At 45.3% G+C, this 54,096-nt stretch carries 53 protein-coding genes and 1 riboswitch; of the genes, 17 read left to right on the top strand and 36 right to left on the bottom strand.

What is annotated here, in order from left to right; all coding sequences use genetic code 11:
- Nucleotides 1-507: 507 nt before the first annotated feature.
- Nucleotides 508-963, top strand: coding sequence for an RNA-binding protein (locus tag R7Q39_RS26370; protein ID WP_017636066.1), 456 nt, complete (start codon nucleotides 508-510; stop codon nucleotides 961-963).
- On the opposite strand, the gene murI is transcribed toward R7Q39_RS26370, so the two are convergent.
- The 3 genes from murI to btuB are packed head-to-tail and all read right to left on the bottom strand — an operon-like array spanning nucleotide 926 to nucleotide 4,348.
- A complete protein-coding gene (gene murI / locus R7Q39_RS26365) occupies nucleotides 926-1,729 on the bottom strand; it encodes a glutamate racemase (RefSeq protein ID WP_047104461.1) in 804 nt (267 codons plus the stop codon). The two genes, R7Q39_RS26370 and murI, sit on opposite strands and share 38 nt — an antisense overlap.
- A 31-nt stretch (nucleotides 1,730-1,760) precedes the next feature.
- Nucleotides 1,761-2,453: an ATPase gene (locus tag R7Q39_RS26360; RefSeq protein WP_005378675.1), complete on the bottom strand. Its 693-nt coding sequence runs from the start codon at nucleotides 2,451-2,453 to the stop codon at nucleotides 1,761-1,763.
- A 59-nt stretch (nucleotides 2,454-2,512) separates the two neighbouring features.
- Complete coding sequence (gene btuB, locus R7Q39_RS26355) at nucleotides 2,513-4,348, bottom strand: TonB-dependent vitamin B12 receptor (protein ID WP_005378674.1); 1,836 nt, start codon at nucleotides 4,346-4,348, stop codon at nucleotides 2,513-2,515.
- A 55-nt stretch (nucleotides 4,349-4,403) separates the two neighbouring features.
- Nucleotides 4,404-4,604, bottom strand: a riboswitch (cobalamin riboswitch).
- Nucleotides 4,605-4,788: 184 nt separating this feature from the next.
- Between btuB and trmA the strand changes: the two genes are divergently transcribed.
- Nucleotides 4,789-5,898 (top strand): tRNA (uridine(54)-C5)-methyltransferase TrmA, encoded by a 1,110-nt coding sequence (trmA, locus tag R7Q39_RS26350; RefSeq protein WP_005389691.1) that lies wholly within the window; start codon nucleotides 4,789-4,791, stop codon nucleotides 5,896-5,898.
- Nucleotides 5,899-5,962: 64 nt separating this feature from the next.
- Here trmA and R7Q39_RS26345 read toward each other — a convergent pair whose 3' ends face one another.
- Both R7Q39_RS26345 and fabR read right to left on the bottom strand, forming a co-directional pair.
- The gene (locus R7Q39_RS26345) at nucleotides 5,963-6,328 is read right to left on the bottom strand and encodes a YijD family membrane protein (RefSeq protein ID WP_005378634.1); all 366 of its coding nucleotides are present in this window, start codon (nucleotides 6,326-6,328) and stop codon (nucleotides 5,963-5,965) included.
- The gene (gene fabR / locus R7Q39_RS26340) at nucleotides 6,328-6,969 is read right to left on the bottom strand and encodes an HTH-type transcriptional repressor FabR (RefSeq protein WP_005378632.1); all 642 of its coding nucleotides are present in this window, start codon (nucleotides 6,967-6,969) and stop codon (nucleotides 6,328-6,330) included. The genes R7Q39_RS26345 and fabR overlap by 1 nt, the downstream gene beginning before the upstream one ends.
- Before the next feature lie 263 nt (nucleotides 6,970-7,232).
- On the opposite strand from fabR, the gene sthA reads away from it, so the two are divergent.
- Nucleotides 7,233-8,663, top strand: coding sequence for a Si-specific NAD(P)(+) transhydrogenase (gene sthA, locus R7Q39_RS26335; RefSeq protein ID WP_005389689.1), 1,431 nt, complete (start codon nucleotides 7,233-7,235; stop codon nucleotides 8,661-8,663).
- Nucleotides 8,664-8,720: 57 nt separating this feature from the next.
- Here the strand turns inward: sthA and dinF are convergent, their stop codons facing one another.
- The 3 genes from dinF to lexA all read right to left on the bottom strand — a co-directional run bounded on the left by dinF (nucleotide 8,721) and on the right by lexA (nucleotide 11,735).
- Nucleotides 8,721-10,070: an MATE family efflux transporter DinF gene (dinF, locus tag R7Q39_RS26330; RefSeq protein WP_031781357.1), complete on the bottom strand. Its 1,350-nt coding sequence runs from the start codon at nucleotides 10,068-10,070 to the stop codon at nucleotides 8,721-8,723.
- A gap of 55 nt (nucleotides 10,071-10,125) precedes the next feature.
- Nucleotides 10,126-10,920 (bottom strand): class I SAM-dependent methyltransferase, encoded by a 795-nt coding sequence (locus R7Q39_RS26325; RefSeq protein ID WP_025768172.1) that lies wholly within the window; start codon nucleotides 10,918-10,920, stop codon nucleotides 10,126-10,128.
- Between the two features lie 194 nt (nucleotides 10,921-11,114).
- The gene (gene lexA, locus R7Q39_RS26320; protein ID WP_005378682.1) at nucleotides 11,115-11,735 is read right to left on the bottom strand and encodes a transcriptional repressor LexA; all 621 of its coding nucleotides are present in this window, start codon (nucleotides 11,733-11,735) and stop codon (nucleotides 11,115-11,117) included.
- Nucleotides 11,736-12,103: 368 nt separating this feature from the next.
- On the opposite strand from lexA, the gene plsB reads away from it, so the two are divergent.
- Complete coding sequence (gene plsB / locus R7Q39_RS26315) at nucleotides 12,104-14,530, top strand: glycerol-3-phosphate 1-O-acyltransferase PlsB (protein ID WP_017636074.1); 2,427 nt, start codon at nucleotides 12,104-12,106, stop codon at nucleotides 14,528-14,530.
- A gap of 64 nt (nucleotides 14,531-14,594) precedes the next feature.
- Here plsB and ubiA read toward each other — a convergent pair whose 3' ends face one another.
- Nucleotides 14,595-15,449 carry a 4-hydroxybenzoate octaprenyltransferase gene (ubiA, locus tag R7Q39_RS26310; protein WP_005378684.1) on the bottom strand — a complete coding sequence of 285 codons (855 nt, stop codon included), beginning with the start codon at nucleotides 15,447-15,449 and terminating at the stop codon, nucleotides 14,595-14,597.
- The gene (locus R7Q39_RS26305) at nucleotides 15,450-15,989 is read right to left on the bottom strand and encodes a chorismate lyase (protein ID WP_017636075.1); all 540 of its coding nucleotides are present in this window, start codon (nucleotides 15,987-15,989) and stop codon (nucleotides 15,450-15,452) included. It abuts the gene before it with no gap.
- A gap of 161 nt (nucleotides 15,990-16,150) precedes the next feature.
- Here R7Q39_RS26305 and R7Q39_RS26300 point away from each other — a divergent pair, with 161 nt between their 5' ends.
- Entirely contained in the window at nucleotides 16,151-16,561 is a 411-nt protein-coding gene (locus tag R7Q39_RS26300; protein ID WP_005378687.1) for a flagellar basal body-associated protein FliL, read from the top strand.
- Nucleotides 16,562-16,623: 62 nt separating this feature from the next.
- On the opposite strand, the gene glpG is transcribed toward R7Q39_RS26300, so the two are convergent.
- The 6 genes from glpG to ftsY all read right to left on the bottom strand — a co-directional run bounded on the left by glpG (nucleotide 16,624) and on the right by ftsY (nucleotide 22,183).
- Nucleotides 16,624-17,466, bottom strand: coding sequence for a rhomboid family intramembrane serine protease GlpG (glpG, locus tag R7Q39_RS26295; RefSeq protein ID WP_213905040.1), 843 nt, complete (start codon nucleotides 17,464-17,466; stop codon nucleotides 16,624-16,626).
- Entirely contained in the window at nucleotides 17,466-17,786 is a 321-nt protein-coding gene (gene glpE, locus R7Q39_RS26290) for a thiosulfate sulfurtransferase GlpE (protein ID WP_005378691.1), read from the bottom strand. The genes glpG and glpE overlap by 1 nt, the downstream gene beginning before the upstream one ends.
- A 493-nt stretch (nucleotides 17,787-18,279) precedes the next feature.
- Nucleotides 18,280-19,137, bottom strand: coding sequence for an RNA polymerase sigma factor RpoH (gene rpoH, locus R7Q39_RS26285; RefSeq protein WP_005378693.1), 858 nt, complete (start codon nucleotides 19,135-19,137; stop codon nucleotides 18,280-18,282).
- 176 nt (nucleotides 19,138-19,313) lie between these two features.
- Nucleotides 19,314-20,282, bottom strand: coding sequence for a permease-like cell division protein FtsX (ftsX, locus tag R7Q39_RS26280; RefSeq protein WP_025768167.1), 969 nt, complete (start codon nucleotides 20,280-20,282; stop codon nucleotides 19,314-19,316).
- The gene (ftsE, locus tag R7Q39_RS26275) at nucleotides 20,272-20,946 is read right to left on the bottom strand and encodes a cell division ATP-binding protein FtsE (protein ID WP_005378697.1); all 675 of its coding nucleotides are present in this window, start codon (nucleotides 20,944-20,946) and stop codon (nucleotides 20,272-20,274) included. Before ftsE ends, ftsX begins: the two co-directional genes overlap by 11 nt.
- Nucleotides 20,947-20,968: 22 nt before the next feature.
- Nucleotides 20,969-22,183, bottom strand: coding sequence for a signal recognition particle-docking protein FtsY (gene ftsY, locus R7Q39_RS26270; RefSeq protein ID WP_033907268.1), 1,215 nt, complete (start codon nucleotides 22,181-22,183; stop codon nucleotides 20,969-20,971).
- A 230-nt stretch (nucleotides 22,184-22,413) separates the two neighbouring features.
- Here ftsY and rsmD point away from each other — a divergent pair, with 230 nt between their 5' ends.
- Both rsmD and R7Q39_RS26260 read left to right on the top strand, forming a co-directional pair.
- Nucleotides 22,414-23,013: a 16S rRNA (guanine(966)-N(2))-methyltransferase RsmD gene (gene rsmD / locus R7Q39_RS26265; RefSeq protein WP_005378702.1), complete on the top strand. Its 600-nt coding sequence runs from the start codon at nucleotides 22,414-22,416 to the stop codon at nucleotides 23,011-23,013.
- A 25-nt stretch (nucleotides 23,014-23,038) separates the two neighbouring features.
- Entirely contained in the window at nucleotides 23,039-23,305 is a 267-nt protein-coding gene (locus R7Q39_RS26260; RefSeq protein ID WP_005378704.1) for a DUF1145 domain-containing protein, read from the top strand.
- A gap of 57 nt (nucleotides 23,306-23,362) precedes the next feature.
- On the opposite strand, the gene R7Q39_RS26255 is transcribed toward R7Q39_RS26260, so the two are convergent.
- The 4 genes from R7Q39_RS26255 to R7Q39_RS26240 all read right to left on the bottom strand — a co-directional run bounded on the left by R7Q39_RS26255 (nucleotide 23,363) and on the right by R7Q39_RS26240 (nucleotide 26,415).
- Nucleotides 23,363-23,947 (bottom strand): YhgN family NAAT transporter, encoded by a 585-nt coding sequence (locus tag R7Q39_RS26255; protein WP_005389671.1) that lies wholly within the window; start codon nucleotides 23,945-23,947, stop codon nucleotides 23,363-23,365.
- Nucleotides 23,948-24,053: 106 nt separating this feature from the next.
- On the bottom strand, nucleotides 24,054-24,275 hold the full coding sequence (locus R7Q39_RS26250; RefSeq protein WP_005378711.1) for a YecH family metal-binding protein: 222 nt from the start codon (nucleotides 24,273-24,275) through the stop codon (nucleotides 24,054-24,056).
- Between the two features lie 69 nt (nucleotides 24,276-24,344).
- On the bottom strand, nucleotides 24,345-24,965 hold the full coding sequence (locus R7Q39_RS26245) for a lysoplasmalogenase (protein WP_005389670.1): 621 nt from the start codon (nucleotides 24,963-24,965) through the stop codon (nucleotides 24,345-24,347).
- 1,081 nt (nucleotides 24,966-26,046) lie between these two features.
- Nucleotides 26,047-26,415, bottom strand: a complete 369-nt coding sequence (locus tag R7Q39_RS26240; RefSeq protein ID WP_005378717.1) for a hypothetical protein — start codon at nucleotides 26,413-26,415, stop codon at nucleotides 26,047-26,049.
- Nucleotides 26,416-26,742: 327 nt separating this feature from the next.
- On the opposite strand from R7Q39_RS26240, the gene R7Q39_RS26235 reads away from it, so the two are divergent.
- Nucleotides 26,743-27,072, top strand: a complete 330-nt coding sequence (locus tag R7Q39_RS26235) for a DUF2500 domain-containing protein (RefSeq protein ID WP_104975677.1) — start codon at nucleotides 26,743-26,745, stop codon at nucleotides 27,070-27,072.
- Here R7Q39_RS26235 and R7Q39_RS26230 read toward each other — a convergent pair.
- The 7 genes from R7Q39_RS26230 to rhtB all read right to left on the bottom strand — a co-directional run bounded on the left by R7Q39_RS26230 (nucleotide 27,069) and on the right by rhtB (nucleotide 33,744).
- Entirely contained in the window at nucleotides 27,069-28,082 is a 1,014-nt protein-coding gene (locus R7Q39_RS26230; RefSeq protein ID WP_017636080.1) for an acyltransferase, read from the bottom strand. The genes R7Q39_RS26235 and R7Q39_RS26230 overlap by 4 nt on opposite strands.
- A 283-nt stretch (nucleotides 28,083-28,365) precedes the next feature.
- Nucleotides 28,366-29,583: an organoarsenical effux MFS transporter ArsJ gene (gene arsJ / locus R7Q39_RS26225; protein WP_005383628.1), complete on the bottom strand. Its 1,218-nt coding sequence runs from the start codon at nucleotides 29,581-29,583 to the stop codon at nucleotides 28,366-28,368.
- A 254-nt stretch (nucleotides 29,584-29,837) separates the two neighbouring features.
- The gene (locus R7Q39_RS26220; protein WP_053307418.1) at nucleotides 29,838-30,332 is read right to left on the bottom strand and encodes a cyclin-dependent kinase inhibitor 3 family protein; all 495 of its coding nucleotides are present in this window, start codon (nucleotides 30,330-30,332) and stop codon (nucleotides 29,838-29,840) included.
- Between the two features lie 12 nt (nucleotides 30,333-30,344).
- Nucleotides 30,345-31,346, bottom strand: coding sequence for an ArsJ-associated glyceraldehyde-3-phosphate dehydrogenase (locus R7Q39_RS26215; RefSeq protein ID WP_005383630.1), 1,002 nt, complete (start codon nucleotides 31,344-31,346; stop codon nucleotides 30,345-30,347).
- A gap of 42 nt (nucleotides 31,347-31,388) precedes the next feature.
- Nucleotides 31,389-31,724, bottom strand: a complete 336-nt coding sequence (locus R7Q39_RS26210; protein WP_005378730.1) for a metalloregulator ArsR/SmtB family transcription factor — start codon at nucleotides 31,722-31,724, stop codon at nucleotides 31,389-31,391.
- A gap of 154 nt (nucleotides 31,725-31,878) precedes the next feature.
- A complete protein-coding gene (locus tag R7Q39_RS26205) occupies nucleotides 31,879-33,102 on the bottom strand; it encodes an EAL and HDOD domain-containing protein (RefSeq protein WP_017636082.1) in 1,224 nt (407 codons plus the stop codon).
- Nucleotides 33,103-33,126: 24 nt separating this feature from the next.
- Nucleotides 33,127-33,744, bottom strand: a complete 618-nt coding sequence (gene rhtB / locus R7Q39_RS26200; protein ID WP_005378732.1) for a homoserine/homoserine lactone efflux protein — start codon at nucleotides 33,742-33,744, stop codon at nucleotides 33,127-33,129.
- Between the two features lie 65 nt (nucleotides 33,745-33,809).
- On the opposite strand from rhtB, the gene R7Q39_RS26195 reads away from it, so the two are divergent.
- Together R7Q39_RS26195 and R7Q39_RS26190 are read left to right on the top strand one after the other, a co-directional pair.
- Complete coding sequence (locus R7Q39_RS26195; RefSeq protein ID WP_005378733.1) at nucleotides 33,810-34,820, top strand: alpha/beta fold hydrolase; 1,011 nt, start codon at nucleotides 33,810-33,812, stop codon at nucleotides 34,818-34,820.
- A gap of 244 nt (nucleotides 34,821-35,064) precedes the next feature.
- Nucleotides 35,065-35,889 (top strand): Cof-type HAD-IIB family hydrolase, encoded by an 825-nt coding sequence (locus R7Q39_RS26190; protein WP_318077062.1) that lies wholly within the window; start codon nucleotides 35,065-35,067, stop codon nucleotides 35,887-35,889.
- A 50-nt stretch (nucleotides 35,890-35,939) separates the two neighbouring features.
- On the opposite strand, the gene R7Q39_RS26185 is transcribed toward R7Q39_RS26190, so the two are convergent.
- Nucleotides 35,940-36,410 carry an EVE domain-containing protein gene (locus tag R7Q39_RS26185; protein ID WP_005378735.1) on the bottom strand — a complete coding sequence of 157 codons (471 nt, stop codon included), beginning with the start codon at nucleotides 36,408-36,410 and terminating at the stop codon, nucleotides 35,940-35,942.
- 47 nt (nucleotides 36,411-36,457) lie between these two features.
- Between R7Q39_RS26185 and R7Q39_RS26180 the strand changes: the two genes are divergently transcribed.
- Both R7Q39_RS26180 and R7Q39_RS26175 read left to right on the top strand, forming a co-directional pair.
- Complete coding sequence (locus R7Q39_RS26180; protein ID WP_025768163.1) at nucleotides 36,458-38,008, top strand: COG3650 family protein; 1,551 nt, start codon at nucleotides 36,458-36,460, stop codon at nucleotides 38,006-38,008.
- Complete coding sequence (locus tag R7Q39_RS26175; RefSeq protein ID WP_025768162.1) at nucleotides 38,008-38,604, top strand: tRNA-uridine aminocarboxypropyltransferase; 597 nt, start codon at nucleotides 38,008-38,010, stop codon at nucleotides 38,602-38,604. Before R7Q39_RS26180 ends, R7Q39_RS26175 begins: the two co-directional genes overlap by 1 nt.
- 83 nt (nucleotides 38,605-38,687) lie before the next feature.
- On the opposite strand, the gene R7Q39_RS26170 is transcribed toward R7Q39_RS26175, so the two are convergent.
- The 7 genes from R7Q39_RS26170 to lptM all read right to left on the bottom strand — a co-directional run bounded on the left by R7Q39_RS26170 (nucleotide 38,688) and on the right by lptM (nucleotide 45,933).
- Nucleotides 38,688-41,174, bottom strand: a complete 2,487-nt coding sequence (locus R7Q39_RS26170; RefSeq protein ID WP_053307415.1) for an EAL domain-containing protein — start codon at nucleotides 41,172-41,174, stop codon at nucleotides 38,688-38,690.
- 138 nt (nucleotides 41,175-41,312) lie between these two features.
- A complete protein-coding gene (yigB, locus tag R7Q39_RS26165) occupies nucleotides 41,313-42,029 on the bottom strand; it encodes a 5-amino-6-(5-phospho-D-ribitylamino)uracil phosphatase YigB (RefSeq protein WP_005378741.1) in 717 nt (238 codons plus the stop codon).
- 8 nt (nucleotides 42,030-42,037) lie between these two features.
- Nucleotides 42,038-42,970 (bottom strand): tyrosine recombinase XerC, encoded by a 933-nt coding sequence (xerC, locus tag R7Q39_RS26160; protein ID WP_005378742.1) that lies wholly within the window; start codon nucleotides 42,968-42,970, stop codon nucleotides 42,038-42,040.
- Nucleotides 42,936-43,667, bottom strand: a complete 732-nt coding sequence (locus R7Q39_RS26155) for a DUF484 family protein (RefSeq protein WP_005383398.1) — start codon at nucleotides 43,665-43,667, stop codon at nucleotides 42,936-42,938. Before R7Q39_RS26155 ends, xerC begins: the two co-directional genes overlap by 35 nt.
- Complete coding sequence (dapF, locus tag R7Q39_RS26150) at nucleotides 43,661-44,491, bottom strand: diaminopimelate epimerase (RefSeq protein ID WP_005378744.1); 831 nt, start codon at nucleotides 44,489-44,491, stop codon at nucleotides 43,661-43,663. Before dapF ends, R7Q39_RS26155 begins: the two co-directional genes overlap by 7 nt.
- A 10-nt stretch (nucleotides 44,492-44,501) precedes the next feature.
- A complete protein-coding gene (lysA, locus tag R7Q39_RS26145; RefSeq protein ID WP_005378745.1) occupies nucleotides 44,502-45,755 on the bottom strand; it encodes a diaminopimelate decarboxylase in 1,254 nt (417 codons plus the stop codon).
- Between the two features lie 61 nt (nucleotides 45,756-45,816).
- Nucleotides 45,817-45,933, bottom strand: coding sequence for an LPS translocon maturation chaperone LptM (gene lptM, locus R7Q39_RS29340; protein WP_005378746.1), 117 nt, complete (start codon nucleotides 45,931-45,933; stop codon nucleotides 45,817-45,819).
- Nucleotides 45,934-46,007: 74 nt separating this feature from the next.
- Between lptM and cyaY the strand changes: the two genes are divergently transcribed.
- Nucleotides 46,008-46,322: an iron donor protein CyaY gene (gene cyaY, locus R7Q39_RS26135; protein ID WP_085570113.1), complete on the top strand. Its 315-nt coding sequence runs from the start codon at nucleotides 46,008-46,010 to the stop codon at nucleotides 46,320-46,322.
- Nucleotides 46,323-46,391: 69 nt separating this feature from the next.
- On the opposite strand, the gene R7Q39_RS26130 is transcribed toward cyaY, so the two are convergent.
- The gene (locus tag R7Q39_RS26130) at nucleotides 46,392-48,920 is read right to left on the bottom strand and encodes a class I adenylate cyclase (RefSeq protein ID WP_054702152.1); all 2,529 of its coding nucleotides are present in this window, start codon (nucleotides 48,918-48,920) and stop codon (nucleotides 46,392-46,394) included.
- Nucleotides 48,921-49,266: 346 nt separating this feature from the next.
- Here R7Q39_RS26130 and hemC point away from each other — a divergent pair, with 346 nt between their 5' ends.
- Genes hemC through R7Q39_RS26110 form a run of 4 tightly spaced genes read left to right on the top strand, consistent with a single transcriptional unit; the run spans nucleotide 49,267 to nucleotide 53,346 of the window.
- The gene (gene hemC, locus R7Q39_RS26125) at nucleotides 49,267-50,205 is read left to right on the top strand and encodes a hydroxymethylbilane synthase (RefSeq protein ID WP_005383388.1); all 939 of its coding nucleotides are present in this window, start codon (nucleotides 49,267-49,269) and stop codon (nucleotides 50,203-50,205) included.
- Nucleotides 50,206-50,207: 2 nt separating this feature from the next.
- Nucleotides 50,208-50,936, top strand: a complete 729-nt coding sequence (locus tag R7Q39_RS26120; protein ID WP_005383386.1) for a uroporphyrinogen-III synthase — start codon at nucleotides 50,208-50,210, stop codon at nucleotides 50,934-50,936.
- A gap of 17 nt (nucleotides 50,937-50,953) precedes the next feature.
- Complete coding sequence (locus R7Q39_RS26115) at nucleotides 50,954-52,165, top strand: uroporphyrinogen-III C-methyltransferase (protein WP_005378751.1); 1,212 nt, start codon at nucleotides 50,954-50,956, stop codon at nucleotides 52,163-52,165.
- A complete protein-coding gene (locus R7Q39_RS26110; protein ID WP_042523916.1) occupies nucleotides 52,165-53,346 on the top strand; it encodes a heme biosynthesis protein HemY in 1,182 nt (393 codons plus the stop codon). The genes R7Q39_RS26115 and R7Q39_RS26110 overlap by 1 nt, the downstream gene beginning before the upstream one ends.
- The last annotated feature ends 750 nt before the right edge of the window (nucleotides 53,347-54,096 follow it).

The following is a 54,096-nucleotide window of genomic DNA, read 5'->3' as shown; positions in this document are numbered from 1 at the left end:
TTTGAATTGACTGTGCTGAATCCGAAGATTCAATGGTCACTTCGTTTCATTGAAACCTAATTTGATACCGAAGTATCTAATTGGATTATCATCAACGAGTGCCCACACAGATTGATAGGTTCTTATTTTTAAAGAGCTTTTCTAACATTTTCAGCAACTTAGCTGCTCGTCGTTAGGGGTGCGTATCTTACTTCACACCGTGAGAGAGTCAAGCATTTTTTTCAAATTCTTTTTTCTCTCTTCTCGACTCGCTGTGTGACTTTCGTCTCACTCCGTGTCGGTGGATGCGCAGTATAGGGGGTTGAGAAATTAGTACAAGCGTTTTTTGCAAATAAAAAACCAACCGGTCACAAATTATCCAAAAGTGCGATATTTGCATATTTCTTCGTCACATTTGAGACATATCACAGCAATTGGTTGGAAAAACACCAACCATATACGTAAGATTCATGTGTCTATTCTGTTAATGGACAATCGATCTCTTTATCACTATGTGTAGTAATTAAAATGACGTCTAAAAAAAATCTGATTTTATGTGTTGGGCTGGCCATCGTTGGGGGAATCATCTTCTCTCAATTCATCATCCCACCAGCCTTGAGCTTCCTCATTGGTGTTATCGCTACTGCTTTTCTTTTTTCATTTTCTAGCAAAACACCTGTTCTTCAATCTTCGGATCCTGATCCTTCAACTAAAACGCTGTATGTCGGCAACCTTCCTTATAAGGCCAATGAGAGTCATGTTCGCGATTTGTTTGCTGAATATGGACAGGTCTATGCGGTACGCTTAATGAAAGATAAGCGTACAGGAAAAAGAAGAGGGTTTGGTTTTGTAGTGATGGCTGCGGCAGATGCCAAGCCAGCTATCGCTAAACTTAATGAAAAGGAATATATGGAGAGAACGCTAAAAGTGAGAATTGCGAACGATCCTAAACATCCGGATGGTGGTAAACCTGAACAGGATTAAAACCTAGCTTCTTTAAACAAATGTTCAGTGCATCTTCCTGCCAAGGAGTTGCACTGGCATAAATCGACTTACTTCCCTCTTCTGTATCCTCAATTTCATCACTTAATAGCAATGCTTTTACTCGACGTGCAATCGCTGCGCCTGAATCAATTAAAGTAACGTCCCCACCCAAAGCTTGATGAATTTCCTCTTTGATTAAAGGGAAGTGAGTACAACCGAGCACCGCAACATCGACTTTATCGCGAAGGGGAAGCAGGATATTTGTCAGTTCGTCGAGAGAAACGCTGTTGCCCCGCAACTTCTCTTCGGCCATATCTACCAAGCGAGTTGATCCCACCAGCTCAACTGGTTTGCCTTGCGCAAAGTCCCGTATTAACTCGTGAGTATATTGGCGTGTTACTGTCGCCGGAGTGGCGATCAGCCCTACCCCTTTTGATGCTAAAAGCGATGCGGGTTTAATCGCAGGGACAACACCAACAACGGGAATCGATAAATTTTCGCGTAAGGAAGGAAGCACTATGGTGCTCGCCGTGTTGCAAGCAATGACGACAATGTCGACTTGGTGTTCTTCGACTAAAGAAGAGACCAGTTGGTTAACTCGTGAAACGAGTACAGCCTGATCGAGTTCACCATAAGGGTAAGCCTGATTATCGAATAAGTATAAGTAGTCTAGCTGGGGCAATAGGCGATGTATCTCTTGGAATACAGAAAGACCACCAACACCAGAGTCAAAAACTAGGACTTTTTTCTTACTTGCTACTCGCACGAGTCTTACCTAAAGAACAGAAACGTTGCGATCATACTGCGTAGATTTGTTTTGGCAATGCTTTAGCATGGTATCTTTGATGGCTGAATCTATCTCCAGATTCTACATCTCGCTTCGTCAACTCGATATGTCCTTGAAAAGATGGCGAAGACGTGACCAATGTGTGAAATTCACCATTTTCCCCACAGGGATCAATTTGACTTGGTAATGACTCTATTAGGGCTTTGTCATACCAGCGACCACACCATTCTGGAGGGAGAACTCTTCCGTCGATGGTGATTAACATAGTTTGAATACCACGCTCTATGATTTCCATCGCTAGTTTTTCGCTGCTCTCCCCTAATAGAGGAAAGACGCATTCCCAGCCAACAGGTTCAATATAGCTGCGTCGGTAATCGGCAATGCCATTACAAAACATATCACCAAATGCGACAGCTTCTATGTTCAGACCACTACTTTGTAATGCATTAACGATGGTCGATTGATAAATGTCGTTACTTGGAAAGATTTCAGGTAGCTCGATAGTAATGAGCGGAAGCGCAAGTAAGTCTGCTTGCATTTGAACGACTTCAAGCGGAGTTGCTTGGAAAGGGACTTCTTTCCCTACGTAAGTCGTGTACAAACCGACAACTTGATAATTTGGATTCTCGTTAAGGCGCTCAAGCGTTAATGTCGAATCTTTACCACTGGACCAACTGATCACCACTCGCTTGGGTTTCTTCATTCGATTTTCCACCACAAAATATTAAAAACCGCCCGAAGGCGGTTTGTGCTCATTCACGATTAGAATTCGTAGCCAACGTTGATATAGTACGCTCGCTCTGCAGCGGGGTAACCTTTTGCCATCTCATACTCTTCATCAAGTAGATTATCGATACGAGCGCTAATAGAGGTCGACTCATTCGGATAGTAAGTCACTGCCGTATCAACCAACGAGTAAGAAGAAAGCGTGATATCTTGTGAAGGCCAAGTGCTGTAATCCACATCTGGACGCTTACCGACGTACTGATAGCTAACCGACCAGTCCACTTTATCGAAGCTCACTAAAGCATTCCACTTATACATTTCTTTAGCGCGACGCTGCAACTGATGCCCTTTATCGTCTTCAGCATCTTTGTAATCTGCACTCAACTGGTGCTGCACAATCCCTGTATCAAACTCAGCAACAAGCTCCACACCTTGGATATGTGTTTCACCATCGACATTCAAATATTTGTACGTGGTTGGATGGTAATCGATAAGATTCGTGATTTTATAGTCATAACCCGTGACGGACCAAAAAACGCCTTGGACATCACCGCTGAATGCTAGCTCCCAAGCATCTGACTCTTCCGGCTTCAGATCTTTCTCACCGTATGTCGGGTCATACTGCTGATATAGGTTTGGAGCCTTAAACGCAGTACCAAAAGAGGCTTTAACCCCAAACTCTGGTACAAACTGGTAACCAGCCGCTAAACTGTAAGTGAACTCACTACCGTATTCTTCATTATCATCAAGGCGAGCACTGCCCTCGAGCATTGCTTTATCAATACTAGTGGTTGCCATACCAAACAGAGCGCCATTGGTACGATCAAACGTTTTATTCGCACTCTTGTCTTTATAAGACTCGTTGCGCCAATCAATACCACCAGCCAACGTCGTATTGTTGTTTAGCAAGTAACTGTTGGTCCACTGGACATTTTGCTGCTCAAGTTCATCTTCAGTACCTGAGTGTTTGCCTTTTGCTTGCTCATAGTTCCAAGACTTCTGTTTCTGTGCTGTTACTTGTAGTTCTGACATCACATTATCAGACTGATACTTACCGCCCAGAGTGACAGAAAGATCGTCTTTTTCTGCTTCGTAGTAACCGCGACTACCGTAGCTGCTGTCATATTGATAAACATTTTCGTAAGCACGTAGGTTACCAAATGCAGACCACTGGTCATTGAAGTTATGCACGTAACCTAGCAGACCATTCTTTGTATCAAAGCCATGGCGATCACCGTCATTAACTCCCGGTACAGGACGAACGTTATAACCATCATCACTTTCACTACCAAGCGCGATATTTAGCTGGCCGCTCTCTGTGACTTTAATACCAGATGCCACACTCAATTCTTGATAATCTAAACTACCTAAACCCGCACTTAACTTCGTTCCTTCTTCGTCAGCACGCGCAATGGTGATGATATTGATCACGCCACCAATCGCTTCTGAGCCGTAAAGTGACGCACGCGCACCACGCACGTACTCAATACGTTGAACGTAAGTAAGTGGGATTTGGTTAAAGTCCACAGCGCCCTTCGCTGCTCGTGCAAAACGTACGCCATCAACCAGTACTAAAACTTGGTCGGAACTGGTTCCACGAACAAATAAAGACGCTAACTGACCACGACCACCATTTTGTGAAACTTGAATTCCGGTAAGGCGACGCAATACATCTGGTAGGGTTTTCGCTTGAATGCGATCGATGTCTTGTCGAGTAACTACTTCGACATCTGCCAACGTACGGCTTTCGGCTTGCTCAAAACGGTTTGCCGTAACAACGATGGTTTCGTCAGTGGAGGTTTCCTGGGCCTGTAGATAAGAGACAGGTGAAAGCAGCGATGCCAAAGTGATCGCCAGTGCGGATTTTCTCATTGTATTGTCCTAAATCGCGTAATTCCTTCCGAGCCCTGTCATCATGACAGTCCAGTGCTGTGGCTCAGTTGTTGGCAGGTATTCGGACTCAAGAGCACGGGTTTACCGCCTACTTGCTCGACTTCCCACATAAACTAATGCAGTGTCTGATGAGCGTTCGTTCTCTTTTACCGCTGCGCGTCAGTTCTGGATTCACACCAGATTCCCATTTCAGCCATCTAGATTGCTAGATAGCACCAACTTGAGGCAAATATTATTCAGCTATTGATTATTTGTCCAGCCAATATTGCCCTTAGAAGTTGTAACGTCTTGATTGATTTTGCTTTCTACTCTGCCTGTACGCACTATCTTTAAATCAATTCCAGTACAAAACTGGACATCCTATTGAGATTGAATAAAATCTGCGCTCTTAAATTGAATGCACCATAAAAGGTAAGATCATGGCTACTCTTGATGTAAACCCACAACGCTACCAAGAACAACTGGCTGAAAAAGTCGAACGTCTCACTGATATGTTCGCGCCATACAACGTGCCAGAACTGGAAGTGTTTGAATCACCAGAGCAGCACTACCGTATGCGTGCTGAGTTCCGTGTTTGGCATGAAGGCGAAGATCTTTACTACATCATGTTCAACCAAGAAACTCGTGAGAAATACCGTGTTGACCAATTCCCTGCAGCAAGCCGTCTGATCAACGACCTGATGCCGCTATTGGTTGAAGCGATGAAAGACAACGACTCACTACGTCGTAAACTGTTCCAGGTGGATTTCCTGTCGACGCTAAGCGGTGAGATTCTGGTTTCACTCCTTTACCATCGCCAACTTGATGAAGAGTGGATTGAAAACGCGAAAGCCCTTAAACAGCGTTTAAATGATGAAGGCTTCAATCTAAACATCATTGGTCGTGCTCGTAAGATGAAGATTGTCCTAGACCGCGACTACGTGATCGAGAAGCTCGATGTAAATGGTCAAAGCTACATCTACCAACAAGTAGAGAACAGCTTCACTCAGCCGAACGGCAAAGTCGCAGAGAAGATGCTGGAATGGGCTGTCGACTGTACCCAAGAAAGCACTGGTGACCTACTAGAACTTTACTGTGGTAACGGTAACTTCTCGCTGGCGTTGGCACAGAATTTCGACCGCGTTCTTGCAACTGAGCTAGCGAAGCCATCGGTTGTATCTGCACAGTACAACATCGCCGCCAATAAGATTGATAACGTACAAATCTTACGTCTATCAGCCGAGGAATTTACTCAAGCGATCGAAGGTAAGCGTGAATTCCGTCGTCTACAAGATGCAGGTGTAGATCTGAAGAGCTACAACTGCAATACGATTTTTGTCGACCCACCACGTGCTGGGATGGATGTCGATACTTGTAAGATGGTGCAAGGTTACGAGCGCATCATGTACATCTCTTGTAACCCTGAGACTCTAAAAGAGAACTTGGACATTCTATGCGAAACACACAACGTGACGCGTTTTGCTCTGTTTGACCAATTCCCTTATACCCACCACATGGAAGCGGGTGTGCTTTTGGAACGCAAAGTGTAACCCACGGCGTCAAATACAAAAAAAGCGAGCTCAATGGCTCGCTTTTTAATTTGATTCGTTTTGCTTATTCCGCAGAAGTCTTCTTGCTGACAAAACCTAACTTCTTACCAATCCATGCGAGTAAAATCATTGAAACCATGATCGCAAAGAAGTTTGAGCCTGCTTCTGGGTATTGCGCTTTAATAAACGCAGAGTGACCAAACGCACCTACGAAGAAACACGCCAAGCCAACTAATGGGATATCTTCTGATACCGGATTATTTAGGTACTCTTGGTAAAGAGCTTGTACAGCCAGTACGAGTGCAATCAATGGGAAGATTGAAAAAGACACTTCACTCATGGTCAACCATGACAACAAAGCATCACCACACATACCTGCAACCAGTGCCAAAATCAGCGTTTTCTTTTCAGATTTATTTCCATTCGACATTATTCTATCCCGCCTTTTAATCGGTTACGTTCACGTTCTTTGCGATACCAATAGGCCCCTTTGGCTATCATTCGCAATTGCATGATCAATCGCTCGGCGAGTTCATCGCGCTCACGTCGATCTAAATCTAAAGCTTCAGCCCCCGAACTGAAAACCAAAGTCACAGACGCTTCTGCTTGAGTATACGCCTCTTCTCTGGTCACGCCGGTGCTCATTAAATACTCGGTTAATTCTGCCGCAAAATGCTGGATTTCTCGAGCAACAGCGGTACGAAATTCAGCAGAAGTGCCGGAGCGCTCACGCAACAACAAACGAAAAACGTTCGGACTACTTTCAATGAATTCCATAAAGGTTTCGACCGAGGTACGAATTACGCTACCTTCTTTCACAATACGTTGACGCGCCTGACGCATCAGTTGACGTAGTAGCAAACCGCCTTCATCGACCATGGTTAAGCCTAGCTCATCCATATCTTTGAAGTGACGGTAAAAAGAAGTCGGTGCAATCCCTGCCTCTCGGGCGACTTCTCGCAAGCTAAGGCTGGAAAAGCTGCGATCCGCACTTAACTGACTAAATGCCGCATCGATCAATGATCGACGTGTCTTCTCTTTTTGCTGTGCGCGGATTCCCATCGATTTCATTCTTAACTTGCTCTTTTTCTGTAGGGTACAAGAGCCTCAATATAACGCAATTTGCTCCTACGGAGAAAGATATGTTGCTTCGCTCGCTCTGAGCGCCGAGAACGTTACTATTGGCATGCATCTAATTGCAATGTTCTCGATGCAATTTATAGACATACAACATACCAAATCACCCTTTTGGTCGATTCTGCGTGATCACTTCCACTCTCTAACAGGCATTACGTGTACCAATAGAGTAAATGAGTTAAAATCGCGCTAAAGCAATGTTAAGCAAATATAACAAGGAAGGCATCATGGCGCATGTTAATCACTATGACGTGATCGTAATCGGTAGTGGCCCTGGCGGAGAAGGGGCTGCAATGGGATTAACCAAAGCGGGACTGAATGTTGCCATTGTCGAGAAAGAAAGCAGTGTCGGCGGCGGTTGTACTCACTGGGGTACCATTCCATCAAAAGCACTGCGTCATGCCGTTAGCCGCATCATCGAATTTAATAGCAACCCGCTATTTTGTCGAAACAACACCAGCGTTCATGCAACATTTTCTGACATTTTAGGTCATGCTAAATCGGTCATTGATAAGCAAACTCGACTTCGTCAGGGCTTTTATGACCGTAACTCATGCACACTTTTGTTCGGAACCGCGCGATTTATCGATAACTACTCAATTGCAGTGATGCAAAGCGACGGTACAGAAGAAATCTATTCTGCGGATAAGTTTGTCATCGCGACGGGTTCTCGCCCGTATCAGCCTAACGACGTAGATTTCTTGCATGAGCGCATCTACGACAGTGATTCCATTTTGAGCCTGAAACACGACCCTCGCCATATCATCATTTACGGTGCGGGCGTTATCGGTTGTGAATACGCTTCTATCTTCCGCGGCCTTGGAGTGAAAACCGACCTTATCAATACCCGCGACCGCTTGTTGGAGTTTTTGGATAACGAAGTGTCAGATGCGCTGTCTTACCACTTCTGGAACAGCGGTGTGGTAATTCGTAATGATGAGACCTATGAAAAAATCGAAGGCACAGAAGATGGCGTGATTATTCACCTACAATCTGGCAAGAAGATGAAGGCGGACTGCTTGTTGTATGCGAATGGTCGAACAGGTAACACCGATAAGTTGAATTTGGGTGCTGTGGGTCTGGAAGCGGACTCTCGCGGACAACTAAAAGTAAACCGTAACTACCAAACCGATATTGAGCACATTTACGCTGTAGGCGATGTCATCGGTTACCCTAGCCTTGCAAGCGCCGCTTACGACCAAGGGCGATTTGTCGCACAAGCCATTACGAAAGGTCAGGCAGAAAACTATCTGATTGATGATATTCCAACGGGTATCTACACCATCCCAGAGATTAGCTCTGTGGGTAAAACCGAGCAAGAGCTAACAGCTGCGAAAGTACCGTATGAAGTAGGACGCTCTTCGTTCAAGCATCTAGCTCGTGCACAGATCGCAGGGAAAGACATCGGTAGCTTGAAGATATTGTTCCATCGTGAAACCAAAGAAATTTTAGGGATTCACTGTTTTGGCGAACGTGCCGCGGAAATTATCCACATCGGTCAAGCCATTATGGAGCAAAAAGGCTCAGCGAATACCATCGAGTATTTCGTCAATACCACCTTCAACTATCCAACAATGGCCGAAGCGTATCGTGTCGCTGCGTTGAATGGTTTGAACCGCTTGTTCTAATCTATGCTTCTTGATAGCAGACAGAAAAACAGCAGGCTTGGACCTGCTGTTTTTATATCAACATTGTGCTAGGAAGGTATCCTTGTGCCATTGGTAGAGAAAGATAACCCCTAAACCAATACCCCGCATCAACATAAAGCTCGTCATTGCAAACCACAGCGCGTGATTTTCCCACTCGGCGAATAAGTAAAAGACAACGAAGAAGCTGCTGGTCGCGACAAACATACTATTGCGCATGTCTTTGCCTTTGGTTGCACCGACAAAAATGCCATCCAATAGAAAGCACCACATCGACGCAAGTGGCATCACCACCAGCCAAGGTAGATACACCGCTGCTTGCTTTTGTACCGCCTCAATTGAAGTGATCATGGCGATCAACTGCGATCCCGCCAAACCAAAGAGCGCGGTCAGTCCTAAGCAAATAACCAAACTCCAAAAGAAAGTGCCGACAAGCGATGCACTCAATTGTTGCCTATCTTTGGCACCAATCGCCTTCCCGACCATGGCCTCCATTGCGTAAGCAAAGCCATCCATGCCATACGAGATAATCATCAGGAAGCTCATCAGAACCGCATTTGCAGCGACAACCTCATCACCAAAGCTCGCGCCTTGGAACGTCATAAAGCTAAAAGCCGCTTGCAGACACAAAGAGCGTAAGAAAATATCACGATTCAATTTCACGAAGCGCCCTAAACCGTGTTGAGTGCTGGTTAGCAACTTTTGAGGTGATGGTAATTGCCTCTCTCGCCAGGTTTTCCAAACACACATGAGACCAAAACCCATGCCTGAGTAGTCAGCAATCACCGATGCCAGCGCAGCGCCTTCTACTTTCCACCCCAAACCAATCACAAACAACAAATCGAGGGCGATATTAGTCACGTTGGTGATGATCACCATCCACATTGGTGCTTTGGAATTTTGCGTCCCGAGCAGCCACCCCAACAACACAAAGTTCATTAGCGCAGCGGGGGCACTCCACACACGGATAGAGAAATATTGCATGCCGTAGTGTTTTACCTCTGCGCTGGCGTCACTCCAGCCAAAGATCAAATCAGCAATCGGGTTATGGGCAATAAGGAAGACTAACGCAAACAGCAGCGCCATAAGTGAGCCTTGCATAAACACCAAGGCAAGTTGCTTTCGGTCTTCACCGCCATAGGACTGCGCCGCCAACCCAGTAGTCGACATACGCAAAAAACCAAGCAGCCAAAACGTCACGCTGATCATGGTGCTGCCCAACGCAACACCACCCAAATACCAAGCGTGGTCTAGATGACCAATCACCGCAGCATCGACCAAACCGAGCAATGGGACAGTAATATTCGACAGCACCATAGGTATCGCTAAAGCTAAGACTTGGCGATGAACTTTTGGGTTAGATAAAGGAGAGAAGATTGAATTTGTCACAGGCACCTCATCAGTAAGATCGACGAGTGTACCTGAGCGCTTAACGACTAGCCAATTACCACTTGATGTGAACGAGGACTGGCGTGAGGCGATGCTTCAACATTGGAATCTTATTAAGCCAACGCTGCCAAGCTTTCCAACGAGAACAGAATCTATCGAATGGCGAGAAAGCTTTCGCCCATTGTGCCCATGGTAACCATTGCAATATCTGTGCTGCAGGCGCTTCAAAGCCATGAGCATAACGATCAGATCCAAGCTTTTTCCCCCACTTGGTTTCCGTTAAATCTCCTGCCAGCACCATACACAGTTCAGCAGAAACAAAATGTCGACCTAAGGTTTGAATAAATTTCGCGACTTGACGCTCTGTGCAATCGAGCAGTGCCATTTCACATAAAATGAGTACCGGTGCTTGCTCTGGAATGGCTAACGTCTCTAGCCACGACATTTCATCCACACTGCCACAGCGATGTTCATAGCGTTCATTTTTGTGGAACAAGCGCTGACGCCATACCAAATTTTCCGTCACATCCAGCTCTATCCAATGGCAGCGTCCATTATCCAAACGATAAAAGCGGGTATCCAGCCCCGCTCCGACATTGATTATCCAGGCATCGGGATACTGCTGTAAGAAGTGGCTAACCTGCTGGTCACAAAGCTGAGTCAGCGTCACGTGCAGCAATTGCTTCTGCGCAATATCACCACTCAAACAATCCGGCGCCATCTTACAGCTCAAACACGCTTTAGCAGCTATCGGATCGTACACCAAGCCATTGTCGACCATGCTTTCACGGCTACGCAATAACAGTGGCTTCAATAGATGGTTAGGAACTTGATGTTTAGACTGAGACATGGGCATTTCCTGCGCCAGAGAGAAAACATAGACATTAATAAAGATGATAATGAATATCAATTACACTATCAAGCTTATAAATTGGTCAAAACAAACAAGGTCAAGATGATGAGCAAGCTTTTGGAGGAAGTAGAAAAAGAGAAAAGAAGAGAAAAGACAAAACAGCCCAGGTCAACTGGGCTGCTTAAATACACTTACATCCAATCGGTATTACGAATAATACCAACGGCTAAGCCTTCAATCGTAAGGTGCTGAGACGTTAAGTCCACTTGGATTGGGGCAAACTCTTCATTCTCAGCATGCAGTAATATGGTTGAGCCTTTGCGCTCCAAACGCTTCACAGTCACATCATCATCAACACGCGCAACGACAACTTGACCGTCTCTCACGTCTTGGGTTTTATGCACCGCGAGCAAATCGCCATCCATAATCCCGATGTCTTTCATACTCTCGCCATTTACACGAAGTAAGAAATCCGCTTGCGGTTTGAACATCGCAGGATCGACTTGGTAGTGCGCCTCTACGTGCTCTTGAGCCAGAATTGGCTCACCCGCTGCAACTTGACCAATCAATGGCAAACCCTGCTCATCATTGGCTGCGTCTTCAAGCAGGATACGAATCCCACGAGAAGCGCCTGGAATAATTTCAATTGCTTGCTTACGAGCAAGCGCTTTTAGGTGTTCCTCTGCGGCATTCGCAGAGCGGAAGCCAAGCTCACGCGCAATCTCTGCACGAGTTGGTGGCATTCCGGTGTCATCGATTTTACTTTTAATCAAATCGAAGACTTGTTGTTGGCGTGGCGTTAACGGCTTCATGTCTCACCTGTCTTTTTATACAGTTAACTGTGAGTATATCCAGTAAATGCTCAAATGAAAACCCAATTGGTTGTTTTTTAATTTATTTGTGGAGAGCTTTCAGCTTACCGATTAAGTTCATTCTTTATTCGTTTAAAACACCGACTTTTCAGTTAATCAAGTCAAAGCAATAACTTAGGGGTTCGACTAATTTACAGCCAATAAAATTAAAAGGTTTGACCAGTTTCTGGTATCCTTGCAGCGCTTAAATTTTATCGCCTAGGCTTATTTCTATTGCCGTACTCATCTCTTTTTATAGAGAAGACATGCAAAGCGGAAACTGAAATAAGGTTAGGCCTGTTTGAATACCTATTGAGGCTGTGAACTTTATGTCTTCTGGACAATCATTTTCACGTTCATTACTAAAACTACCTTTATCGGTACTGGTAAAGGGCACCACAATCCCGTCGAACCCGATTGAAGATCTGAACATCGACCTAACTAAACCGATTGTATATGCCCTGCCGTTCCGCTCGAACGTGGATTTGCTGACACTGCAAAAACAAGCCATGAGCCTTGGTCTACCCGACCCGCTCAGCCCGCTGGAAATCAATGGCAAAACGCTGAACCGTTTCGTCTTTATCGCTGCGCGTCCAACTGTGATGAACAACGATAATGATGTCCCAACCGATTCTGTTTCTCTGTTCACTGACTTACTGGAACTGCACAAGCTGGATAGTGAGTTGGATGTTCAAATGATCCCTGCAACCGTGCTTTGGGGTCGTAAGCCAGGTAAAGAAGAGAACCAAAAGCCTTACCTTCAACCGATGAATGGTCCGCAAAAAGCCAAAGCAGTAATGGCGGCGGGACGCGACTGCTTAGTTCGCTTTAGTCCCGTGGTATCTCTGCGTTATATGGCAGACTCTCACGGTACCGACAGCGCAATTGCGCACAAACTGGCTCGCGTGGCGCGTATCCACTTCTCACGCCAGAAACTGGCTGCTTCAGGCCCAAACCTGCCACAACGCCAAGTGTTGTTTGCTCGTTTACTAAAATCTCCAGCTATTGAACTGGCGATTGCTGACGAAGCCAAGAGCAAAAACATCTCGATTGATAAGGCACGTAAAGAAGCCCACGACATCATGGATGAAATCGCTGCCGACTTCTCCTATAGTCTGGTGAAAAACGGCGACCGCATCCTGAGTTGGTTATGGACAAGACTATACCAAGGTTTGCACATCAATAACGCCTCGACTGTGCGTCGTTTAGCGCAAGACGGCCACGAAATTGTGTACGTTCCGTGTCACCGTAGTCACATGGACTACCTGCTGTTGTCTTATGTTTTATACCATGAAGGCATGGTGCCTCCGCACATTGCGGCAGGCATTAACTTGAACTTCTTCCCGGCCGGTCCGCTTTTCCGTCGTGGTGGGGCGTTCTTTATTCGTCGTAGTTTTAAAGGCAACAAACTGTACTCAACCATTTTCCGTGAGTATCTAGCTGAGCTGTTTGCCAAAGGCTATTCAGTCGAGTACTTCAGTGAGGGTGGTCGTTCACGTACAGGTCGCTTACTGCAAGCGAAAACGGGTATGCTGGCTATGACCATCCAAGCAATGCTACGTGGTTTAAACCGCCCAGTAACGCTAGTGCCGGTCTACATCGGCTACGAGCACGTAATGGAAGTGGGCACTTACGCGAAAGAGCTGCGTGGCAAACGCAAAGAGAAAGAAAACGCAGGGCTTGTACTGCGTACTCTGCGTAAACTGCGTAACTTTGGTTTGGGCTATGTGAACTTCGGTGAGCCAATTCAGCTCAACCAGTACTTGAACGAGCATGCTCCTGAGTGGACGAAAGACATCGACAGCATGGGTGGTAACAAACCACAATGGATGAATCCTGTGGTGAACGACCTTGCTAATAAGATGATGACGCACATCAACGATGCGGCGGCGGCAAACGCGTTGACCTTGTGTGCAACCGCACTGCTTGCTTCTCGTCAACGTGCACTTTCTCGTGACTCGCTGATCAATCAGATTGAGTGTTACTTAAAGCTACTCAAAAATAACCCGTACTCAAGCACCTCCACTATCCCTATCGAAAGTGCTGAGGAGTTGGTCGATCATGCAATTTCGCTTGATAAGTTCGTGATTGAAAGCGATAGCATGGGTGACATCATTTCGCTGGACCGTAGCCAATCGATCCTGATGACTTACTATCGCAACAACATCATTCACTTGTTCGCTCTGCCGTCATTAATTGCCCAAATGCTCATTCGTCAGCGCAACCTTTCGGTAGCCAAGATTCAAGCGAATGTCGCGCAAATCTACCCATTCTTGAAGAAAGAGCTGTTCTTAAGTTACCAAGAAGACGAGTTAGATGAATTGGTCGTTAAAACACTGCATGAATTTGCCGATCAGAAAATGATTAGTCTTGATGGTGATAAGCTGGAAATCAATCAGTCGAACAACCAGCCTTTAGTTCTGCTAGGTCGTACGATAACTGAAACGCTGCAACGCTACTCTATCGCGATGAACTTGCTTGTTGCTTACCCTGAGCTGGGTAAATCGGACCTAGAGCAGAAGAGCCAAGATATTGCTCAGCGCCTAGGGCGTTTGCACGGTATTAATGCGCCAGAATTCTTCGATAAAGGTGTGTTTACCGCGATGTTCAATACGCTCAAACAGCAAAAATACCTCGATAACGATGGTAACTGTGACACGAAGAAAACGCAGCAATTTGCACGGCTACTGTTCACTCTGCTTTATCCAGAAGTGAAACTGACGATCGAAGAGAGTATTCACCAACTTCGGTCGTAACCGTTTTACCTTCTTCCAATAAGAAAAAAGGCATCCAATCGGATGCCTTTTTCTATTTCTTCGCTTACCAAAATGCGACCAGTAACCCTATCGCTATCACCATGCCAACATAATTGTTGTTAAGGAAAGCCTTAAAGCACAACTCACGCTCACGGTGACGAATTAAGTGCTGCTGATAAACAAACAACGACGCTGCAATCAAAAGGGTCCAGTAGTAACTTTGTCCCAATTGGTAGAACTGCCCTAACCAAACCAACATCGCGAGTGTAATCAGTTGCAACACGCCAATAATAAGCTTGTCATGACGACCAAACAGAATTGCCGTCGATTTAATGCCAATCTTTAGATCATCATCTCGGTCTACCATCGCATATTGAGTGTCGTACGCAATGGTCCACAAAGCATTAATGAGGAACAAAAACCAAACAATTAATGGTAATTCCCCAGTTTGTGCAGCCCACGCCATTGGAATCGCCCAGCTAAAAGCCAAGCCTAAAAATAGCTGTGGAATATGAGTGTAGCGCTTCATAAATGGATAGATGAACGCCAACACAATGCCAGCGAAGGATAGCTGAATCGTCAGCGGGTTCATGGTCAGCACTAACAAAAACGAGCTGATACCCAAAACCAAAAATAATCCAATCGCTTCTTTTGCTGTCACTTTCCCTGATGGCAGTGGACGTTGCTTAGTACGCTTTACATGGCCGTCGACTTTGCGATCTGCAAAATCATTAATCACGCACCCCGCACTACGCATTAGGAATACCCCCAATACAAACACGATGAATACATCCCAACTTGGCATCCCTTGGGCTGAGATAATTAGCGCCCAAATCGTTGGCCACATCAGTAACAGTGAACCAATCGGGCGATCCATACGCATCAGTTGCCAATATGCTTTGGCTTTTTCTGCGGACATTTACACTGTCTCCTTAGCGTAAACTGGTGAATTAGATAAGAATAACTCGGCGACTAGCATCGGTTTGTGATTCATCCACAACCTTGAGCGTCGCGCTAACAAACGTCCTTCTGGTACGGCTACCCATCCCATTTGCAAAGAGTCCCGCTCAACGTTATCTGCGCTGAACACAGTTAGTCCTAATGGGATATCCCCTTGTTGAGCCAAATCATACTGCTGATCAACTAAGGTTGAACGAGGAATCAATGTCCGCCCAATAACCCAGTTGTTATTGTCACCGCACAAAATTACCTCTCTCAGTAAGCAATTTTGTTCGGACAATAACTGGCTTTCGTCCTGTTTTAATGTCGCTGCAGTGACGATCTGATTTTGTAGTAATTCTACCGTTAACGCTTGGCAGTGCTGTTTTAAACGACGTGACAAAGACCCTTGCTCTTCAAGCCAATGCTTGGCAAATTCATTTGGAAATTCGAATTCTTCGGGGTTTTGCCACTCTACTTCCAATAAAGAAGCAAGATAGAGTGATGTTGGCTGATTCATACTAGTATTCAATTGGAGGCTTTATGCGTACAATAAAGCAACAACTTACCGTCCATAGTAATGTATGTAACCGTAAGTTCCGTTATTTGTTATAGACGGCCCATTGTATCAAGACTGAAGCGATTCGAATATCGCGATCCAGAGAAAGAAAAGTTAGAAATATGTACAAACGTTATATAGCCCAAATTATTTTTGCGTTAACCATACTATTCGCCGCACCAAGTTGGGCTGAAACGGAAGAAGCTGGACCTAAGTTGGCATACTTTACCCTAGAGCCTGACCTCACTACTAACTTTTACACCAAAGGCAAAAAGTTAGGTTATGTGCAAGTGCGCATCGACATCATGGTAATGAGTCAACAAGATTTATCAGTTGTTGAGCATCACCAACCTTTGATTCGCGATGCAGTGATTGAATTATTGGGTAAGCAAACAGAAGATACGATTAAGTCCCTGTCTGGCCGAGAAGATCTGCGCAAAACCTTAGTGACGACCCTCAACGAAACGCTTTTGCCTGAAACAGGTAAAACCATCATTGCCGATTTGTTGTTTACAAAATACCTTTATCAATAAACCCAAATCCGTTTTGAACATAAAAAAGACCGCTCTTGAGCGGTCTTTTCATTTCATCTGCTTTAGGCTTGCTGTTGGTATTTCATCTTGCCTGAATCAAACAGCGCAATCGCCATCCCCGACAGTAGCCCAACTAAGTGAGCGGTGTTTGCAATCGCCATAAATGGCTGCACAAAACCAAGAACTAACCATACCAACATAAAGACGATGATTGGCTTGGGTAGCGTAAGGCCTAAATGTGGCAAGCGGTAACCCAATATCCACAAATAACCAAGCAGTGCATAGACCGCGCCAGACAAGCCGCCGAAGTTAGCCCCTTCAACATAGAACTGGCCTGCCCCTGAAAACGCTGCCGACACCACAAAGAGTTGCAATAGCTTACCGGAACCGAGACGACGTTCGATGTCGCCACCCAACTGCCACCACCATAGTAAGTTAAACACGATGTGAGTTACTGAAAAGTGCAGTAACGCATGACTTAGCCATCGCCACACTTGCCATTGTTGCCCCTCAAAAGCCGGGAAGTGCAACAACTTAAACACGCCATTGCCAAAGCCAAACATTTGTAACAAGTAGATGATGATACAGACTGTCATGATCAGCAAAGTCATGGGGCCAGCTTTCGCTTTGACCATGCTCATGATACTCGGGCTGGAATAATGAAATGTGCTCTTACGAGTATCGGCAACGTCCCACGAGGCGGCGCTGTATTTTGAATCAGACGGGTTAGCAAGGAACTGCTTAAGTTCGGCTTCCGCTTCTATTTCATGCTGGCTATCAGTCAGCCACAGCGCAAATTGCCCATCCCCTTCTGGCATCATTTCGATGTCAATTTGGCGAGAGGCCATATAATCAATAAAGGCTTGCGCCATACGTGGATTATTTAACGTTACCAATCTCTTCATTAACTTCTCACTATCGGTAGTTCTGCTCGATGCCAGGCTTCAAAGCCACCATCTACACTGTACACCTGTTCAAAGCCTTGGTTAACCAAATATTGCGCCGCACCTTGGCTACTAATACCGTGGTAACACATCACTAGAATAGGTTGTTCGAACTCCACTTCATCCATAAACGCAACGATCGTATCGTTAGTTAAATGATACGCGGACTCCGCATGCGCAACGGCAAACGATTGAGGGTCACGGATATCTACAAGCTTCGCATCACCCTGCTCGAGCAGCGCTTGCGCACCTTGTACATCGATATGCTTAAACTGATCCATTTACTTTCTCATTGTCTTATTAATATACCCAAGCAACCTCGAACCTAACGTACTAATCAGCGCCCGTGGTACAGCATAAAATCCATATTTGAAGCTGCTTGGGTATACTGCCGCTATTGTAACCTATCCAACGGAAAACTTAGACACATGGATAATCAGGGTTTTCAAAAGTGTACACATTCCAACCATTTGTGGATAAAGCTGTGAATTGCGTTGATAAAGTGTATTTGGATCTTTTGATCCACAATATGTAGTGATGATCCTGATCTAACTGTGTGTATATCTATAACTATCCCCAGATGGAAAAGTGCTTGAATCCCTTATTTTGTCCGGGTTTCGAACAGTTGATAAATAATTACTTCACAGAGTTATACACAGGTAGCACATAAAATCCAGATCGCAAACGCTATCGATTTTCGATCGACAATAAAAAAGCCGAGATCACATGATCTCGGCTTTCTATGAAAATCTTACTTTCAATTAGCAGTGGAAATTAAAATTCACCCACGGCCAATTTTAGTTTCTTCATTGCATTTTTTTCTAGCTGGCGAATACGCTCGGCAGAAACACCGAACTCATCAGCTAAGTCTTGCAATGTTGCTTTCTCATCATCTAACCAACGAGAACGCACGATGCGCTGACTACGCTCATCCAAACTCGCTAATGCATGACCCAAGCGATTGTTGGTGTGCATTTCCCAGTTGGCGGCTTCAATGTTGTCGGCCACATCAGACGATTTGTCTTCTAGGTATAGCATCGGCGCTGTGTAAGCGTTTGAACTGTCGTCTTCATCAGTTGGCATATCAAAGGTTGAATCCACCGCCGCTAAGCGTGATTCCATCTCGCGAACTTCAGAAGGCTCAACACCTAACTCGCGCGCAACGGTTTCCACTTCACCGTTGTTAAACCAACCCAAGCGCTTTTTCGACTTACGCAGGTTGAAGAACAATTTACGTTGCGCTTTAGTGGTCGCAATTTTCACGATACGCCAGTTACGTAGCACGTATTCGTGGATCTCTGCTTTGATCCAGTGGACAGCAAAAGAAACCAAGCGAACCCCTACTTCTGGGTTAAAACGCTTAACGGCTTTCATTAGACCGATGTTACCCTCTTGCACAAGATCCGCCATTGGCAAACCGTAGCCAGAGTAACCACGAGCAACGTGAACAACGAATCGTAGGTGCGAAAGAATTAGACCTTTTGCAGCCTCAATCTCACCTTTATAGTGTAATCGTTCTGCCAGCTCACGCTCTTCGTCTGCAGTCAGCATTGGGTAGCTGTTTACTGAGCGAATATAGCTATCAAGGCTATCTTGCGTGACTAGAGCCATCGGATACGCTTCTTTTGTCATTCAATTCCTCATCAATCTCTGATCTGGAGCATTACATTGCAATTTAGCTTCGATATCTTGAACTCAAAATGAGCAAGTTTCAAGAAGGGGAAGCAATTATCCATAAACATTTGGTCTAAGCAAGGGTTCAAAATTAGCTAATGCTAATGAAATCCAAGTAATAAGACCGCCATCACTTAAACTGGTTCAATTTCTTTTAAATGTCGTTGCGCAGAAAAACGCGCCGCAATACATCCCAAAAGACTCCCAATGATGATTAATAACAAAGATTCATCCCAATTTAGACCAATCAGGCGGAACTGGCTATCGTACAACGCAGCAAGGTCTTCCACCGCACTATTCATGACAATGGTCACTAAAGCCGTTACCAACCACGCAATAGTGGCACCTAACACGCCAAACCACATGCCTGTGTACAAGTAAGGGCGCAGAATGAAACTGTCCGTCGCACCGATCAGTTTCATGGTTTGAATCTCTTCTTTATTCGCCAACACATTAAATCGCAATGTATTGCCAACGATTAAAAATACCGCACCGAGCATCAGCACTGTCAGGGTAATGACAATAATACTCGCGAGAGTTTTGATGGCATCAAGACGCGCCAGCCAGTCTTCGTCAAGTCTCACGTCGGTCACATCTTGTTGCTCTCGAACGTCTTTGGCTAATGACTGAATATCACTTTTTAGCTCCGAATCTGGCGTAATCACCAACACACCAGGTAGCGCATAGCCACTTAAAAGGCTGATAGCTTGGTCGAACCCTGCATATTGGCTTAAATCAGATAGACCTTGTTGCGGTGAAATATATTCTACCTCTTTTACCAAAGGCCAAGTTTCAATTTGATCTTTGAGAACCATCACTCGTGCATCCGGCATGCCTTCAACTAAGTAAGCACTAACTTGTGAAGGAGAAGCGACATCTTCCGCTGCCCCCGCAACGTTTTTCCCCAATAGATACAAACAAGCTGGCATGGCAAGTGCCATGGAGATGACCGCTAGGGTCAGAATGTTGCCTAGTGGTCGTTGCCATAAGGCGCTAAAAGAGGATTTAGCTTGTTTTGCATGGACAGAGAAAAAACCATCGGTATTCGCACGCTTGGCACTGCGGCCTTTCCCCTTCTTTTGGGAGTGCTTGTTACCTGCCATAGTCTTCTACCTCACTTAGGAAGCCTTGGTTCAATTCAAAATGACGATACTGTGGGCGAGTGTTTACTAACCCCACATCGTGCGTGGCAAGTAGGATAGTCACGCCCGCACGGTTAAATTCTTCGAATAGACGCAACACACGGTTGGATAATTCTGGGTCAAGGTTACCCGTAGGCTCATCAGCCACCAGCAACGTTGGTCGATTAACCACAGCACGGGCAATACCGACGCGCTGTTGTTCACCACCAGAAAGTTGACTAGGTAGACAACGAGCTTTATCGAGTAAGCCCGTTTTATCTAACGCCGCAGAAACACGGCGTTTGATTTCGTTTTCAGAAATCGATTCGATACGCATTGGCAGAGCGACATTGTCGTACACACTGCGATCCATCAATAGGCGATGATCTTGAAAAACAATCCCAATATTGCGGCGCAAAAAAGGGATGTCTTTGCCTGGAATACGCGTGATGTCGTGGCCATTAAAATGGATTTTGCCATCGGTTGGTCGCTCTATCGCGCAGATCAATTTCAGCAAGGTACTTTTACCAGCCCCGGAATGTCCGCCTAAAAACGCCATTTCACCGCGCCTCAGGTGAAAATCGACTTTTTGCAGTGCTTGTCGACCACCTCGGTAAGCTTTGCTTACTTGCTGAAATTTGATCACCGTTGATTTCCTCTAACTCTTTTTATTCTTCACGACTAAACAGTGCGTCAATAAACTCTTGAGTTTCAAATGGACGCAAGTCTTCGATACCTTCACCCACACCAATGTAACGAATTGGAATACCGAACTGATCAGCAATAGCGAAAATTACGCCGCCCTTGGCTGTACCATCCAACTTAGTCAAAGTAATCCCGGTTAGAGGGGCAACATCACTGAAAAGTTTCGCTTGGCTAATTGCATTTTGTCCTGTACCTGCATCAAGCGTTAGCATGATCTCATGTGGTGCAGAGTCATCAATTTTCTTCATCACACGTACAATCTTACGCAGCTCTTCCATTAGGTTCGCTTTGTTCTGTAGACGACCTGCTGTATCAGCAATCACCACATCCACACCACGTGCTTTTGCCGCTTCAATCGCATCATAGATAACAGAGGCACTGTCTGCGCCAGTATGTTGAGCAATCACAGGAACATTATTACGTTCACCCCACACTTGTAGCTGCTCAACCGCTGCGGCACGGAAAGTATCTCCCGCTGCAAGCATCACTTTTTTGCCTTGAGTTTGGAACTGCTTCGCTAGCTTACCGATGGTCGTGGTTTTACCCACGCCATTTACACCCACCATCAAGATGACGTAAGGCGTTTTGTTGCTATCGATTTCTAGTGGCTGTTCGACTTTAGAAAGAATCTCAGCCATTTCTTCTTTCAACAAACCATAAAGGGCTTCGCCGTCTTTCAGATCGCCACGTGTGGCTTTTTCTGTCAGGTTGTTGATAATTTTTGTTGTGGTATTCATGCCCACATCAGCAATAAGCAGTTGCTCTTCTAGCTCTTCAAATAAGTCTTCATCGATTTTCTTACCGCTGAACAAACCGAAGAAGCCAGCACCAATATTTGCTTTTGTTCGGCTTAGGCTGCGTTTAAGACGAGCAAAAAAGCTTTCTGTTGGCTTTTCTTGTTCTTGAACACGAGGCGCGGCCGATACGACTTCTGGCTCTTCTGCTTCTGCTTCTGCTTCTGCTTCTGCTTCTGCTGGGGCAGCCTCTGATTGTTTCGCTTCTTCTTCAAGTTCTGGCGTTGCTTCCGCTTGCTCAGCAACCGCTTCGGTTTGCTGCTCTTCAGAAGGCGCTTCCACTGCTTCTTCTTTTACTGTTTCTTCAGTTTTTGGTTTTGGGCTTTGCTCTTCGTCACCAAAACCTAGCCACGAAAGTAATCCGCGCTTCTTTTTTTCCGTCATCTGGGGCTATCCTAGATTGTTCTTTTATCTATTAATGACTCTTTTTTGACAAGATTATTATCTGTCTAAAAAAGGCTAATGACAAAGTTCTGAAAACTTTCCGATTAGGTAATTCTAATCTTATTAGTGTTACACTCTGTCATCTTGAATATTCTGGGCTGTATCCAAGCTCCAAGCTCATTGCTTGGGCGATTAGATATAGTATCACTTTATTAGCGGTCAAAAAATCTATGGTAAGACGTCGCCAGCAAAACTCATCACAAAAAAAGCCAACAACGGGCTTTGTTCGCATTATTAGTGGCTTATGGAGAGGCAGAAAACTTCCTGTACACGATGCTGAAGGCTTACGCCCCACGACAGATCGCGTCAAAGAAACGCTGTTTAACTGGTTAGCTCAAGATGTACCACAGGCAAAATGTCTCGACTTGTTTGCTGGCTCTGGCGGCTTGGGATTTGAGTCAGCTTCGCGCCAAGCAGAGCAAGTGACCATGGTTGAGCTAAACCCACAAGCTTTCCAACAGTTACAAAAGAATGTTGCCTCTCTTAACGCGAACAACATCCAAGTGGTAAATACCGACGCACTGAGTTTTTTGAAGCAACCGGGTTCTGCTCACCATGTGGTGTTTATTGACCCACCGTTTCGCAAAGGTCTATTGGATGAGACCGTGGCTCTGCTAGAACAAAATGGCTGGCTCGCGGAAGATGCGATGATTTATATTGAAACAGAAAAAGAACTCAATATTGCCGACTTACCAGAAAACTGGCAATTACATCGAGAAAAAACAGCAGGCCAAGTGAGCTATCGTCTGTACGAACGTACCTCCGCATAACGCCTCGATTTAAAAGGATACTTAAATGAAAGCACTAATTATGCTGGCCAAAGCGGCTATCGCCTTTGTTTGGTTAGTATTAATCCTAAATATTTTTATGCCCTTTCCCGGCAATGCCGCGATTGCGCTATACATCATGACCGCTTTTTTGTTCATCATGCACGGTTTACAAATGGCCATCTTCATTGGTGCATTTGGCGACAAAATAAAAATGAGCAGTTGGGAAAAATATTCAATCCTGATTTTTGGTATTTTTGCTCTACTCGATATTCGTCGTAAACACATGATGTAATCGCTCAGATACGAAAAAGCCGCTCTTGTGAGCGGCTTTTTTTCTGCGTTTCGTTCGTCACCCAATGTAACTTTTTACACCATCCAAGAACATTTGAGTGGAGATCATCACCAGTAACAAGCCCATTAAGCGTTCTACCGCCTTCAAGCCACGTTCACCCAACAAGCGATTAAAGAAGCCATAAAACATCAGTATAAAAAATGTTGCGCCCCACGCAATTACGACTGATGCTGACATTTCCAACATTTTCTCTGGATGTTGCGAAGACAGTAAAAGCAAGGCTGCAATCACTGAAGGGCCCGCGATCATAGGAATGGCCATCGGAACAATAAAGGGCTCCTCGCCTGCTGCCAGTCCAGTGATGCTGCCAGCACTCGGGAAAATCATCTTAATCGCAATAATGAAGAGAATAATGCCACCTGAAATGCTGAGCGTTTCTGGCTGGACATGCAAAAAACTTAAGATGCTTTGTCCTGCAAACAGAAACAGCATCAAGATCAGTAAGGCAAACAGTAGTTCACGAATCAATACCTTACGACGACGCTTGGGATCGATATGTTTGAGAATAGACAACACAATCGGCAAGTTACCGAGAGGGTCCATGATTAGAAACAGCATGGTCGCTGCCGAAAGAATGTCCATATTCTGGCCTCACCTAAAAAATGGCGGCCAGTGTATAGCAAACTGACAACATGAGTATATGACTGAGGGCGAAAACACCATATTCATCCTCGATCTTAGCCGCCGTTTAGTGATTGCAAACTCGCGCCATATTGACCACAAACTTACCTTCAAGCTCACGAATTTTGTCGCGCTTGAGCAAAAATGCTAGTAATGCATCTAAGTCTAGATCATTCAGTTTACAGGTGTGAAAGCGAACGCTAGCGCCAAAGTGCTGTGTGAGGGCTTCGCGATCCATTGGCGTTTCTCTAAGTAGGTTTAGCAGCTCGTGAGCATGGATTTCACTCATTATTGACTCCAGTTATTAAGAACAATGCGTTCAGTTTACTGAAATCCTCAAGAGCTGCTTTGACTTAAATTAGTAAATGATTGAGGCAACAATGAGGGCATGAGCAAAAAAGTAACTACCACTCACCCACAAATAGGCGTGTTTCATCGGTTTTCGATAACCGTGTATCGCGTATGCCAGCGCCGAATAGATGAGAACTAAGGTCCCGCTAAAGCCGATAGCATTGGCGTAACTCGGCACTTGTAACCAAACTTCACCGGCTGCCCAAGCAAGTTGAACCAGCATCATCCCCATGATCACAACGGGGAATACCAGAGAGTCGAGTTGAGGTAGCAACAAAAAGAACGCCACGATACTCGCTGCAAGCAGCAGGGCCAACAGCCACCAGACAATCTCACCATTAAGCTGCACCCAAAATGACTTGCTGTAGCATACCTGGGCAACCAGATAAGCCGTAAAATAGATTAGCTTACGAGTTTTAAACGAGTGCAGCGTATCTGCCACCATAGACACAATAAGCCCACCCGCAATCCAGTAGGTATATGTTGCGGATGCACCTTGAGTTAACACCAACACAAGAAGAAGTAGCAGAGTAAAGATTTTAAACACGAGGGATTGTGTCGGGTTAGCTTGCTTTGCTCCCAACACGGAATACACACCTGATAGCCCTATCGCCAGCCAACTCCACATGCAGTATACACCTTTTACTTAAACTCGCCGCTAGTCTAGGTAGACCAGTTTTGATGTAAAGACACAATCTACGAAAGTTGGATCTCGCTAGCGATTCGAAACATTTTGTAACCCTCAGCCTACGTAATAATAAAGCCGATGAGCCTGAATGATGCCACTAAACATTGGGGCCAAGCTTTGCTCATCAGCCGAACCCATCAAATCACACGACACAATAACCAACGCTTTCTAAAACTATTTAACTGAAAAACAGATAAGTGCTCCAGGTAAGCCGCCATTTCACAAACTGACGATTAAACCACCAGGATGTATGTAATGCAGGCAACAAGAATAAATAACAGACACAAAATAGAAAATAGTCTTAGTAGCGCTCTAAGAGAGGAGAAACCACTGATGACTAGGGGTAAAAACTAAGAAAACCGACCTTAATTCAGTAAAAAAAACATCAGACAAGAAAAGTAAGTCAATGATAAATAAAACCATAATTTCAATAACAGATAAAAGTGCGGACTTCATAAACCATAAAATCACTAAACACTTTTGAAGCCCATATTTTCTCATAAGGTAAGAAAATCTCACTCCATGCTTTCGATTTGACGATGCAACCTCATAGCACATTTTTTAATTTTCTCAATTTTTGAGAAATACAGACAAAATAAACACCCAACATACCATTCGAAACAAAAAACAATTACAAAGCCAACATCACAAACCATTTAACATTATAAAATCATACACTTAAAACAAAAAAGGATAGAAATAAAACAATGTGAACACTTTAAATACAGCACAAAAAACATAGTTTCATTAGTCAGAATCATGTAAAACCAGACAAGTTAAGTGTGGTTTTTGAAAAGATTAACGAGCATATGTTGATCAAACCCCAAAAACAGTGCTATATTAAATTCATCGAGTTCATCAAAGATTAAGGGGTAGTGTTATGATTTCATCTTCTCAAAAACAAGGGCTGGTTATGATTGCAGTGGTTGTGGGTTTAATGACACTGCCAATGATGTACTAACCCAATGATTTAAAATAAAAAAGGACGCAAATGCGTCCTTTTTTATTTATCTGTATAGCTCTACTGAATGTGCTTAGACAAAATATCCCAGTGCATATAGTAGAAACCAAGAGCGGCCAGCGTAATCAACGTCATTAGCAAAATTGCTGTACGCCAAATAAAGCGAGAGCTTCTTGGTGTCAGCTCTTTTTCACAAGCATCACATGCCGCCATAAAGCCTTTACGATCATCCAGCTTGTAATCGTCTTCGTGCACCACTTTGTTACGCACGGTTGCGATGAATCGAAGCTTTGCTATCACGTCATGCGGTAAACGTTCTTCACAACTATTAATAAGTTGGTGCAACCCTTTCCCTTCTGCATGGTACTGAGTACGCAAAAGTTTTTCGATCGTTCGGGTACGCATGACTACTTTTTCAATATCTGACATCGTAACCCTCCTTACCAGACCCTTCCTATGTTCATTATTTTTATTCTTCTATAAATTTAGAGCTTTTTCGAGCCGTTAAGTGCAATTTTACTTTCAATTTGTGCCCTTGAGCGCATATAGCCTAACAAGTGAAAGCCGCTTCGTTCAGCTTTAGTGACTTCGCTTGCAGATGAAGCGACGATTTCATCGTGCATCATTAAGATAAATCGTGAAGTGCGCCGAATAATCTCCATATCCCTTTCATTAGATTATGAATAAGTTACCTCAACTCATCGTTTCGTCAGCGAGTTCTGTAGAATGGGACCCGATAAAACATTGGAGGTTAATATGCCAATCTCACTTATTGTCGCCCTATTCGCCCTTATTGCCTTGGGCGCGTGGGTGTTTTTCCGTTTTTATAGTAAGCACTATGTGGGCGAAGACGCTCCAGAGCAAAGCGCGCAGGTAACGATTTTAGATAAACAAGCGATAGACATACCAAACGCACCACCAGGTCAAGACGATCAAGAGTATTGGATTTACGTTCAACGTGGTTCTATCGGTCCAAAGCGTGAATTCCAAATTGGAGTGCATTACTACCATGCACTCAACCCTGGAGATAAGGGAACACTGACCTATCGCGGCAACAAGTTCCTTCACTTCGCTATCAAACGTTAAGGCAGTAACCAACGAGTCTTGGCAGAACGAGAAAAGAGATAGCTCATCGCCAAGGCTCCAGCTCCACTTAGAACGATCCAGACTGGAATCACCCACGCAGGATGTCCTGTGTACCAACCGAACTCTTTCATCGGCCATAAGAAAATAGGGTGAAGTAAGTAAATCCCTAAGCTGTGCTGACTGATCACACTAACCACTTTTTGTACTTTTGGTGATAAGCCTTCACCAAAGTAACGCCCGATCATAAAAATCATCGAAGCCGCTAGAATCACATTCAGTGTTTTATAAGAGAGCCAGCGCCCAACCGTATACTTCTCCGCCTCTAAGCTATTTGTCACAACCATCGTAAAGGTCACTGCCAACGCCACGAGTCCTAGCCCAACAAATAAGGTCACCATAGAGCGATTCAAAGGTACCTTTTGAAATAAAACATACCCCAGTGGAAGGTAACCCATATAAAGCCACATCTGATTACTCCACGGGCCATCAATCTTGAACAAGAACAGTGTGCTGGTGAAAAGCCAAAATGCGAGATAGGTATACAAGACGTTGTCATCCACGTTGCGTACCATCCATTGAAACAGCGGAATCACAAAATACAGTGGTATAAAGTAATAGAAAAAGCCGAGATGGTAATACGTTGCGTGGAATGGGCTATTGCTTAATACCTCTTTTACGGTTTCAAAATCAAAGCCTTGAGAAGTCCAACCTGAAAGGTATGCATAAAACATCGACCAAATAAGAAATGGAACTAAAACTTTGCCCAAACGCCTTTTGATATAATACTTACCGTCAAATGGTCGAGTGTCACTGAGCATTAGCGCTCCGGTGATCAAAATAAAAACTGGCACTGCCCAGCGGGTTACGCTATTCACGCCTACCGCTGTCAGCCATTGGTCAAATGGAATCACTCCTAACTCATTTCGATACGGTGCCAAGACGTGAATGGCGATCACTGCTACCGCTGCGAAGCAGCGCAATAAATCAAAAAACAGAACCCTTTCTCTCATACCTTTCCCTACTTTGAGTCGCTTATCGTTTATAGCATAGGGTAAATCTCAACCAGTGAAATGGTTAACAATCTGTTTTTGCTTATTTTTAACTCAACAATGACCTACAACGGAGATTTCATCACCACTCTAATCACTTAACGAGAACCAAAAACCAAGCATCAGTATTCACTCTCGATGCCAAACCGACACAATCTGATTACAGCAAACGGCGCATAAGAAACAAAAATGGCTCCGATTTGGAGCCATTTATACCATCTACAGATAGCGATACTGGGGATAGTTACGCAGTAGCAACATCAGCTTTTGGCAACTTAATTGAAATCAGCGTCGTCAGTGCCAAGAAAGCAAAAGAAACCCATAAGCACGCTGCAAGACCAGCCTCTTGGTAGATCCAACCCGATAATACCGTGCCAATCAAACGTCCCATCGCATTGGCCATGTAGTAAAAACCGACATCCAACGAGACGCCATCGCCTTTAGCGTAGCTCACTATCAAGTACGAGTGCAGCGAAGAGTTAATGGCAAACACAGCGCCAAAAATCATCAAACCTACCACAATCACCAATTCAGGCTGCCAACCGATTTGCACACCATAAGCAATACCAGCCGTAATTAACGCTAGGATTCCTGCCCACACCAATGCTGCACTACCATCAGGCACACGACCTTGCGCTTTGCCAGTAATACGCGGCGCAAAGCCTTGCACAAACCCATAAGCAATGACCCACGCTGCGAGAAAGCTACCAACCCACAAGTGATCCCAGCCAAACACGCTACCAAGATAAATAGGCAGAGCAACGACAAACCACACATCACGAGCACCAAACAAGAACATGCGTGCTGCGGATAAAATGTTTATCGATTCAGACTTGGAGAATATTTGGCGAAACTTAGGTTTACTCTTTGCTTTACCCATGTCCGCTTCTAGCCAGATCATGCTGCAAACAAACACTAATGTAAGTACACCCGCCATAATAAACATCGAGTTTTGAAAACCCACCCAAGACAGCAGCAAGCCACCAACAAAAAAGCCCGCTCCTTTGAGTGCATTCTTCGAGCCAGTCAAAATCGCTACCCATTTGTAGAGCGCACCTTGCTGTTCGTCTGGTACTAGCGTTTTAATCGCGCTCTTAGCACTCATTTTGTTCAGATCTTTGGCAATCCCCGACAGAGCTTGCGCTGCCATCACCCAAGGAATGGTCAGCCATGCATTTGGTACTGCGAGCATCAGCAACGCAAACACTTGCATCGCTAAACCAATGTTCATGGTTTTATTTAGGCCTAACCTTGCGCCCAACCAACCACCAACCAGGTTTGTCACCACACCAAAAAATTCATAGAAAAGAAACAGTGAGGCAATAGCTAACGTGGAATAACCTAAGTCATGAAAATAGAGCACCACCAGCATACGCAGTGCGCCATCGGTCACCGTAAAGTTCCAATAGTTAAACGTCACTAACATGTACTGACGAATACTTTTGCTTAATTGAGAAATCATATTGACCTCATATGTACAGCGATAGAAGCATTTAGATCATCATGTTCTAAATACTTTCTAACCTGTACAGCAACATTGACCAATATAATGTTGCTGTGATTTTTAAAAAATGCCCCAACATCAATAAAAAGCAAAATACACCTTAAAAACAATGCATTAGTTAATATTAATGGCTTTTTTTGTAAACAGTCGTATCCTGAAGAAGCTCGAATTTAGCTTTTGGATCATAATGAACCAAAAGCTATTTAAGCTGATCAAGCGTCTTGAGCCACGCGTTCGATGTACTCAACTTGCACAGGTTTTGTAAATGCACCAGGGCGCAATGCCTGCACTTCTCGCACGATATCTTCTAACTGCCATTCCTTTTCTAGGAGTAGGTGAGCAGCGAACAAACCTGTGCGCCCCGAACCACCCATACAATGCATCGCAATTTTGCCACCTTGAGCAAGAATCTCGTGCAGTTCCGGACTGGCTTGTTGCCACTTCGTCGCAAATTCTTCATTTGGTGCGCAGTCGTCTTCAATCTCGATCTGGAACCATTTCATACCCAGTTGCTGAGTGGCTTCACCCAATGCAGAGACATTCTTCGCAGCTAATTCACTATCATCTAATGCAGTAACGACCGCTTGAACACCCTGCTCTTTCAACTGTTCTAACGACGCATGCAAATCGACACCTTTCGTTCCTGGGCACGGTGTTAAGATTAAAGCACCGGAGTCCAAATCTAATTGCCATGTAGGATGAGACATTGTGACCCCCTTTTAAGCCAAACCAACGTTACGAACCAGCTCTGCTGTGCGCGTTGCATAACCCATTTCGTTATCGTACCAAGCATAAATCTTAACCATACGAGAACCCACAACCATGGTTGATTGCGCATCAACGATGGTTGAACGTTGGTCGCCCTTATAATCGATAGAAACTAAAGGACGCTCTTCGAAGCCAAGGATGCCTTTCAAATCACCTTCAGATGCTTCTTTTAACAGTGCATTCACTTCTTCTGCTGTGGTATCACGCTTCACATCAAAAATGATGTCTGTTAACGATGCGTTTGCTAGAGGTACGCGAACCGCATGACCATTAATTTTGTCTTTTAATTCTGGGAAAATTTCGACAATCGCCTTCGCGCTACCCGTCGTAGTCGGGATAAGGCTCATGCCGCATGCTCTTGCACGGCGTAGATCTTTGTGTGGCGCATCCAAAATAGTTTGCGTATTCGTCAGGTCGTGAATGGTCGTAAAAGAAGATTGTTCGATACCCAATTTCTCATGAATGACTTTAACCACAGGTGCGATACAGTTAGTCGTACACGAAGCTGCTGTCACGATACGATGTTTTTCAGGGTCGAAAATATGGTCGTTCACACCCACCACAATGTTCGCAATACCTTCTTCTTTCACAGGTGCGCTTACCACGACACGTTTCACGCCTTGCTCTAGGTATTTGTTTAGGAATGATGTTTTGCGATGTACGCCTGTCGCTTCAATCACAACATCACAATCAGACCAGTTCACCGCATCGATATCGCGTTGTTGAGTCGTGGCGACACGCTTGCCGTTGATGACGAGCTCACTGCCTTCGACCTGAACTCCATGATGCCAACGACCTTGCACTGAATCGAATTCTAATAAGTGACCAAGCGTAGCGGCGTCACCTGCGACATCGTTGATTAACACAAACTCCAATTCTGGCCAATCAAATGCCGCTCGCAGCGCTAAGCGACCAATTCGGCCAAAGCCATTAATTCCTACTTTAATTGTCATAGTTTTACCCTCTAATCTTCTACCTTGAATCTCTATTCGCTGTTAACAGCAAGCCTCACGACTTTTATCGTGTAAGCGTGTGATGTCGTCTTGGTATTCCTGCTTCAAACAGTTTGATGCCACTAAGTCTTCAATTAACTTTCGCATCCAACCTGGTAATTGCTGTGATAACTCGTAATACACCCATTGTCCTTGGCGTTTATCCACCAAGATGCCACTGGATCGTAACTGAGCAAGATGACGAGAAACTTTCGGCTGGCTCTCTTGCAGAGCAAACGCCAAATCACCAACGCAAGTTTCACCTTCACGGGCCACGAGCATTAAACAACGTACGCGTGTTTCATCGGATAACAGCTTAAAAAACTGATGTGGAAGCATAATGAACATACCTATATATGGATATGCGTATATGTTTATTTAATTAAGATATATCGTCAAGAGGAAACCGTCCATCGTCATAAAAGTTTCACATCTAACGAACAGCTTGATTGTAAAGAGAGAGATTCAAAGAGATAAAAGATAAGACACGAAATTATGCAGTCGCGATGCTTTGACTCCAGCGAACCGCTTCACCTAAGGAGAGCTTCACTTCCTCTAAAGGCAACCCCAATTGCATCGTGATTTTTTCAACCCCTGACCAATCGGCACGCTCGTAGCACTCTTCGAGGGAAATAAGTGCACCATAAACCCCTTTGCGATGTAATAGCGCTTGTTGTACTGAATGACTAAGCGGTAACTGCCTAACTAAAGATTCCACCGAAAGATCCAACAGCGCATCTAGAATCGACAGCAAACCAACCATAAAACCTTGTTCGTTGAGGTGAGAGAAGGGCTGATAGCGCGACATCAATTGGCAAAATTGAGCTCGTTGCAATGAAAGGTGATACAGCTCTCGAGGCTTGTTACTGGAGATATACGATGCCACAACCAAAGAGACAAACTGCTTAAGGTTATCCTGGCCAAGATAAATCAATGCCTGACGAAAAGAGCTGATTTCGACAGCCAAATTCGGCGCTTGCGTATTTACAAAACGCAATAATTTATATGACAACGCGACATCTTGCGTAATGATGGACTCGATACGAGTAAAGTCAGGCTCAGGAGCACAAACTTCACGAAACAGTTGCAATGCCAACACTTGCTCAGGACTGACGTATTTAGTCTGCGAGACGAGTGGCTTGCTAAAAAAATAACCTTGGAAAAATTTAAAGCCAGCCGCTTTCGCTTGCTCAAACTCTTCTGCGGTTTCAACACGTTCTGCTAAAAAGTGGTATTTGACGCGTTTGGCAAGGTGTGTTGTGACAAGTTCACAGGCCTTTTCGAGCCCCATCGCCATAATGTCGAGCTTCACAATATGCACATATGGCAAAAAACGGCGCCATTCTGGTGTTAGGGTGAAGTCATCCAAAGCGATCAAGTAACCTTCTCGATAAAACTCACGAATCGCATCAAGAAGCTCATCCGTAGGTTGGCACGTTTCCAACACTTCGATGACAATTTTGTTTTTCGGCAAACTGCGCGGCAAACGTCGCACCAAACTTTGATGAGGAAAGTTAATAAAGCATCTTGAAGAGGCAATCACTGGGTTAGTACCCAGTGATAGGAAGTTTTCGACGATCAGTCGGTATGTCGCTCGATTTGAATCAATATGTGAAGGGTATGCGTTACTCTCCCCGTCTCGAAACAACAATTCATAACCCAGCGTCTGTCTTTTTCGGTTAAAGATCGGCTGGCGAGCGACATACGTTGTATTCATGCTAAAGAAGGACCTATAAATGGCTTATGACTTTGCAGCTGCTAATAATGCACCACAACCCATGAACATTGAACCGAATACTTTGTTTATTTTTCCCATGATTTTATCGGAGCGAATAAAGCGTCCCATTTGTGCTGCCAAGCTCGTGTAACCCAACATTACACACGCATCAATCACGACCGTAGTGACGCCAAGCACCAACAGTTGCGTGATTTGGTCTTTTGCCGGGTCAATAAACTGCGGGAACAACGCCACCAGAAAAACAATCGATTTAGGGTTGGTGAGGTTAATTAACACAGCCTTGTACAACAGCGCCGTGCCTGACATCTCGTTGTGGTTTTCAGCTGCGACTAAGCTTGATGTATCGCGCCATTTCTGAATCCCCAACCAAACCAGATAAGCGGCACCAACCCATTTAATGACAGAAAATGCGGTTGCTGACTGCGCGACAAGCGCACCAATACCCGCCCCCACCAGCGCGATGTGGATAACTAAACCAATTTGTAAGCCAATAATGGCACCCAGTGATTTACGGGTACCGTAACTCAAACCATTACTGATTGAGTTCACCGTGCCAGAGCCCGGAGCCAAACTAAAAACGATTGCTGTTACTACATAAGCTAACCAGACATGGGTATCCATTGCATTTCCTCACTAATTCTTCGATGATACATCGCGTAAACAACGTATCTTCAGGTAATCAACTAATGGCGACTAACCATTCACCTTTGACTTATACTCAAGAGACATTATTTGAGCAAGCAATTGGTGGTCCGATCGCAGCACTTTGGCAAACTCGCCAAGAGGGCTTTGTTAAAGGGACTGAGAAAAAGAACATTTACTGGTGCAAGCTAACCAACCCAGAGCATAAAAAAGCCGTGCTCATCGTAAATGGACGCATTGAGTCTTCCTGGAAATACCAAGAGCTGTTTTACGATCTCTACCGCCAAGGTTTCGATGTCTATTCCTTTGACCACCGCGGACAAGGTTTATCAGATCGTTTATTATCTGACTCAGATATGGGTCACGTCTATGACTTTACTGATTATATTGATGATATGGACATCGTCGTAAAAAAACACGACCTTAGCGAATATCAACAATGCTTCATCATCGCGCACTCTATGGGCGGCGCGATCGCCACACGTTACCTGCAAACTCACCCAGAACACCCTTTTACTGGTTTGATTCTAAGTGCGCCCATGTTTGGCATTAACCTGCCATGGTACCTATCACCAATAGCGATTCCGGTCACACAAATTATGTCAGCGGTATCGACTTTGCCACGCTATGCACCAGGACATCAGGCCTACTTCCCTAAGCCCTTTGAAGATAACCCACTTAGCCAAAGTTACGGCCGCTACCAATGGTTCCGAAACCTATATACGGAAAAACCGGAACTGCAAGTCGGTGGGCCAAGCACTCGCTGGGTTTGGCAAGGGCTCATGGCCGCTAAGCAGTGCTTTTTATTAACTCGCCAAGTCAAAATACCAGTAATCCTAATCCAAGCCGGAAACGATCGGATTGTTAGCAACCTCGCGCAAAAGCGTTTTATTGATAAATTGCGGAAAACCAACCCGCACGCGGAGCTGCTTTCTATCGAAGGCGCACAGCATGAAATCTTGTTCGAAACCGACAAGTATCGTAATCAAGCGCTCGATGCGATTTTCCGCTTTATGAATGACCCTAAATCGCCATCAAACGAACAAGCACAATAAGAACTCTAGGCGACCATTTCACGACTAAGATTAAAGAGGAAATGTCTACACATCGATTTACCCTCTTTTTCATCCTCATTTTGGCGTACACTGCTTGAACTTGGCTACTTTGACACTGTGTTTAACCGCATAGTGCTATGAGCCCAAGTTCCCCCGCATTCGGAGCAGTACGATCTAGTCAGTCTGCTGTACTCCGTTTGCAATTCACCTGTTCCACACTATCCAAACCGTTTACGAGGACTTCATGAGCACATCGCTACCTTGCAAAGAGATCACCAAAATCGTTGCCTCTGATCTGGATGGCACGTTACTCGCACCTAACCATCAGCTCAGTGCTTACTCAAAAGAGACGCTAAAAGCGCTGCATGAAAAGGGTTATACCTTTGTCTTTGCAACCGGCCGTCACCACGTAGACGTTGCGAGCATCCGTCGCCAAGTTGGCATTCCAGCTTATATGATCACGTCGAATGGTGCCCGAGTGCATGACCAGGAAGTTCAGCTAATGTACAGCGAGAATGTCCCTGCGGAACTGGTACAAGGCGTGATCGACACGATCAAACATGATCAAGAAATACTTATTCACATGTATCAAAATGATAGCTGGTTGATGAACAAGGATGATGAAACGTTACGTGACTTCCACGATGAATTCACTTACGTCTTATTTGATGAAGACCGCGCCCCAACTGACGGTATTGCGAAAGTTTTCTTCACGCATCCTGGAGAAGACCACGAACGTTTGGTCGTATTTGAAAACAAACTACGTGAGCAGTTTGGTGATAAGCTGAACATCGCATTTTCAACGCCTTGGTGTTTGGAAGTAATGAGCGCTGGCGTGTCTAAAGGTCATGCTCTTGAAGCGGTAGCGAAAAAACTCGGCCTCACGTTAGAAAACTGCGTAGCATTTGGTGATGGCATGAATGACGTAGAAATGCTGTCGATGGCAGGTAAAGGGCTAGTTATGGGTACATCACACGAAAAAGTGATGAAAGCTCTACCAAATAATGAAGTAATTGGCAGCAATGCAGAAGATGCGGTTGCACACTACCTACAAGAACACTTGCTGTAAGCTTCAATACTCCAAATTATGAAGGGCTGCACATTCGCAGCCCTTTTCTTTCATCGCTGACTTGGCAGCTTCTCTTTGCCAAGAATCGCGTCCCATTCTTCTTCTGTCACGGGCATAATCGACAAGCGATTTCCACGTTTCACCAACGGCATGTTCTCAAGTTCTGGCATCGCTTTCATCACCGACAACGGAATCACTCGCGCCGTTTTACGTACAAACTCTACATCCACCATAATCCAACGCGGGTTGTCTGGGTCTGACTTTGGATCGTAATAATCGCTTTCGGGATCGAATTGGAAATGATCGGGATAGGCTTCTCTCACAACTTTAGCAATACCTGCCACGCCAACATGTTTACAAGAAGAGTGGTAAATCAGGACTAAATCGCCCACCTTCACTTGGTCACGCATCATATTGCGCGCCTGATAATTACGAACTCCCTCCCAACATGAAACCTTTTGGGTTCGAAGCGTGTCAATAGAAAAGGTATCTGGTTCAGTTTTAAATAACCAATATGCCATAATGCCATCCGATGCCGATTGAGTAACAATAATGAGGAAGATATAACATGAAGGCTTTGAAAAACCCAGTGGCGCTTGCCACCCTGCTGGTTCTGCAAGCATGTAGTTCACAGTCGCCACAATCTGGTGCCGCTGACCTAACCTCTCCACCAGCAACCTTAGATAAGCCTGAAACCATTCAACCTCAAACTTTTATGCTGCGCGGAAAAGTGATCGTCGGTCACGAGAGCCAATACATCATGCCTTGTGGCAGCGACAAGCAATATTGGTTGCAACTGTCACCACAGCAAATGCAACGAGCAATTCAGTTAAATAACGAGCCTTACCAGACCATGTATGGCGAGGTTATCGGCCACCTCAACCCACCGGGCATCGATGGGTTTTCTGCTGATTTCGATGCTAACTTTGTCGTGGAACAAGTGAACTTCCTCACAACGGAAAATCCAAACCGTTGTCAGCAACCAAACAAACCAACTCGCGTGTTTGGTAATGAGCCTTCTTGGTCGGCAAGCTTTGAGGCTAATGGACTAACATTCCAGCAAATCGGCAAACAAACCACAAAATTAGCGATTAAAAGCAGTCAGCTTCAACCTCGCCAGCGCACTTATCAACTACAAGATGGTGAGCTTCGCTTAACAGAAAACCTCTGCTCAGACACAATGAGCGATTCTTTGTATGGCTGGAAAGCAACACTAAAACATGATGGCGAGACGTATCAAGGTTGTGGTATGGCTGCAAACGTCGATGCAACGCTTGGCTGGGCTAATACCTATGTCGCGACCTCAACCCAATCACAAGGCTTTGAAGTACAAATGACCTTAAACCCAGACCATAGCGCCACAACAAAATACCGTTACGCCAATGGACAAGCACCATTAATCGAGCGTGGTTACTGGCAACAGTTAAGTCCGTATCAGGTTCAAGTTGTCATGACGCATCATCAACAGCAAAGGCTAATGTCAGAGCGACTGTTTACTCGAGAAGGCAATCAGCTCAAAGCGACCAAAGAAAAAGTCGGTAACTTGGTATACCCAATCGCCGATGGTGGTTTAGTCCTTTATCCTGCCACCGTTCGTGATGAAGGCATCATGCAACCAGCCGAAAAACGCACCAACAACCCCATCGGTAGTGCTGACGTCCCTTCTAGTGCAGAGTTTGATTCAAAAGTAGATGCCGCGGTGCGCAACTACTTCTTTATCCATCAAACCACCCCCAACAATAACCAATACCGTTGGCTAACTTACGACCTCAACAGCGATGGTAACGAAGAGCTATTGGTACAGTTGGATTGGTGTGGTTCCGGAGGCTGTACATTGCTGATATTTGAACATCACGAAAAGGAATGGCGATTTAATAGCCGCATTACACTAGTGCAAAGCCCGATTATGCTCGGCCAACAAACCTCTCATGGTTGGCGAGATCTGATTTTTAATGTCAGCGGTGGCGGAGCTAAAGCGGCTCAACACGTGATGCAATACACTGGGGTTAGCTACCCACTCAACCCAAGCATGGCGCCAACGGCAACGCCGAACCAAGTCAGTGGTGTGCGTCTGTTCTCTGATGGGATAAGCCCGGTGCGCGAAGGAGTTCGTCTGTAATGTCACAACCGTGTCCAACCTGCGGTTTTCAATTCAATTGTATGTGCTCGCTAATGCCGAAACTTACCAGTGAGCACAACATCCTGCTGTTAATGCATCCGAATGAACTGAAGCGTGATACTAATACCGGCCAGCTACTAGAGCAGTGCCAACTCAACATTGAGCGAGTAATCTGGGATCGCAAACAGCCACCAGCAGAATTGCTCACTCTATTAGCTGATCCGTCGCGGTATCCGGTGTTGCTCTTCCCCTGTGAAGAAAGTATCACACTCGAAGATGTGGTACTCCAAAGCCAGCAACAAACCAAAACTCCGCTGTTTATTATTTTGGATGCCACCTGGCAAGAGGCGCGCAAGATGATCAATAAGAGCCGTTGGTTAGAAGGTATCCCTACTATGGGATTGTCTGCGTCGGCGGACTCACAATATCAGCTGCGACGCAACCAACAACAAGGTAACTTGTGCACGTTTGAAGTCGCTGCACATTTGCTCGGGCAACTTGGAGAACAAAACAACCAACAACAAATGCAGCGCTTTTTTGCCCATTACCTCGCTCTGTTCCAAGCTGAAAAGAGTGGACACGCTCTTAAGCGTTAAACATTAAGCTCAGTAGAAGAACCAAACAAAAAACGCAGCCTACGCTGCGTTTTTTACGACAAGAAGTTTCACGTGAAACATCATTAAAACAGTCGAGTCGGCTCGCCAAGATAGTAACCCTGCAAATAATCCACCCCCATGTCTTGTGCAATGGTACACACCTCCTGATTGTGGACGAACTCCGCCACCGTCTCCGCGTTAAACACCTGGCACAAACGCACCAACTGGGAAGCGATCTTGCGCTGTTTTAAGTCTTTATCAATATCACGAATCAAGCTGCCATCGAGCTTTATGACTTCTGGCTCCAACTTTAGGATTTCATCGATATTCGAATAGCCGGACCCAAAGTCATCAACAATGATACGCGCCCCTAAGCTTCTAAAATGACTGCACACTTCTATCATTCGGCCATAGTCTTTGATCTGCTCAGATTCCAGCACTTCTAAACCAATTCGCCTTGGGTCATTTAGCTGGCTAATTTCATGCTCTAAAAGTATTAAAGTTTTATCACTGAGCAAATCTTGCGGCGATAAGTTTATAGAAAAGTCACCTTGCTTATCTCGCATGTAATGCAACGTAGAATGAATCATGTGCCGACTTAGTCGAGTGTAAAGATGCGTATCAGAGATAATTGGCAGAAAACGCCCTGGCGCAATCACCGTTCCATCGGCTTCCAGAATACGAACCAAACATTCTTGGCTTGCCAATTTGTGGCTACCCGCATGCACAATCGGTTGGCTATAGGTGATGATATTCTGTTTGAGAATGGCTCTACTGACGCAACTTAGCCATCCAAGTTGCTCTTTGCGCACATCCTCACTGACTTCAATATCTTTCGCATTACAGATATGGGTATTACTGCGTACACCAGAGCGCCTCGCTTCGATGCCTTTGAGTAAGAGCTCATCTACTGAAGCGGATGGAAAGTCTCGACGACTCACTAAGCCGCCGCATAGCGAGATAGAAAGATAATCTATTTCACGTAGGCCAATTGGCTCAAAATTAGTTTGTTCTACCGCGTCAGCAAAACGCGTAAAGTGCTGTTTGATGGTCTCGCTGCTTTGATCAGCTTTAAATATGAACGCCCATTCACCAACCCCAATACTATAAAGCTGCAAAGCCGTTGGCATGCCGAAACGCTTTCGTAATCGATTCGTAAAGTGCATTGAGAGATCTTTGAGTAATTGATCTCCCACTCGGTAGCCGTATTTTTCGTTGATATGACTAAAGTTAAGTAGCTTTAGAGTCAACAAATGCTCATCCAAATCGATGTTACTCAGCCGCTCTTGCAATGCGACCCGGTTTTGTAACCCCGTGCGACTGTCGCGTCGATAGCTTTCTTGTAACTTGCGCGTTTGGCGATCGAGTTGATATCCCATATGCGCGTTCATATGGTTGAGATCGCCGATCGCATTTCGAATCAAGCTAAACAACGGTGAAATAGAGGAGCTAACGGGCGACTTAGGCAAGTTCAATGTTTGCACTTCGTCTCCCTCTCGCATCGCTAAATACGTCAGGCTGTGATGAAGAATTTCGGGCTGACCAATACCACCATGCAGTTCCCCCATACAGTAACTACCAAACGTCGTCGCAATATCTTTAAAGGCTTGGACTTCGTCGCTGCTGTCAATAAAGTCTAACCGTGACGCGCAGTTAAAAATCATCACGACTTCAGGTTGGTGCATGGCTAACTCAACCACACCATGCCGCACTTGCTCGAGCGTTAACGAGGGATGGTTATAGCAAAATTGCACTTCGTCACCAAGACACCAGGGCCTGTCGAAGCTCATACTGCCATCAGCGTGTAGCTCCGTTACCGTACAAACTTCCTTTCGCCCTAAGCTTTCTCGATACAAAGGAAAGCTGAGCAGTTGACTCAGCGTCACGTCATGGCCATCCGCCAAGTAACGCTTGTATACTTCCAGCGCTTTCTTCTCACCTAAACAATACAAGCGCGTTCCTTTTGCATGAGTGACTTTGTGTGGCATGCCAATCGGGTTCCATTCCGAATACGCATCAGTCCATAGCTTCAAAGTATCACTGTGCAAAGCTACGGCAACCACAGCGTTATCGTAAACTCGGTTTTGATATAGCACCCAGCAGCCATCGTCAATACTCTGCGCCAACCCTCCAGAAATCACTACTTCTTCACTGGCGAAGGTTTGAAACAAGGGATAGTCACGTCGTTCAATTTGCACAGCAAAGCTGAGGATCACCTGTGAATTATGCTGCATTAGAAGAGAGCGCTTGAGCTCCCCGCCATCAATGTCAGGGGAGTAAGAGTATGTTTGTACCGCAGAAGTCAGCGTGGTTTGCTCAAATTCAATCACACTCACTAGGCAACCAGAGGTAAATATCTCCCCTTCCAGAATCACATTACGCGTACTATGCCCCATAACATGAGCATTCGGCAGCGACGACAAAACGGCGTCTGCAAGTGTGGTCGTAATTTCGCGCGATTGCGTCGACAATATTTGTACTAAATATTGTTTATCTGAGGAAGTCGGAAAAGTGACTAAAAAGTCATTCAGTTGACTGACATCGTGAACCAGTTTTGAAAAAGCTCGCATGGACCTACCACTGCCGTAACACTATCTTCACCACGACTTGTGGCGTTACTATTTTTATTTAATAGAGAATAATTTACGTGGCTTTGCGCTGCTTTTCTAGACACAAAATGAGATTAGAATGGATTAATGCGAAAGCAATTAAAAAAGTGTGAGTAACGGCTGCAAACTATTGATTTCAATATCAGGTAAAGTACGTGTTTTTGAATGGTTAATGACATTTTTATTCATATCATTAAACCAACAGGCTGCAAAACCAGCCAACTTTGCACCATGCACATCCGTGGTTAGATGATCACCGACATGCAGAATATTCTCCGCAGGAATATCCAAGAATCGCTTCGCTTTAGTAAACATATCGGTTGCGGGTTTCGCCAATCCATCTGGCCCTGCTTTAAGTACCTGTTGGAAATAAGGCGTAAGACCGATGCGGTCTAAATCCACATTACCGTTGGTGATTGCCACCAACGGGATGTGCTGCGCGAGTTCCTCCAGTACATCGAGGCTTTGCTGCGGCACTTCAAAACGGCTACGCCAGTCCAACGCAACGTCTACTGCGGCTTTCGCGGCGGCATGTGCTGCGTCTTCGTCGTAGCCTACTTGGGAGAAGGCTTGCTGAAGTTGCACTAAACGCCATAAAGTGACATCGCTCTTCAGCTCGGGTTGTTGCTGCACAACTCGCTGTTTGAGAGCAAACCAATCCGCTTTGTTCATATGAGCAACCGCTGGATGATGGTGCTTGAGCCAAGATAGCAACTCACGCTCCATGCGAACGATCACAGGATAGTTGTCATAGAGGGTATCATCTAGGTCAAAGGTCATTGCCTTAATAGGCTCGATACGGCGATAAAATTTCATACTTCGGCTCACTCCCCGTTCTTTTTGCGTGCGCGTGGGTGGGCTTGGTCGTAGGCTTGCGCCAAATGTTGGAAATCCAAGTGCGTGTAGATTTGGGTCGTCGAAATGTTCTCGTGCCCTAAAAGCTCCTGCACCGCACGTAAGTTATTACTTGATTCGAGCATATGTGTCGCAAATGAGTGACGCAATTTATGCGGACTAATATGGCTTGCGACAGACTGTTTCTGCCCCCATTCAGCCATGCGCTTTTGCACGCTACGATGCGAAATACGCGTTCCGAGCTTAGATACAAACAAGGCGGGCTCACCTGGAGCGGCTAAATCACCACGAACGCGTAACCACTTCCCGACCCACTCGGTTGCCATCCCAGAGAACGGTACTTTACGTTCTTTATCGCCTTTACCAATAACACGAAGCTCACCACTACGCAGTTGTACATCACGTACATCCACACCCACCAACTCAGCCAAACGTAAACCGGCGCCGTACATCAGCTCCATCATGGCGCGATCGCGCACAGCCAACGGGTCGTCCTCGTTGACTTCAAGTAATTGGCTCACTTCGTCAACATCGAGGTTTTTGGGCAACGGGCGTTTTTTGCGAGGTGCTGAAACCCCTTTGGCTGGGTTAGCCGACATCTCGCCACGCAGAATAAGGAAATCGAAAAAGCTACGCAGCGATGAGAGTCGCGTTGCCAAACTGCTGGCTTTCATGCCTTCTCGCATGCCCTTACCTGCTAATTGGCGCACCCAACCAGCATCCACTTGAGACCAATCTTTGAGCCCCATTTCAGCTAAGTGCTGCGCCATAGTTTCTAGCTGCTGTTTGTAATTGCGCTGAGTATGTAGGCTAAGCCCCTTTTCGCTTCGTAAGAATTCATAGAAGCGCTCAAGAGGCTTTTGCAGACTATTTGGCAGAGGAGTGTTGGGAGTTGTCGTCATCGTAACTTTGCCATACCAGTGTTTGAGCGAGATGTGCCACTACTAATGATAGGTGACGCAAAAACAAGGTATCCATATCTGGCTGAAAATGGCCGCCATCTTCACTAGAAAAAGCAAGCACGCCCAGAGTTTGCTGTTTCACGAGCGGCAGTACCACATAGGACCCCATTTCCGGCACTTCCATGTTGCCAAACAAAGCTTCACGATCCACTTTGCGAAGACGTCCTAAGTACGCATCTTTGCCATTTAAGTGAGTGGTCGCAAAGCGTTGATAACTTTCCTTACTCAATTGAATCGATGCGTCGCATTGACTAAACAATCGAACAAACGCACGTAAGCCCAATGCTTTGGCTTTCTCTTCGATAGAATGAATGACTTGTTTAAAGTCACCACACTTTAGAATCTGCCCCTGCAAATCCATAAATTCGTAAAAGGTGCGATCATTGTTCGCCGCAAGCGACATTAGTGTAGTGATCTCTTCCTCTAACTCTTCAATGCGCTGACGTTGGCGATTCATTTGGATGTGTACCAAAGATACCGCGCCTAAGTCTGAGTGTGGGAAAGATAAACGATCCACAAGCTCCGGACGTTGCACAAAAAAGTCTGGATGATCTTTGAGGTACTCGGCCACTACTTCAGCCGTTAAGGCATCTGCTTCTACTTGAGACAAACCGTTTCCTTTTTCTTCAACTAGCAAGACAATTGACCATCAAATACATGCGTTGTAGGTCCGGTCATAAACAACGGCTTGCCAGGGCCTTGCCATGCAATTCGCAATTCACCACCAGGTAGAGAAACCTTAACGTTTTCATCCAACAAGCCCTGCAGAATCCCAACCGCGACTGCCGCGCATGCACCACTACCACAAGCTTGTGTCTCTCCTGCGCCTCGCTCGTAAACTCGAAGACGAATATGGTCACGACTCATCACCTGCATAAAGCCAGCGTTGACGCGCTCTGGGAAACGCTCATGCGACTCAAGCAGCGGACCGAGAGTTTCCACTTCTGCCGTATCCACATCGTCGACCACGGTCACTACGTGCGGGTTACCCATGCTCACAGCACCACAAAACAAGGTATTGTCGCCTGCTCGCATGATGTAAGTTTTCTCTTTTTGCTTCGCTTTGAAAGGAATTTTGTTCGGTTCAAACTCTGGCACGCCCATGTTGACCGTCACTTCCCCATCATCTTCGATGTTGAGAATCATCTTTCCTTTCTTGGTGCTCACGCTGATGCTGTATTTATTGGTCAGCCCCTTCAAGCGAACAAAGCGGGCAAAACAGCGTGCACCGTTACCACACTGTTCAACTTCACTACCATCGGCATTAAAAATCCGATAATGGAAGTCGGTTTCAGGGTCGTAAGGGGCCTCTACCACAAGCAATTGGTCAAAACCAACGCCAGTATGACGATCCGCCAAGCGGCGGATCAGGTCTTGCGAGAAAAACACGTTCTGGGTGATACAGTCGACGACCATGAAGTCGTTGCCCAAACCGTGCATTTTGGAAAAGTGGAAATGCATTTGTTGTGTGTTACTCCGGTAGAATCTGTTCCAGCTGCCACAAACTGGTCAGCTCCTCACGCTGGCGAACTAAGTGGCTTTGTTTACCGTCCACCATCACTTCTGCTGCTCGGGTACGAGTATTGTAGTTCGAAGACATCACAAAACCATAGGCACCTGCTGAACGAACCGCGAGTAGATCACCTTCTTGCAAAACGAGTGCGCGATCTTTACCCAAGAAGTCGCCGGTTTCACAAATAGGACCAACCAAGTCGTAAGTCTGAGCTTCACCCTTTCGCGGTGAAACTGGCACAATATCTTGCCATGCTTGGTATAGCGCAGGACGCATCAAGTCATTCATTGCAGCGTCGATAATCGCAAAGTTTTTATGCTCAGTATGTTTTAAAAACTCAACACGCGTTAGCAAGATACCTGCGTTCGCAGCAATTGCACGGCCTGGCTCAAAGATCAGCTCCAAGTCTTGGTGATTTTCAAGACGACCAAGTAACGCTTTGGCGTAATCAGAAGGCTGAGGTGGTAATTCATCACGATAGACCACACCCAAACCACCGCCGACATCAAGGTGACGAATGTTAATGCCTTGCGCTTTTAAATCATCAATCAGGGCTAATAAACGGTCTGTCGCGTCGATAAATGGGTCTATATTGGTCAGCTGAGAACCAATGTGGCAGTCGATGCCTTGCACATTCAAGTTCGGCAGGCTTTGCGCGAATTTATAAACATCTGGCGCACGATCAAACGCAATGCCGAATTTATTGTCGCGAAGACCAGTCGAAATGTAAGGGTGTGTTTTCGCGTCGACATCTGGATTGATACGAAGAGAAATTGGCGCAATCACACCAAGCTCACCCGCAACCTTGTTCAAACGTTCTAGCTCTGGCTCAGATTCAACGTTGAAACATTTGATACCTAGCTCAAGAGCGCGCTTCATCTCTGCCGGTGTTTTACCAACACCAGAGAAAACGACTTTTTTCGGATCACCGCCTGCGGCAATCACACGCTCAAGTTCACCACCCGACACGATATCAAAACCCGATCCCAAACGCGCTAGCGTGTTCAATACGCCTAAGTTTGAGTTGGCTTTCACCGCGTAGCAAACCAGGTGAGGATGCTGACCCACAGCACTATCAAACGCCTTCCAATGGCGCTCTAGCGTGGCTCGAGAATATACGTAAAGAGGAGTGCCATATTGCTCTGCAAGAGCTTGAAGTGGGACGTCTTCGGCCCAAAGCTGGCCATCATCCTGATAGTTGAAGTAATCCAAAATTCGCTTCCCTTATTTTATTCGACTGCTGAACCCTAATTTCACCCTAAGGTGCGGTTATTTATTGTGATTGCTCATTCTGTTGAGTGTCATCTGGAATGTATAGTGAGCCAGACTGACCACACCCCGCTAAGGTCGCGGCAACCATCACAAACAACACAGTAACTAATTTTTTCATTTCGCATATCGTGATTATTGAATCAATGCCCCCTATAATCGCACCACACTCAGGAAAAGCAATAGGATAGACGGATGAACGATACTGAATTTCATCAACTGGTGGATGCGCAGATGCAAATCATCGAAGAATCCATCGATGATTCAGGCGCAGACATTGATTACGAAGTCACTGGCAACGTAATGACATTGGAATTTGAAGACCGCAGCCAAATCATCATTAATCGCCAAGAGCCGATGCATGAGATCTGGCTAGCGTCCAAATCTGGTGGTTTCCACTTCAAACTTATTGAAGGTAAATGGACCTGCTCAAAAACGGGTATGGAGCTATTTGAAATGGTGAAGCAAGAGTGTGAAAAGCACGCGGGCGAAGCCATTGATTGGGTATAATACTGGTCAATCGTCACCAAAACAAAAAGAGCACCGAAGTGCTCTTTTTGTTTATTGATAAGGGTTTAATTACGCGTTCACAGTTTTGGTCGGGCGACTCGGTGAACAACCGTCATTACGGTAAGGAATGATATACGCATTCCCCTCTTCAGGGTGAATAATTTGATAGTACTGAGGCAGGTTAAAATTAATAAACTTCGACGCGACGCGACTATCGTCTTTTACCGACGTGTAGAAACTGTTTACAGACGAAATCATTTCATCTTTGGAGCCACTGAATTGGTGATACACTTCTACTTGATTTGACTCATCCAACACATAAATATTGAAGCCATCTTCGTTATCTTCAAAGAAGAACTGCACCAGACCTTCACTGGCAAACCCATCCACCGCTTCCGGCATTTGATATTCTTGCTCACGATCGAGCATTAACAGCGGCGAGCCTTTGAGTTTGTTAGTAGAAATGCTGCGGTAGAAATCGATGGAATTTTCTAGCTTTTGCACCGACACACCACGACGTTCAAAGAACAACCCATAAGTCTGGTTACCAAGACGCATCGCTTTAAAGCGGCGGCGTTTCTCTTGCTCTACTGGTTTCAAGCGTAAGTCGATACATTCAGCTAAAAGCTGGTAAACCATATTACGCATCACACCACGCATGTTCTTCGCATAGCAGAACACATCCACTGATTCTGGTGGCAACGCATCTTGGTGCATTTTGCCCAAAATGGTTTTCAGTGCATCCAGCATCGCCGTTTCCCCTTTGAAATGCAGCGTACGCACTTCATGCCAAGAGTTACGGTAAACAAGGTCAACACTGCCGACTAAATTTTTATGTTCTGGACCAAAGCTAAAAATATCGGTGTTCTTAACATCCACTTTCAACGAACGACCAGAAAGTTCAGACGTCGGATCATTTTCAAAGTTGATGAACATCGCAAGCTGGCTTATTTCACAAGGACTCGCTAGCGCCTGCATAGATGGACGACGCTTACGCAACGCAAAAGTATTTCGTAAGTCACTCACCATTTGGTAAAACTTATCAATATCTAGCTGCGCTTCACGTACCACGGCATGTAAACGAGTCGATTCAGTGATCAAGCCATTGAAGAATGCCCAAGCAACCAATTTACTCAAGTATTCATGATGCTCTAGATATGGTTGCCCCAAAATGCGGTGCGCAATAAGTGGTTGTTTATAGAGGTACCAACCAGACTTGTTCACTCCCCCTTTTTTCACTTCGATAAAGCTCAAGTCAGGCTCGTGCAGATCAGGTGAAATCTGTGGGTTTAGTAACGTTACTTTGCCCGGCAATACTTCAAAAGCCGCGTAAAGTTTACGGGCCAAAATACTGATGTCTTGCGGACTGATAGCAGAAGTGATGTCGTTACGACGCGCAAATTGAATCAAGTTACGGTAGCTTTGCATCAACGCATCCAGCAATGCATGATGTACCACCTTCACTTGTTCAACCTTCCAATTACGGCGGTCATCGAGCTCTGCAACGACACTGGCATCCCAATTCCATTTTGCAATCATATCGCTCAGCGCTTCACGACGCCAAGCTACTGAGCCAACATTCGGCTCACGAGATAATTTTTCATGGGTTTTGAGATAGAAACAGCGACGCACTAAATCCAAACGTGTATCGTCTTGAATTCGCTCTAAGTAACGGGTTACTTTTTCCAACATTAAGTAGTACGCATCCATGCCATAGAGATCAGGCTCATGGGCAAAGAAACGACGTTTAGTGTCGATGCTTAACAATTGAGTATGCGGGTATTCCCACGAGTAAGCTTCTAGCAAGATGGCTTTTAATACCGATTTGTAGGGAGAGTCGATGCTTTTGTATAACTGCCACAAGTTCGAGCCGAAGTATTCTTCAGCAGGAATGCAGTTCAATTTACCAAAGTCGATCCATTCACTACAGTCGATGTAACCATCACTGCACAGTTGAGAAACGTACTCGTCGTAACACTCTTCCATTTCTGGCGGCACGATTTGCCATAACAAACGCTGTCCGGCAATACGCACCGCACTACGATAGAATTCATCTAGCAAAAGTAAGTGCTGAGATGAACCACAGTTATCACCTGTCATCTCCTCAGAATGATTGCTTCTAAAGCGCTCTTTATCCATTAAGAAAAAGTTCGCTTCCACGCCTTTGCTTTGTGCCCAATCCGTGATGAGTAAGCATTTATTGGTCAATAACTCGCGTTCGTCACAATCCATATCGGGCGAGATACACACCCAAATATCCAAATCACTGGAAGTACTTTGACCAATCGAGGAGGTACTGCCCATGGTGTATAAACCCAATATAGCGGGCTTTTCTACCGTCTTGAGCGGCTGACCAATGGCAAGTTGAATATCATCTATGAATTGTTGCTGAATGCTATTTAGTTCAAGCCCATGCACACCAAACGGGACATCGGCATCATAATAGCCAGGAATTACAGGATGGTTGTAGTTCAACAAGGCAGGAATCAAGTGGAAGACTTGCTGGCTTTGCGAATCCATAAGCGCCAACGCGCGATCAACTCGCTGCTGATTCAAATTATCTAGTCGCTGGATGATTTTTTGGGTGTAAGCCTGCAAGGGGAATTCCTTGGTTGAACAATCACGAAAATCTGCTGACGTTTTAAACCAAAATGGCTTAAAAACGTGATCAATTTAACACTTTTATTGGTGCGGGTAAAGCTTCACGCCCGCGTATCACTCTGGATACAAAACCATACTTTAGTCACAAAATTAATCGCGCGGTAGTGTCGCTCTTATTACCTATTACTAATAATAGTCCTTAGTCTAATTGAGAATCCAGTCACACTATTTTCATAACGTCATGTAATTCCATTCATAGCCTTCAGAGATAACGAACTAACAGTAAGCATTTCTTGATGAGAATGGTAGGATAAACCCAAATCCAAACAGCATTGAGAAGATCATGACACAATCCACACCGATTCGCATTGCAACTCGAAAAAGCCCTCTTGCTTTATGGCAAGCTTACTTTGTTAAAGACGCCCTTCAAGCCGCTCACCCTGGCTTGGAAGTCGAGTTAGTAACCATGGTGACCAAAGGTGACGTGATTTTAGATACACCACTAGCAAAAGTTGGCGGCAAAGGCTTGTTCGTAAAAGAGCTTGAAATCGCGATGCTAGAAGGACGTGCAGACCTCGCCGTTCACTCAATGAAAGACGTACCCGTCGATTTCCCAGAAGGCCTTGGCCTCGTGACCATTTGTGAGCGTGAAGATCCTCGTGATGCCTTCGTCTCTAATACCTATAGCCACATTGATGAGCTCCCTCAAGGTGCCGTGGTTGGTACTTGCAGTTTGCGCCGTCAATGCCAACTGAAAGAATATCGTCCGGACATCATCATCAAAGAGCTTCGCGGTAATGTGGGCACTCGCCTTGGTAAGTTAGATGCGGGTGAGTATGATGCAATCATTCTTGCTGCGGCTGGCCTCAAACGATTGAAGCTTGAAGAACGCATTCGTAGCTTTATCGAACCAGAGCAATCACTACCAGCGGTAGGCCAAGGTGCTGTCGGTATTGAGTGCCGCCTTGACGATGAAAGACTGCTTAAGCTGCTTGAGCCACTTAACCACCAAGACACCGTAGACCGCGTTTTGTGTGAGCGCGCAATGAACCTTACGCTAGAAGGCGGCTGTCAGGTACCTATCGGCAGCTATGCCCTGCTAGACGGCGACAACATTTGGCTACGCGCATTAGTTGGCGAACCAGATGGCAGCGAAATTGTGCGTGGTGAAATTCGTGGCCATCGTAAAGATGGCGAAGCATTAGGAGTGCAGCTAGCCAATGAGCTGCTAGATAACGGCGCTCGTGAAATCCTAACTAAGCTGTACGCAGATCACGAATAACCATGGCAGTGTTGGTCACTCGGCCGGGAGAGCAAGGCAACGCGCTTTGCTCTCTGCTCGAAAGGCACGGCATTTCCGCATATCACCATCCTCTGATCGACATTGTCGCCGATCTCACGGACACGCACCTCTCTAAACATCTACATCAAGCTCAAATTGTTATCGCTGTTAGTCGACATGCAGTGCAATGTGCACAGCAAATCTTAGCCAGCAACGGGATGTCATGGCCGAAACAAGCTATTTACCTTGCCGTTGGTCAAAAAACAGCACACTATTTAAGCAAATGTACCCAACAGAAAGTACACTATCCCCAAGTCAGTGATAGTGAACACTTATTGCGACTGCCAGAGCTCAACAATGTGGCACAACAACAAGTTCTTATCCTTCGTGGTAACGGCGGAAGAGAGCTGATCAAAGATGCATTGGTGAGGCGTGGCGCAAAAGTTCACTATAGTGAGACTTACAAGAGAGAATTCATCCCATTCGATCCAGTAAGCTGTATCTCACTATGGAAAAACCTACAAATTAACCAGATTATTGTCACCAGTGGTGAACAACTGGATTATTTGTGCAGCCAATTGACGTCGGAGCAATTGACTTGGCTTAATCAACAAGAGTTGTATATCCCCAGTCAGCGTATCGCTGACATCGCAATTCAAAGGGGGTTCACTCGCGTGAGATGCACGGGAAGCGCATCCAACCAAGAATTACTGGCGGCTCTCCAGCCCTAGCTACACAGGATATAGGCATGACAAGTAAAAATAACGACCAAAAAAATAACGATAAAAACCTTTCCGAAGAAACCTCATCGGCACCGCTAGTCGAAAAAACCACATCGCAGCAGGATGCGGACCTTAAAAAAGAGCAACCACAAGCGGCCGAGCCCCCAAAAACAGCAGAGCCAACCAAAGTCGAGTTTGAAGAAAAACAAGGTAAACGTGGTGTCAAACTAGGTACGGTCGCTATCATCTTATCGATTATTTTTGGCGGTGGCCTCGCGTACAAGCTGCATCAACAGCAAGCCGATTACCAAGCGCAGATCGCCCAACTAAAAAGTCAGCTAGAAAGCACTCAAGCTTCCATGAAGCAAGAACTCAGCCGGGTACAAGAAGAAACCATCGAGAAAGCAACAACCGTGACACACAAAGCGGAAGTGGTACTTGGACAGCAACAGAAGAGCATTGAAAGCTTACAGCTCGCCGTTGCCGATGTGAAAGGTCGTCGACCAAACGACTGGCTATTAGCGGAAGCCGATTACCTTGTCAAATTAGCTGGTCGTAAATTGTTCTTAGAGCACGATGTAGAAAGCGCGACTCAACTGATGGAAAGTGCAGACCAACGCATTGCAGCACTGAATGACCCTAGCCTCGTCAAACTACGTAAAGCAATGGCGAACGATATCACCAAACTTCGCACTATCCCGCTAATTGACCGTGATGGATTGGTACTACGCTTAACTGCCCTACAACAGCAAGTAGACAAGCTCCCTCTCGCCAATGCACTGCTACCTGAAGCTGAAGCCGTAGAAAACACTGAAGTGTCTGAAGATATCGCAAACTGGCAAGATAACTTAATGACCTCTTTGAAGGACTTTTCAGAAAACTTCATTACCTTCCGCACGCGCGATGGTAACGTCATTCCACTGCTTTCTCCTGAGCAACACTTTTACCTGAAAGAAAACATCAAAGCCAAATTGGAAACGGCAATAAAAGCGGTGTACCAAGAGCAAGGTGAAATTTACACCACGTCTCTAAAAACAGCAGACAAATGGGCATTAGCTTTCTTCAACCAAGACGATAATTCTGTTAAAGAGTTCAACAAAACGGTTAACCTACTAAGTCAGCAAAATATTCAAGTGGAATACCCAACAAAACTGCAAAGTCAGTCTCAACTATCAGATGTCATCCGTGAACGCCTACGTCGTGAAGTCACAACGATGACAGGCATGGAGGATAAGTAATGTTTCGTCTTATTTTCCTATTTGTTGTACTAGGCGCAGGACTATTTGTTGGCACCCAGTTTTCTGGTCAGCAAGGCTATGTACTCATCTCCATTGCCGAGAAAACGATCGAGATGAGCGTAACGACATTAGTGGTTTTCGTTATCGCTGCACTCGCAGGTCTTTTTCTGCTTGAGTACCTGATTAAGAAGTTAGTTTATGCTAGTTCTACAACATGGAACTACTTCAGTGTTCGCAAAATGCGCCATTCCCGCCGATACACCAATGAAGGCATTATTAAACTTCTAGAAGGTGACTGGAAAGGTGCTGAGAAGAAAGTAACTCGCTGGGCAAATCATCACGATATGCCGCTGCTTTGCTACTTGGTTGCGTCTGAAGCCGCACAAGGCCAAGGTGATAAAGCAAAACGAGATCACTATCTAGAGCTAGCGAGCCAACAAGAGAACGCCCATCTCGCAGTAGAACTGACTCGAGCGAAACAATTTATCCGCGACAACGAGTTCGAGTCCGCTTTCGATACCTTGCAATCGTTAAAAAGTCAGTATGCGAGTAACTCTATTGTATTGAACTTGCTGAAAACAACGTACATGCAGCTAAAGTTGTGGCAACCTCTTATTGACCTCTTGCCACAACTAACCAAAGCAAAACTCATCACGGAAGAAGAACATGCAGAGCTGATTCAAAAAGCGCAGTGCGGCTTACTCCATGAAGTAGCGCAACAACAAGGTAGCGAAGGGCTTATCTCTCATTGGAATAGTCTCTCACGTAAAGTTAAACAAGACACACACCTCGTTGCCTGTTTTGCTCGAGAACTCATCACTCGAAAAGCTGATGCAGAAGCCTTTACCGTGCTAAAAGAAGCATTAAAAAAACAACCTGCCCCAGAGCTTTATCAACTACTGCCAGATCTAAATCTGCCAGATACCCACCCTGTCGTGGTCTTCTTAGAGGGAGTAGTGAAGAAAGAACCGGATAACGCCGCTGCCCATAGCGCATTAGCGCACTTCTATTTCCGTCAAGAGAAGTGGCAAGAAGCCCAGGATCACTTTGAGATCGCCTTAAAGCTTCGCTCTGACGTCTCTGACTATGCATTCCTAGCAGACACACTAGAGAAGCAAAATCTAACCAAAGCTGCTCACGAAGTCTCTCGTAAAGCTCTCACGCTCGTACAGAATGACTAACTTAAGATGACCTAACCAAGCCGACAGCTTACCTGTCGGCTTTTTTATTGCCTGCTATTAACCCTTTAGTCCTTACATCAATATGTTTATCAAATTCATTGGTTCCCAAGTAATTTCCAACTTCCTAGCAACTCACTATCGTTTCACTTTCACTCTTCTCTTTTGACTACTCTGATCCTGTCATTCCAGCAGAATCCAAAACAATTTTAAAAGATGCAGGAATACGTAACTTTAGCCTGTTGATGTATGGTTTTAAGACGTAGCTAGATTTAGGCAATAGAGCACACGCATCGCTAGACTGAGCAAAACAAAAAGATACATCAGTGAAACAGTGGCTATTTGAGTATGCTTATTTGTTCGGTCTATCCAGTAAAAGGGGCTAGAGAAGCAATGGTAGTGCTTTAAGAGAACGATAAGGCAATAGATTGTTCAACACCTTAACAAAGCATCTCCAACAACCTTATCGGGACAGCATGCAGTGATGAGGATGAACAGCTTTAGAGGCAACTGCACTTCTTAGCAAAAATCAAAACGTCACAACCAAGACCGATACCAATATTACTTTGTCGAAAAGTAGATCGCATATGGAATTGATTTTTGGCAAGCACAGATAGAGTAATAAAGATGTGCGGAAATGAAAAAAGCCTCGCTATTTCTAGCGAGGCTTCTTAATAGTGGCGGAGAGATAGGGATTTGAACCCTAGATACGCTATTAACGTATGCCGGTTTTCAAGACCGGTGCTTTCAACC

Source organism: Vibrio sp. 947, from assembly GCF_033339115.1.
GTDB classification, from domain to species: Bacteria; Pseudomonadota; Gammaproteobacteria; order Enterobacterales; family Vibrionaceae; genus Vibrio; species Vibrio alginolyticus.
This window is presented reverse-complemented; position numbering and strand designations above follow the sequence as displayed.

Excerpts from the sequence above, each read along its gene's own strand:
- R7Q39_RS26370 (WP_017636066.1), top strand. The coding sequence starts at position 508 with ATGACGTCTAAAAAAAATCTGATTTTATGTGTTGGGCTGGCCATCGTT.
- R7Q39_RS26360 (WP_005378675.1), bottom strand. The coding sequence starts at position 2,453 with ATGAAGAAACCCAAGCGAGTGGTGATCAGTTGGTCCAGTGGTAAAGAT.
- btuB (WP_005378674.1), bottom strand. The coding sequence starts at position 4,348 with ATGAGAAAATCCGCACTGGCGATCACTTTGGCATCGCTGCTTTCACCT.
- trmA (WP_005389691.1), top strand. The coding sequence starts at position 4,789 with ATGGCTACTCTTGATGTAAACCCACAACGCTACCAAGAACAACTGGCT.
- R7Q39_RS26345 (WP_005378634.1), bottom strand. The coding sequence starts at position 6,328 with ATGTCGAATGGAAATAAATCTGAAAAGAAAACGCTGATTTTGGCACTG.
- fabR (WP_005378632.1), bottom strand. The coding sequence starts at position 6,969 with ATGAAATCGATGGGAATCCGCGCACAGCAAAAAGAGAAGACACGTCGA.
- sthA (WP_005389689.1), top strand. The coding sequence starts at position 7,233 with ATGTTAAGCAAATATAACAAGGAAGGCATCATGGCGCATGTTAATCAC.
- R7Q39_RS26325 (WP_025768172.1), bottom strand. The coding sequence starts at position 10,920 with ATGTCTCAGTCTAAACATCAAGTTCCTAACCATCTATTGAAGCCACTG.
- lexA (WP_005378682.1), bottom strand. The coding sequence starts at position 11,735 with ATGAAGCCGTTAACGCCACGCCAACAACAAGTCTTCGATTTGATTAAA.
- plsB (WP_017636074.1), top strand. The coding sequence starts at position 12,104 with ATGTCTTCTGGACAATCATTTTCACGTTCATTACTAAAACTACCTTTA.
- ubiA (WP_005378684.1), bottom strand. The coding sequence starts at position 15,449 with ATGTCCGCAGAAAAAGCCAAAGCATATTGGCAACTGATGCGTATGGAT.
- R7Q39_RS26305 (WP_017636075.1), bottom strand. The coding sequence starts at position 15,989 with ATGAATCAGCCAACATCACTCTATCTTGCTTCTTTATTGGAAGTAGAG.
- R7Q39_RS26300 (WP_005378687.1), top strand. The coding sequence starts at position 16,151 with ATGTACAAACGTTATATAGCCCAAATTATTTTTGCGTTAACCATACTA.
- glpG (WP_213905040.1), bottom strand. The coding sequence starts at position 17,466 with ATGAAGAGATTGGTAACGTTAAATAATCCACGTATGGCGCAAGCCTTT.
- glpE (WP_005378691.1), bottom strand. The coding sequence starts at position 17,786 with ATGGATCAGTTTAAGCATATCGATGTACAAGGTGCGCAAGCGCTGCTC.
- rpoH (WP_005378693.1), bottom strand. The coding sequence starts at position 19,137 with ATGACAAAAGAAGCGTATCCGATGGCTCTAGTCACGCAAGATAGCCTT.
- ftsX (WP_025768167.1), bottom strand. The coding sequence starts at position 20,282 with ATGGCAGGTAACAAGCACTCCCAAAAGAAGGGGAAAGGCCGCAGTGCC.
- ftsY (WP_033907268.1), bottom strand. The coding sequence starts at position 22,183 with ATGACGGAAAAAAAGAAGCGCGGATTACTTTCGTGGCTAGGTTTTGGT.
- rsmD (WP_005378702.1), top strand. The coding sequence starts at position 22,414 with ATGGTAAGACGTCGCCAGCAAAACTCATCACAAAAAAAGCCAACAACG.
- R7Q39_RS26260 (WP_005378704.1), top strand. The coding sequence starts at position 23,039 with ATGAAAGCACTAATTATGCTGGCCAAAGCGGCTATCGCCTTTGTTTGG.
- R7Q39_RS26255 (WP_005389671.1), bottom strand. The coding sequence starts at position 23,947 with ATGGACATTCTTTCGGCAGCGACCATGCTGTTTCTAATCATGGACCCT.
- R7Q39_RS26250 (WP_005378711.1), bottom strand. The coding sequence starts at position 24,275 with ATGAGTGAAATCCATGCTCACGAGCTGCTAAACCTACTTAGAGAAACG.
- R7Q39_RS26245 (WP_005389670.1), bottom strand. The coding sequence starts at position 24,965 with ATGTGGAGTTGGCTGGCGATAGGGCTATCAGGTGTGTATTCCGTGTTG.
- R7Q39_RS26240 (WP_005378717.1), bottom strand. The coding sequence starts at position 26,415 with ATGTCAGATATTGAAAAAGTAGTCATGCGTACCCGAACGATCGAAAAA.
- R7Q39_RS26235 (WP_104975677.1), top strand. The coding sequence starts at position 26,743 with ATGCCAATCTCACTTATTGTCGCCCTATTCGCCCTTATTGCCTTGGGC.
- R7Q39_RS26230 (WP_017636080.1), bottom strand. The coding sequence starts at position 28,082 with ATGAGAGAAAGGGTTCTGTTTTTTGATTTATTGCGCTGCTTCGCAGCG.
- arsJ (WP_005383628.1), bottom strand. The coding sequence starts at position 29,583 with ATGATTTCTCAATTAAGCAAAAGTATTCGTCAGTACATGTTAGTGACG.
- R7Q39_RS26220 (WP_053307418.1), bottom strand. The coding sequence starts at position 30,332 with ATGTCTCATCCTACATGGCAATTAGATTTGGACTCCGGTGCTTTAATC.
- R7Q39_RS26215 (WP_005383630.1), bottom strand. The coding sequence starts at position 31,346 with ATGACAATTAAAGTAGGAATTAATGGCTTTGGCCGAATTGGTCGCTTA.
- R7Q39_RS26210 (WP_005378730.1), bottom strand. The coding sequence starts at position 31,724 with ATGCTTCCACATCAGTTTTTTAAGCTGTTATCCGATGAAACACGCGTA.
- R7Q39_RS26205 (WP_017636082.1), bottom strand. The coding sequence starts at position 33,102 with ATGAATACAACGTATGTCGCTCGCCAGCCGATCTTTAACCGAAAAAGA.
- rhtB (WP_005378732.1), bottom strand. The coding sequence starts at position 33,744 with ATGGATACCCATGTCTGGTTAGCTTATGTAGTAACAGCAATCGTTTTT.
- R7Q39_RS26195 (WP_005378733.1), top strand. The coding sequence starts at position 33,810 with ATGGCGACTAACCATTCACCTTTGACTTATACTCAAGAGACATTATTT.
- R7Q39_RS26190 (WP_318077062.1), top strand. The coding sequence starts at position 35,065 with ATGAGCACATCGCTACCTTGCAAAGAGATCACCAAAATCGTTGCCTCT.
- R7Q39_RS26185 (WP_005378735.1), bottom strand. The coding sequence starts at position 36,410 with ATGGCATATTGGTTATTTAAAACTGAACCAGATACCTTTTCTATTGAC.
- R7Q39_RS26180 (WP_025768163.1), top strand. The coding sequence starts at position 36,458 with ATGAAGGCTTTGAAAAACCCAGTGGCGCTTGCCACCCTGCTGGTTCTG.
- R7Q39_RS26175 (WP_025768162.1), top strand. The coding sequence starts at position 38,008 with ATGTCACAACCGTGTCCAACCTGCGGTTTTCAATTCAATTGTATGTGC.
- R7Q39_RS26170 (WP_053307415.1), bottom strand. The coding sequence starts at position 41,174 with ATGCGAGCTTTTTCAAAACTGGTTCACGATGTCAGTCAACTGAATGAC.
- yigB (WP_005378741.1), bottom strand. The coding sequence starts at position 42,029 with ATGAAATTTTATCGCCGTATCGAGCCTATTAAGGCAATGACCTTTGAC.
- xerC (WP_005378742.1), bottom strand. The coding sequence starts at position 42,970 with ATGACGACAACTCCCAACACTCCTCTGCCAAATAGTCTGCAAAAGCCT.
- dapF (WP_005378744.1), bottom strand. The coding sequence starts at position 44,491 with ATGCATTTCCACTTTTCCAAAATGCACGGTTTGGGCAACGACTTCATG.
- lptM (WP_005378746.1), bottom strand. The coding sequence starts at position 45,933 with ATGAAAAAATTAGTTACTGTGTTGTTTGTGATGGTTGCCGCGACCTTA.
- cyaY (WP_085570113.1), top strand. The coding sequence starts at position 46,008 with ATGAACGATACTGAATTTCATCAACTGGTGGATGCGCAGATGCAAATC.
- hemC (WP_005383388.1), top strand. The coding sequence starts at position 49,267 with ATGACACAATCCACACCGATTCGCATTGCAACTCGAAAAAGCCCTCTT.
- R7Q39_RS26120 (WP_005383386.1), top strand. The coding sequence starts at position 50,208 with ATGGCAGTGTTGGTCACTCGGCCGGGAGAGCAAGGCAACGCGCTTTGC.
- R7Q39_RS26115 (WP_005378751.1), top strand. The coding sequence starts at position 50,954 with ATGACAAGTAAAAATAACGACCAAAAAAATAACGATAAAAACCTTTCC.
- R7Q39_RS26110 (WP_042523916.1), top strand. The coding sequence starts at position 52,165 with ATGTTTCGTCTTATTTTCCTATTTGTTGTACTAGGCGCAGGACTATTT.